This window comes from Denitratisoma sp. agr-D3 (assembly GCF_054658675.1).
This window is the reverse complement of the sequence record NZ_BAAGIA010000001.1, coordinates 903,166-958,825: the sequence shown is the minus strand read 5'-3', so window position 1 is coordinate 958,825 and position 55,660 is coordinate 903,166. Positions and strand designations below refer to the sequence as shown.

Sequence of the window (55,660 nt, the reverse complement as noted above, 5' to 3'; positions counted from 1 at the left end):
GAGCGGCGCGGTGAATGTTGGAGTTTTCGTGCTCGTAGAAATAGCTCAGGCGCTCGATCACCTGACGCGGCTTCTGGGTAGTGGCGGCGTTGTCCAGCCAGATCAGGGGACGACCATTGACCCGTTCGTTGAGAATGGGAAAGTCGCGTCGGATCAGGTGGGCATCCAAAGGCGCCACGCCGCCCACGTTCAAGCCAGCCGGACTGACCTTGGGCACCTTCTCGGCCTCGAAGCCGGGCACGCGAATGCCCGCGCCCTGGTAGCCCTGGGGCTTATTGAAGTCGAGGAAGTAGAAGGGCGAGGCGTTGGCAGACTGTGCTGGCAACTGAGCGGGCGACTGAGCGCCACCCACTGGGGCCGGTTGCAGCAGGGCTTTAATGTCCGCCGCCCCCGGGGCACCGGGAATGGTGGGCGAGAAAGGCGCTGCCACATTGGGGAAACCCGGCAGTCCCAGAAAGCCTTCGGGGTTGCGCTGGGGCGCCCCCGTCACCTGACTTGGACTGGCGGCGGACACCAGGGACGGTGCGCCACGGGTTAGCTCGGTGGGAGATGGAATGCTGGGCGAAAAGGGATCGAAGCCCGGCGTCGGCACACCGCTGCCTCCAGGAAAACCCGGCAAACCCGCCTGAACACTGGCCGGAGCGCTCACTGGACTGGGCGCAGCGGAAGGCGTGGGCACACCCTGCCCGGCCGCAGCCAGCGTGCCTTCACCGGGAAAACCGCCGGGAAGCGGCGCAGGAGAAGCGGCCTGGAGGCTGGACTGGGGCGCACCTACATCGGCTCCACCCGCACCTCCACCACTGGGGGTACCCGGCACGGCGCGGAAGAACTGATTCGCCAACTGGGCCAGCACCGCAGGGTCGGGGAAGCCAGCAGGCGTTCCCGTGCCACCGGCACCCGACAGATCAGCGGTATTCAGGCTTGTAGTCATGGTACTTGGTGATATCCACGTTTTCGAGAATAGCGATGGCGTCGTCGGTCAGCACAGCCACGGAGCAGTACAGGGACACCAGATAGGAAGCGATGGCGCGGTGGTCGATGCCCATGAAACGCACGGACAGGCCGGGGCTCTGTTCGCCGGGCAGATTGGGCTGATACAGACCCACCACGCCCTGACGGCTTTCACCGGTGCGGATCAGGATGATGGAGGACTTGCCGTTTTCCACCGGCACCTTGTTGGAAGGAATCAGGGGCACGCCGCGCCAGGTGATGAACTGGGAACCGAACAGATTGACGGTGGGGGGCGGCACGCCACGACGGGTACACTCGCGGCCAAAGGCGGCGATGGTCTTGGGGTGGGCCAGGAAGAAACCGGGCTCTTTCCACACCAGGCTCAGCAGCTCATCCAGATCGTCCGGGGTGGGTGTGCCGGTGATCGGCTTGAGGCGGTTCTTGGCGACGATGTTGTTGAGCAGGCCGTATTCCTTGTTGTTGATCAACTCGGATTCCTGGCGCTCCTTGATGGTCTCGATGGTCAGACGCAGCTGTTCGCTGATCTGGTTGTAGGGGCTGCTATACAGGTCGGACACCCGGGTATGCACGTCGAGTACCGTGTTCACGGCGGTAAGCAGGTATTCGCGGGGCGTTTCCACGTAATCAACAAAGGTCTGGGGCAGTTCGCGCTCGTCGCGACCGGAACATTCCACCGTCACGTTGTCGGCATCCTTCACCTTGTTCAGACGGTAGATACCAGCCTCCACGGGCACCCAGTGCAGCAGGTGGGTGAGCCAGCGCGGGGTGATGGTGGATAGCTGGGGAACGGTCTTGGTGGCGTTCGCCAACTGCCGGGCGGCGACATCGCCCAAGGCGGTTGGATGTTGATACTGGTCGGTCATGGAAAGCTCCTAGTGGTGGGTTTTATGAGGAAATGAAAAATCAGTCGTCCCGATGGTCGTCCTGATCACCGTTGTGTCGATTGCTGGCCTGGAGCACGTTGCTAGCCGGCGGCACGCTATGGGTCAGCCAGACGTTGCCGCCGATGGAGGAGCCCTTGCCGATGGTGATGCGGCCCAACACCGTGGCGCCGGCATAGATCACCACGTCGTCCTCGATGATGGGATGGCGGGCCTCGCCCTTGACCAGGGCGCCGGTTTCATCGGCATGGAAGCGCTTGGCGCCCAGGGTGACGGCCTGGTAAAGACGCACGTTGCGACCAATCACGGCGGTCTGGCCGATGACGACGCCGGTACCGTGGTCGATGAAAAAACTGCCGCCGATGCTGGCGCCGGGGTGAATGTCGATACCGGTCTTGGAATGGGCGATCTCGGAAATCAGCCGGGCCAGGAAGGGAACGCCCAGCACATAGAGGGCGTGGGCGAAACGGTAATAAATGATGGCGGTCATGCCGGGATAGCAGACCAGGATTTCCGACAGGCTGGTGGCGGAAGGATCACCGGCATAGGCAGCTTGCAGATCGCTGAACAGCAGGCCGCGAATAACGGGCAACTGGTGAGCGAAATCCCGGGTGATCTGCTGGGCCTGGGCATAGCTGTCGCGGTTTTCCAGTTCCTCCGGCGTCGCGGCGAACAACAGGCCACGCCGCACCTGCTCGGCCAGGCTTACCAGGGTGGTGTTGAGCACGTTGCCGACGTAATAGTCGATACTTTCGTCGGTCAGGCTGGGACGACCATAGTGGGTAGGAAACAGCGCCGCGGAAAGACCGTCGAGAATCTTGACCAAGGCGCTACGGGAGGGCAGATCGCGCACCCGACCCAGATGGCGCACCTTGTGGCTGGCTTCACGGGATTCGCGCAGGGCCTGCACAATTGCCGCCAAGTCCCAGTGAGGGGGCTTGCTGTGGACGGCAGGGGGAACGGCAAGATCGGTCATTCGACTTTCCTTATGGAGAGGGCGCTCACATCGCCCTCTCGGCTTCGATGTAAGGCGCATAAGTTATTCAAAGAAACTCGCAGGAACAAACAAGAAAATCTGCTAAACAAATCGTGTTTACTGAGAGAACTTCAAAAAGCGAGATGAATGGCTGTTTATGCCTGGAAAATCCTGTCCAGGCAGGGACTCAGACGTCGATGCGACGGGGAATGAACTCGCTGCCCACCGGCTCCTGGCAATGGTTGCAGCGGCCGGTGCGGGACCAATTGCGGGACGACATGACCCGGCCGCAGCAGGCACAACGCAGGGTGAATCGGGCGCGAAAGCTCATGGCAGTGATGGCGGGCGGTTGCCGCCCGCCGGACGAAATCAGCGGTTGGGTTGCGGGGTGATGCGCAGATAGGGCTTGACCACCTTGTAGCCCTTGGGGAATTTCTGCTTGATGACCTCGGGATCTTGCAGAGAGGGCACGATCACCACGTCGTCGCCATCCTTCCAGTTCACCGGCGTGGCCACGCTGTGGTACTCGGTCAACTGTAGGGAATCGATGACCCGCAGGATCTCGTCGAAATTACGGCCGGTGCTGGCGGGATAGGTGATGATCAGGCGGATCTTCTTCTGCGGGTCGATGACGAACACGGAGCGCACCGTGGCGGTGGTGCTGGCATTGGGATGAATGAGATCGTAGAGGGTGGACACCTTCTTGTCGGCATCGGCCAGGATGGGAAAGTTCACCGTGGTGTTCTGCGTCTCGTTGATGTCCTTGATCCAGCCGTGGTGGGACTCCACCGGGTCCACGGAGAGGGCAATGACTTTGACGTTGCGCTTGGCGAACTCGTCCTTGAGCTTGGCCGTGGCGCCCAGCTCAGTGGTGCACACCGGGGTGTAGTCGGCGGGATGGGAAAACAGCACGCCCCAGCTATCGCCGAGATAGGCGTGGAACTTGATGGGGCCGGCGCTGGAATCCTGTTCGAAATCGGGGGCGGTGTCGCCGAGTCTGAGGGTCATGATGTTCTCCTTGGGGGTTAGAGGAATTGGTATGGGGACGGCGCCTGAGGCAGGGAGGCCCCATCCCGGATCGGGATTTCCCCGGAAAAGATGCCTTCGTGGCTGCGGACGAACCGCAGGAACAGATTGCGCCCCTCGATCCAGGGCCCGAAACCGGAGGCAGGATTGATGTGACCGACCTCGCCCAGGTTCACCAAATGGCTACCCCAGCGGGCGGCCAAATAGCCGGCGTTCATCAACTTCAACCAGGGATCATTACTGCTGGCCACCAGCAGACTGGGAAAAGGCAGGGCCTCGTCCGGCACTTGGGCGGACAAGCCGAATTTCTCGGGATCGGCGGGGGCGACCCAAAAGGCGCCCGCCACCTTGTGGGGCAGACGGGCCGCAGCGTGGGCCGAGGCCAACACACCGAAACTGTGGGCCACGATCCAAACCGGGCGGGATTGCTGCTCCAGGGTGTGGGACACCTGCTGGGACCAACGCGACAGTTCCGGTTGGTCCCACGCTTCCTGCTCCACCCGCACCGCCTCCGGCTCCAGGGCCTGCCACCAGCTTTGCCAGTGGTCGGGCCCGCTACCGCCGAGGCCGGGGACGATGAGGGTGGGGATCATGACATTTACTTCTTTTCGAAGATCTGGTCGAACACGCCGCCATCGGCGAAATGAGTCTTCTGGGCCTTCTGCCAGCCGCCGAAGGTATCGTCGATGGTGAACAGCTTCAGCTTGGGGAATTTCTTGGCGTACTTGTCCAGCACTTTGGGATCGGTCGGGCGATAGCCGTTCTTTGCCGCCAGTTCCTGGGTTTCGGGGGCGTACAGATGCTCCAGGTATTCGGTGGCTACCTTGCGCGTACCCTTCTTGTCCACCACCTTGTCCACGATGGCCACGGGCGGTTCAGCCAGGATGCTGGCCGGCGGATACACCACATCGAAGTTGTCGCCGAATTCCTTCTTCACCAGATCGGCCTCGTTTTCCCAGGCCAGCAACACGTCGCCCAGGCCGCGCTGGGCGAAGTCCACGGTCGCGCCACGGGCGCCGGACTGGAGGGACGGCACATTGGCGTACACCTTCTTGATGTAGTCATTGGCCTTCTGCTCGTTGCCACCGGGCTGGTGCAGGGCCCAGCCGTAAGCGGCCAGATAGGCCCAGCGCGCGCCACCGGAAGTCTTGGGGTTGGCGACGATCACGCCGACGCCCGGCTTGGCGATGTCACCCCAGTCCTTGATGCCCTTGGGGTTGCCCTTGCGTACCAGCAGGACGATGGTGGAGGTGAAGGGAGTGGAGTTGTGCTTGAACTGTTTTTGCCAATCGGACTTCAACAGGCCCTTGGCGGCGATGGCGTCGATGTCGTAGGCCAGGGCCAGGGTGACCACGTCGGCGTCGAGGCCGTCCTGCACCAAGCGCGACTGTGCGCCGGAACCGCCATGGGAAGCCTTGACCTCGACGGTCTCGCCGCTCTTGGCCTTCCAATACTTGGCAAAGGCGGCGTTGTATTCGGCGTACAGCTCACGGGTCGGGTCGTAGGACACGTTGGTCAAACTGGCGTCGGCCAAGGCGTGGCCTGCCAAACCGAGGACCAGGGCAGCGGCGAGGAAGGTACGGCGGGGGAAGTGCATTTGATTTCTCCGTTGGGGTTTGCGATGGGAGAAATCTACGAAAGCGCCTGGACAAAGCGAACCAAGAAATTCTGCTGAGCTTATGGCGCGGCCGTGGAATAAGCACAGCATCGAGGGCGATACCTCGGCGGTATCGAGTTCCACCGCCGATAGCATTGGACGGCCGCCCCAGCGGGTCCTAGCATGGCGCGGTCAGATTTCCTGAATAGCCCGCCATGAACGCCGCCACCGCCCCCGTGATGCGCATCGCCCGTCGCCGTGCCAAGCCCGGCTGCGACCAGGCCTATGTGGCCCTGGTGCAGGGCATGTTCGCCGACGCGCGACAGTTGCCGGGTTTTCTCGGCGCCGAACTGATCCCACCTGCCGAGGATGGCGGCGACTACCAGGTGGTGCTGCGCTTTGCCACCCAGACCGACATGGGCCGTTGGGACCGTTCGCCGCAACGGGCCCTCTGGCACCGCCGCCTGCGGGCCGTGGCCGAGGGCGATCCCGAATATCGATTGCTGTCGGGGCTGGAGGCCTGGTTCGCCCTGCCCCAGGTGGCCAGCGGCCATCCGCCCCCGCGCTGGAAGATGGCCCTACTCACCTGGCTCGGCATTTTCCCCACGGTGTCCCTGCTGCTGGCCTTCGTCGCCCCCCACCTGGCCGCCCTGCCCTTTCTGCTGCGGACCGCCGTGATCACCGGTCTGGTGGTGCTGATCATGACCTGGGGCGTGATGCCGCGCCTGGTGCCACGCTTCCAACACTGGCTGGCAAAGCGCTGACGCAACGCCAACCCGGCGGCGGGGCGGCCGCTGCGGGATAATGGCGGCCATGAACGATCCCCAATCCGCCGCCCCGGCCTACCGCAAGGTGGCCCTCGCCGCCTGTTTCGGCACCTTCATCGAGTGGTACGACTTCCTCACCTTCGCTACCCTCGCCACCCACTTCGCCGTGCTCTTCTTTCCACCGGAAAACCCCACGGCGGGCCTGCTCTACAGCCTGGCCACCTTCGGCATGGGCATGGTGGTGCGTCCCCTGGGCGCGGCCCTGTTCGGCTCCTTCGGTGACCGTCATGGCCGCCGCGCGGTGTTCATCGCCACCATCGCCATCATGGGTGCCGCCACCTTCGCCGTGGGCCTGCTGCCCACCCACGCCCAGTGGGGCTGGGCCGCCACCGGCCTGCTACTGGCCTTGCGCCTGGTCCAGGGCCTGGCCATGGGCGGCGAGATCGGCGGCGCCAACGTCTACCTGGCGGAACACGCCCCTGCCGCGCAACGGGGCGCCATGACCAGCGTGCTGCAATGGATGGGGGGCCTGGGCATTCTCGCCTCCACCTTCCAGATCGTGTTGCTGCAAAGCTGGCTAACCCCCGCGGACTTCCAGGCCTGGGGCTGGCGCGTTCCTTTCCTGCTCTCGGCCCTGCTCTTGCTGGCCAGCCTGCCGGCGCGGCTGGCCCTGCACGAATCGCCCGCCTTCGAGCAACTGCGCGCCCAGCACCGGGTCGCTGTCACGCCCCTGCGTGATTGCCTGCGGGATGCCGTCACCCGGCAGCGGATGCTGCTGCTGTTCTTTTGCGTTTCCGCCGGCGGCGGCCTGTTGTTCTTTTGTTCCCAGGTCTATGCGCCGGTGTTCCTCAAGACCGTGGTTGGCCTGGACCCGCTGGCCGCCGGCTGGATCACCCTGCCCGCCACCTTCTGCCTGTTTCCCTTGACCTGGCTCTGTGGCGCCCTGTCGGACCGCATCGGCCGCCGCCCCGTGGTGCTGGCGGGCCTGTTGCTCGGTGCCGTCGCCATCCTGCCGATCTACGGCGCCCTGCCCCTGCTGGCGCAACGGCCCCTGGCGGCCTTCGCCCTGCTCCTGCTGCTGGTGGCGGCCACGGCCCTCGTCACCGGCCCGCAAACAGCCCTGCTGGCGGAACTGTTTCCAACCCGCACCCGCTACACCGCCGTGGGCCTGCCTCACAATCTGGCGGCGGGTTGGATCGGCGGGCTATCACCCTACATCTCGGCCCTGATCGCCGAGCAAACCGGCAGCCCCCTGGCCGGGCTTTGTTATCCTTCCGCCTTGCTCTTGCTTGCCCTGATCGTGGGCTTTTTCTTCCTGCCCGAAACCCGGGGCAGCAGCCTCCAAGACTGAAGGCCATCATGTTCGATTTCGTCAAACGCGCGCTGGGCCAAGGGAATGTGCCGATTTCCGACAATCCCTTCGGCGACAAGGATGCGACCAACCCGTTGCCCGCCCCAACGGGCAGGGCCTCCTCGCTCCAATTGCAGCGGGACGAGATCATCGACAGCCGTGGCCGCATCGCCGGTTATCGCCTGCGTCCGCTCAAGGAGCCCGGTACCATCGACAGCGCCGACTACGGCGCCCTGCTCGCCAATGAAGGGGTTGCCGCCCTCGCCCGCCGACGGCTGGCCCTGATTCCCCTCACGCCCCTGGACTGGTCCCAGGGCAATTTCACCGCCCTTGCCCAAAGCGGCACCGTTTTTCTGCTGGTGGCCCCCGCCGTCCCCCTCAGCGAAGAGGAGTGGCGACAGACGGCCAACACGATCCTCGCCGCCGGAGCCTCCTTCGCCCTCGGCAACCATTCCCTGCCGCCGCCCGCCAAATCGCTTCTGCCCCAGGCCCGGCTGTTCCTGATGGACTTCCAGGCCCTGGGCTTGTCGCGCCTGGAAACCCTGGTGAAAAAACTGCGGGCCCAGTGGCCGGACCTCAAGCTCGCCGCCGACCGGGTCGCCACCTGGCCGGAACGACGCCTGTGCCTGTCCCTGGGCATCGACTACTGCCTGGGCGGTTTCGCCAGCACCCTGGACGAGGATGACCGGCAGGAGGAAATCAGCGAAAGCCGCCTGACCCTGATCGAAATGCTCAACCTGCTGCGCCAGGAAGCGGAATTGAGCGAACTGGTCACCATCGCCAAGCGCGACCCCGGCGTCTCGCTGCAAGTGGTCGCCATGGCCAATGCCCCCATCGTCGGGCTCAACCAGCCCGTCGCCAGCCTGGAACAAGCCATCATGGTGTTGGGGCGGGAAAGCCTTTATCGCTGGCTGGCGGTTTCCTTGTTCCGCGCCGCGCCCCAGCGCGACCAGGACGAAATCCTGCTGGAGCTGGCCCTGGGCCGGGCCCGCTTCCTGGAATTGGTGGCGGGCGACATGCTGCCCAAGGAGCAGACGGAAGAGTTGTTCCTGGTCGGTCTGCTGTCGGTCATGGATGCCCTGCTCGGCATGCCCATGAGCCGGGTGCTGGAAAAACTCCATCTTCCCGCAACGGTGCAGGACGTGCTGCTACGTAGCGAAGGCCCCTACGGCCGCTACCTGATGCTGGCCCTGGCCCAGGAAAAGGACAAGGCCCAGCAGACGGAAAAACTGGCCGAGGCCCTGGGCCTCGACCCGAGCCGACTTGCCAGCCACAGCCTCAGCGCCATGGCCTGGGCCGAAGCGGCAATGACACAGCACCGGGGCTAATCGCCGCCGGCCCCGCCGCCGTCACTTCCGGGCACGGCCCGAGCCGCCAGCCAGCGGGCCAGCACCTCGGCTAGGTCGCCGGTGGCCACGGGTTTCGTCAGATAGTCGTCCATGCCCGCCGCCAACACCTTTTCCCGCGCGCCCTGCATGGCGTCCGCTGTCAGGGCGATGATGGGAATGTGGGGATTGAGCACCCGCGTCCGCCCAGCGCGGATTTCGGCGGTGGCCTCATAACCATCCATTTCCGGCATCTGGCAATCCATCAGCACCAAGTCGTAGGGAATGCGTTGCAGCGCAACGATCGCCTCACGCCCGTTGGCCACGGCGTCGGCACGGTGTCCCAGCTTGTCGAGCAGGTGCAGCAGCACTCTTTGGTTGATCGCGTTGTCCTCGGCGATGAGGATGTGACCTTGCCGGGATTGCTCCGCCAAGGGGAACTGGAGCACCGGCGGCTGGACATCGACGGGCTTTGGCGCGCCACGGCCCAACACCGATGCCAGACAGTGACAAAGCTGGGCGTTCTTCACCGGCTTCGACAGATACACGGAAAAGCCGCAGGCGGCAGCCCGGGCCACGTCGCCCTGCTGCGCCACCGAAGTCAGCATGATCATAGGCATGGCGGCCCAGCGCGCCTTGGTCTTGATCGCCTTGCCCAGGGCCAGGCCGTCCATGTGCGGCATCTGCATGTCGATGATGGCGGCGTCCACCTCGCGCCCGGCCGCGGCCTCCGCATCGAGCAGGGCAAGGGCCTCGGGACCATCCTCGGCCAGCAGGGGGGCGCATTGCCAATGGCGCAGCAACACCTCCAACAATCGACGGTTGGTCTTGTTGTCGTCCACCACCAAAATGCGGCGACCGGCCAAGTCGGGTTGGTGCAGCGGATTTTCGCCGCCGTCCCCGAGGCCGAAAGGCAGCGTGAACCAGAACGTGGAGCCCTGGCCCTCGACGCTGGTGACACCGATCTCGCCGCCCATCAAACGCACCAGGCGCCTGGAAATGGACAAGCCGAGACCGGTGCCGCCATAACGGCGGGTGGTGGACGCATCGACCTGGGTAAAGGCCTCGAACAGGGCCTGGACCTTGTCGGCGGGGATGCCGATGCCCGTATCCCGGACCTCGAAACGCAACATCAGGCGACGCTCGCCGTCCCCTTCTCCCGCCATGTCCGCCAGGACCACCACCTCGCCGGCATCGGTGAACTTGATGGCGTTGCCGCCGAGGTTGATCAGGACCTGGCGCAGGCGGCCCGGATCGCCGCGCAGCCAGGACGGCACCTCGGGCTCGGCAAGGCAAACCAGTTCCAACTGCTTTTCGTAAGCGCGAAAAGCCAGCAGGTCGGAGACTTCCTCCAGCAGGGTGCGCAGGTCGAAATCCACCACCTCCAGGTCGATCTTGCCCGCTTCGATCTTGGAAAAATCCAGGATGTCATTGATGACGGCCAGCAGAATGTCCGCGCTCTTGCGCACGGTTTCCGCGTACTCCCGTTGTTCCTCGTTCAACGGCGTGGTCAACAGCAGGCCAGCCATGCCGATCACGCCGTTCATGGGCGTGCGGATTTCGTGGGACATATTGGCCAGGAACTCGGACTTGGCCCGGCTGGCCCCTTCCGCGGCGGCCAGGGCTTCGCGCAGTCGCAGCACGCTTTCCACGTGAAAGGCGTTGAGCAGGGTGATCACGGCCGCCGCCAAGATCACGGCACAGCCGGCCCGGAGCAATTGCACCGGCACATGGAAAAGCGTCTGAAAGTTTTCCTGGTTGAGCCAGGCGGCGGGCAATCCCTCCGCCCTCGGCACCACCCAACCGCCGAGAACGCCGTAGGCGATGAAGACGATACCGGCGCTGTAGCTGGCCCAGGCCAGTTTGTGCTGCGCCCAGGCCGGCAGTTCGGGATGCAGGCGATGGCGGAAATACAGGATGAAACCGGCACCGGTCAAAAAAGCGGCCGGTGCGCCGAACAAATAGCGCGACCAGATATTGAGGGCCAGCGAAGGGTTGTCGGAGAGCGCCGTGCCGAGGGCCACGCCAACCAGCAGCAAGGGATAGACGGCCCAGTGCAGCAGTTTCGCCGGCAGCGCAGCGAGGGCTTCATTACCCAGGGAGGCGCGCAGCAGGCGACGACCGAACTCGAAAAGGAAGAGGTAGGAAAGCAGCAGCAGTCCCGGACGGATGGCGGCCAACAGCGGCGTATCGCCCCGCGCCACGCGCCAAAAATCGATCCACTCCAGCACACCATGGCTGTAGCCGAAGGCCGCCAGGAGCCAGATGAAGGAAGACAACTGGAAACGGCTTTCATCCCGAAACCGGATCGAGATCACCAGGCCCAGGCAGAGGAAGGCCAGGCCATACACGAGAAAAACGATGTCCATGGTGCGACAGCGGCAGCTATTCAAGGGGAAACGGAAGGCAGCATACACACCCAATCTTCGCCGCATCTGACGGAAGGAGACTGTTCTTGCCGCCCCGTGATTTTTGCCAAGAATGGCAAAAAGAGTGCGCCGACGGACCGGCTTAGCGGGCCTTGCGCAGGGTGAGGTTGATGCGTTGGGGGCCGAGACGGGGATGCAATCCCTCGGCCACGGGCAGCACGCCGTGGAAACGCATTCGCGCCGGGCCGCCCCAGACCAGGACATCCCCATGGAACAGGGGCAAGCGCAGCGTGGGATCGCCACGCAGCTCGCCACCGAATAGGAACCAGGCTGGCAGCCCCAGGGAAAAGGAAACGATGGGCTGCGTGAAGTCACGCTCATCCTTGTCCTGATGCAAGGACATCTTCGCGCCCGGTCGATAGCGGTTGATCAGGCAGGCGTCGGCAACAAAACCGGGAAAGCCCGCTTCGGCCGCGGCCGCGGTGGCGAGGCGCTGAAACACTCCGGGCAAGGGCGGCCAGGGAGCCTGCCGTGCCGGGTCATGGCGGACATAGCGATAACCGTCCCGGCCGGATACCCAACCGAATTCGCCGCAACTGGTGGTCGCCACGGACATGGCGCGCCCACCCGACGTCACCATAGAGCGAAACGGCGCGGCGGCGATCACCGCCCGCAAGGCCGCCAGGAAATCCTCTTCCTCCGCCAGGAGGAATCCCCGCAACAACAGCGCACCGGGCACTGGTGATTGACGCGGCGGCAGACCAAGGTCTTGATCGCTGAACAGGTCGGTGCTCACGTTTCCTTGCATTGCTCCATCGTTGTCTGTCCGCTACCTACCGCTGGATGCCCGGTGCGCCACTATCGTGGGCCGTGCATCGGAAAACTTGTTAGATTGCCGTTTTTCTCAGGATAACCGCCATGACCTCGCCACGTTTGCTGCGCCAGGCCCGCGCCCATCTGGCTGCGGTGGATGACCAGTGGGAACGCCTGTTGGCTTTGGCTGGCCCCTGCCGACTCCAGACCGAGCAAACGCGGGAACCCTACGAGGCCTTGATCCGGGCGGTGGCGTCCCAGCAGATTCACGGCAAGGCGGCAGCCGCCATTCTCGCCCGTTTTCTCGCCCTGTTCGACCAAACTGCCCAAGGCGATGACGGCTTCCCTTCGCCTGAACGAATTCTGACCATCTCGAACGAGCAACTCCGGGCCTGCGGCTTCTCGGCGCGGAAAGTGGAGTCCATCCAGGGCATCGCCAGGGGGGCCTTGGACGGCCGGATACCCGATCGACGGGAAGCCGCCGCCCTCGATGACGACACCCTGATCGAACGGCTGGTGACCTTGAAAGGCATCGGCCGATGGACGGTGGAGATGCTGTTGATGTTCTCCCTGGGACGGATGGACATTCTGCCCGTGGACGACTTCGGCGTCAGGGAGGGGCATCGACGCATGCGCGGCCTGGCGGCCCAGTTGAAGCCCAAGGCCCTGGCCGAGGAAGGCTTGGCCTGGCGGCCCTACCGCAGCGTGGCGGCCTGGTACCTGTGGCGGGCCAATGAATTGCCGGCCTACCGGATGAAAACGGACGCATCGTGATGGGTCCCGCGCCCCTTTTTATTTGGGCGCCGTACAATGCCCCTCCTGGAACAAGGACTTTTCCCTAGATCGTGCCCTCCTCAAGCCGCGATGCCCTGAAATCCCTCAGCAACCTGCGTCGCGGGTTTCTGGCGATGGCCGTGCTGCTCTTCTTGGTCGGCCTGATCTTCGCCTGGCGCTCCTGGGAAACGGAAAAAGAGCATGAACTGCTCTATCTCACGTCCATCGTCGAAATCACCGGCAACTCCCTGGACAGCTATTTCGACACCCACAGCCGCCATCTGCAAAAACTGGCGAACGATCTCCTGCCCGAGGGCACCAAGGTTCCCGACCGCAACGCCCTGCTTCTAATGAAGCGAGCCAAGGAAGCCAACCCCGAATGGCGTCATGTGGTGCTGAGCCAACCGGACGGACGGGTGCTGATGAGCGACGTGCCGATTTCGGGCATGCCCACCGTCAACGAATCCGCCTCCTTCCAAACCGCCGTCAAAGCCCTGAAGGCGGCGCCGGGGCTGAATATCGGCCGCCCCCTCAAGATCGGCCGGGAACATGCCTGGCACATCCCCTTGCGCCTGGGCATCGTCGATGAAGCGGGCCGTTTGCGCTTCGTCCTGACCGCCACGATCCTGCTTTCCAGTCAGCAGGGTTTTTGGCAAAACCTTTCCCTGCCGCCCGCCTCGGCCCTGGGCCTGCTACGGGACGACGCCTATCTGGTCAGCCGCTATCCGATTCCGCAAGCGATGGATTATGAAGAGGCCTACGGCAAGCCCCGCAACGGCCGCCTGATCGAATACCTACGCGCCCACGACTTCCCTGCCCGAGGGGTGACGGAAGGTTTCAACAGCGTCTCCAAGGCGAACTATCTGTTCGCCTTCCACCGCCTGGCCCGCCATCCCCTGACCGTGTTCGTCTCCACGCCCCTGTCCAACGTACAGAAAAAATGGTGGCGCCAGACGCAATTCTCCCTGGTACTGCTGGTCCTGCTGCTCAGCGGCGGCTATCTGGTTTACCGCTGGTCGAGCCGGCGCCAATTGGCCTGGGAGGAGGAGCGGGAACAGAACGCGGCCCGTATCCAGTTCCTGGCCCACCACGACCCCTTGACCGAACTCCCCAACCGGCTGCTGGCCCGGGACCGCTTGCAGCAGGCCATCGCCTACGCCGACCGCCAGGGCAGCAAGGTCGCCCTGATGTTCCTCGATCTGGACAACTTCAAGAGCATCAACGACTCCCTCGGCCATCTCATCGGCGATGCGCTGCTGAAGGAAGTCACCCTGCGCCTGAACGACAGCCTGCGTAGCGTGGACACGCTGAGCCGGCAAGGGGGCGACGAGTTCCTCATCATCCTCAACGACATCCGCGAACCAGAAGATGTGACCCGGGTCGCGGAAAACATCCAGGACAAGCTGGCCCACACCTTCAACATCGAAAACCACGAGCTGGCCTCGACCCTGTCGGTGGGTGTCGCCCTCTATCCCGACGACGGGAACGATTTCGACACCCTGCTGCGCAAGGCCGACACGGCCATGTACAACGCCAAGGCCTCGGGACGGAACACCTACCGTTTCTATACCGAGCAAATGAACGTGGACGCCGACGAGCGCCTGCGCATCCGTCACTGGCTGAACCAGGGCCTGGAAAAAGACCACTTCGTCCTCTACTACCAACCCCAGATCGATCTCGCGACGGGGGCCGTGATTGGCGCCGAGGCGCTGATCCGCCTGCAACACCCGGCGGCGGGCCTGGTGATGCCGGGTCGCTTCATCGCCGTGGCCGAGGACAGCGGCCTGATCGTGCCCATCGGCACGTGGGTGATCCGCCAGGCCTGCCGCCAACTGGCGGCCTGGCACCGGGCGGGGCGGACCGAATTGGTGATGGCGGTCAACCTTTCCGCCGCCCAGTTCCGCCGGGGCGACCTGGAGGAATGCGTACGCCGGGCCCTGGCAGAAAACCAACTCGCGCCAGACAGCCTGGAACTGGAACTGACGGAATCCATCCTGATCGACGACGTCGAGGAAGTCCTGGCCGCCATGCAAGCCCTCAAGGCCCTCGGCGTGCGCTTCTCCATCGACGATTTCGGCACCGGCTATTCCAGCCTGGCCTATTTGAAGCGGTTCAACGTGGACAAGCTGAAAATCGACCAGTCCTTCGTCCGCAACATCCTGCACGATGCGGAAGACGCCGCCATCGTGCATGCCATCATCCAGATGGCCCGCAGCCTGAACATCCGCACCATCGCCGAAGGGGTGGAGGACGGGGAAACCCAAACCTTCCTGCGTAGCCAGCGCTGCGACGAAGGGCAAGGCTACTTCTTCGGTCGCCCGATGCCGGCGGCGGATTTCGAACGCTACCTGGCGCTGCACCCGACTCTCGACTAAGCGCCGACTTGGCGTGCCGCTCAGACGCCGCCCCTAAGTCTCCCCCTCAACCGCCCCGCTCCGCCTCGCGCCGGGCCAGTTCCATCCGCGCCGAGCGTTCCAGCTTATCCACGAAATCGGGGAAGTCCAGGCCGTACTTGCCCCGCAGCACCTTGGCCTGGGCCTGAAGACGGCGCCAATTGGGATCGAAGCCGGGATCCTTGAAGGCCAGCAACAGGTGGTTGTCGTCCTCCCGCACCGGCACCACGATGACCCGGTCGTCGAACACGGCCATGGCTTCGCCGATGAGGCCGGCGTAGGTTTCCTTCTCGCCAGCCAGGTTGATCACCAGCACGCCGTTGCCGGCGAGCTTGGCGTAGGCCTGCTCGAAGAACTCCCGGTTGGCAAGACTGGGGGCAAAACCGATGCGGTCGAAGGCATCCACCAGCAGCGCGTCGATGCCCTTCTCCGTCTGCGCCAGATAGACCGAACCGTCAGCGTGCAGTACCTCCAACTGGGGACCGTCCGGCGGCAACAGGAACGCATCGCGCAGGGCGATCACGTCAGCACTGAGTTCCACCGCCGTCATCTGCGTCGCCGGCAGGCGGTGATGGCAGAACTTGACCAGGGAGCCGCCACCCAGGCCGATCAACACGATGCGCCGGGGACGGGGATTGAACAGCAGGAAGGACATCATCTTCTGCGTGTAGCGCAGGTCCAGGGCGTTCGGCTCGGCGAGCCGCATGGCGCTCTGGATCAGGTGCAGGCTGAAGTGCAGGTAGCGGCGCTCGCCGTCCTCGCTGACGAAGGGCTTGGCATAGGACTCGTCGAGCAGCCGCGCCCGCAGCTCACTCACCTTGGCCCAGGGAGGTTCCAGGAGGGAAACCCGGCCGCCGATCTCCTCAAAGGGATTGGGCAGCTCGAACAGGGGATGGCGTTCGCTCATGACGATAAAAGCAGACCGCAACCGGGCTACGGCGGCCATCGGCCAACCAGCCGCCCGACCCGGGGACTTATTTCACTTTCGCCAGTCGCTGGCGACGGGCCTCGAACAGACAGACGCCGCTGGCTACGGACACGTTGAGGCTTTCCACCGCACCGAACATGGGAATGCGGGCCAGCTCGTCGCAGGTGTCGCGGGTGAGGCGGCGCAGGCCGTCGCCCTCGGCCCCCAGCACCCAGGCGGTGGGGCCGCTCTGGTCGATGGCGTAGATGTCCTTCTCGGCTTCGCCGGCGGCCCCCAGCACCCAGATGCCGCGCTCCTGCATTTCCCGCAGACTGCGGGCCAGGTTGGTGACGGTGATGTAGGGCACGGTGTCGGCGGCACCGCTGGCCACCTTGATGGCGGTGGCGTTGAGGCCCACGGCCTTGTCCTTGGGGGCGATCACGGCATGGGCGCCGGCGCCGTCGGCCACCCGCAGGCAGGCGCCGAGATTGTGGGGATCGGTAACGCCGTCCAGCACCAGCAGCAGGGGCGGCTCTTGCAGGCCGTCGAGCACGTCGTCCAGGGTCAGGTAACGCTGGCGGGCATCCACCTTGGCCACCACGCCCTGGTGCCGCTCGCCGTTGGCGAGGCCGTCCAAGCGGGCCATGGGCATGGGCATGACGCGCACGTTGTGGGCTTCGGCCAGCTTGAGCAGGTCCCGCGTGCGGCCATCCTTGCGGTCTTCCGCCAGGTAGATTTCCTTCACGTCCTCGGCGGCGTGGCGCAGTTTGGCGGTAACGGCATGGAAGCCATGGATCAGGCGGGTATCGGCCACGGGAATGTCCTTTTTTCGAGAGGCCGGGAGTCTACCCCAGCCGTTCCATCAATTCGATAAAAACCCGCAAGCCAACAGCCCTTGCCGCAGAGCGGCCAAGCCGGCGGCCGCGCCCAGGGGCACGCCCACGGCCCGCTCGCCCCGAACGGCCGCTTCCCGGGGATTGATGCGGACCAGCGCCCCACCGTGGTATTCACCGTAGCGCCGGGCCGTGGGAATGGCCGTACCCGCCCCCAGTTCGATCACCACCAGGCGCTTGCCCACTTCGGCACACCAGTCCTCCAGCCGGGCTTCCTGGCGATCGGTACGGGTGCTGATCCAGCCGCCGTCACCGAACATGAGAATGTTGGGCCGGGCCAAGGCACCGCAGTGGGGACAGCGCGGCAGGGGCGAGGTCATGCGGCAATGGTCCGCGTCGATCTCGGGCCGTACCTCCTGCGCCGACCAGATGGCGTCGCTACAACCCTCCAGACATTGCAGATGGTGGATAGAGCCGTGGCACTCGGCGATGCGCAAGGGATCGAAGCCAGCCGCCTGGAACTGCCCGTCCACGTTGCTGGTGAACACTGCCACGCCACAGGGCAGGCAGTCGCCGATCTCCCGCAGCACGGCGAAACCGCCGTGGGGTACCGTGGCCCGGTAAAGGGCCAGGCGGTGGCCGTAGAAACCCCAGGCCAGTTCGGGCCGGGAATAAAAGTTGTCCGGTGCGGCGATCTGTTCGAAACGCATGCCCGCCCGACCCAGGGCCGGATAGGCCCGCCAGAAGCCTTCCGTGCCACGGAAATCCGGCAGGCCGGAATCGACGCCCATGCCGGCACCGGCGGTCACCAACAAGCCATCGGCCTGGGCGATGAACTCCACAGCCCGGGCCAGGGCGTCCTGCGTCACGGGCCGTCAGGCCTTGCGACCACCGGTCTTCTTGGCAGCCGTCGCCTTGCCGGCGGTTTTACCCGACGACTTCGCGGCGGTCTTGGCCACCCCCTTGGCAGCGGTTTTGGGAGCAGCCTTAGTGGCCGTCTTGGCGACAGCGGTCTTGCCTGCTTGCGGGGATTTGGCCTTGGCAGCGGTTTTTGCCGGCGCCTTGGCCATTGCCTTCTTGGCGGGGCTGGACGCTGCCGCCTTCGCTGGACTGGCCTTGGACACCTTGGTCACGGCGGTCGCCTTGACCGGCTTGGCTGCAACGGCAGAGGCAACGACAGGCGCAACGGCGGGGGTCGCCCCGGCAGACTTCGGTGCCTGAAGCAGGGCCGCCCTCGGCGCTGCCTTCTTCGGTGCGGCGGATGGCAGCGGAGAGTTCTTGACCGAAGCCGAGGTTTTGGCAACCACGGTCTTGGCCGCTGTTTTCTTCGGCTTGGCTGCAACCGTCTTGGCCGTCTTATCCACCGCCGGCTTGACGGCGACCTTGGCCACTTTGGGGGCCTTGGTCTTGGTCTGGGGCGCCGCCTCAGACTTGGCAACCTTGGTCGGTTTCGCCGCCTTGGCCACAACAACAACCGGCTCGACCACGGCCGTCGGCTTGGCCTTGGCCGGCTTGGCGGCCTTGCCGACCGCTTCCAGCGGGGGAGCCACCACGGCAGGAGGCGCCTCGCCGAGGAGGCGGAAGTCGATCTTGTTGTTGTTCATATCCACCCGCACCACCTGGACCTTGACCCGGTCCGACAGGCGGTAACGCACGCCGGTACGCTCGCCCAGCATGGCGTGATGGGTGGCGTCGAACTTGAAGTAATCGCGTCCCAGTTCGGACACATGCACCAGGCCTTCGATGAACACGTCGTCCAGGGCGACGAAGATGCCGAAGGGCACCACCGAGGAAATACTGCCGGTGAATTCCTCGCCCACCTTGTCCTGCATGTAGAAGCACTTGAGCCAGGCTTCCACGTCCCGGGTCGCCTCGTCGGCACGGCGCTCGGTCATGGAGCAATGGAGGCCGATGTCGCTCCACTCGCCCGGCGCGTACTTCCTCTTGGCCAGCACGGCCTTGATCGAACGGTGCACCAGCAGGTCGGGATAACGACGGATGGGCGAGGTGAAGTGGGTGTAGCGTTCGTAGGCCAGGCCGAAGTGGCCCACGTTGTCCGGGCTGTAGATGGCCTGGCGCAGGGAACGCAGCATCACGGTTTGCAGTAGGGCCTTGTCGGGACGATGCTCGATGAGCTCCATCAGCTTGGCGTAATCCTTGGCGCTGGGCTTTTCGCCGCCGCCCAGGGGCAGACCGAAGGTGCCGAGGAAGTCCCGCAGCTTGGTCAGGCGCTCCGGCGTGGGACCTTCATGCACACGATACAAGGTGTCCTGCTCGTGCTCGTGAAGGAATTCGGAGGCACAGACGTTGGCCGCCAACATGCACTCCTCGATCAGACGGTGGGCGTCGTTACGCTCGTAGGGCTCGATGCGCTCGATCTTGCCTTGATCGTCGAACACCATGCGGGTCTCGGGCGTATCGAAGTCGATGGCACCGCGCTTTTCCCGTGCCTTGACCAGCAGGCGGAACAGGGCATCGAGGGCCTCCAGGTTGGGCAACTGCTCGGCGAGTTTCTGCCGCGTGGCCGGATCGCGGTCATAGAGGGCGGCGGCCACTTCGGTATAGGTCAGGCGGGCATGGGAGAACATCACCGCCGGATAGAAGCGATAGCGCTTGACCTCGCCATTGGCGGCGATGGCCATGTCGCACACCATGCACAGGCGCTCGACGTTGGGATTGAGGGAACACAGGCCGTTGGAGAGCTTTTCCGGCAGCATCGGGATGACCCGGCGCGGGAAATAGACCGAATTGCCCCGGTCGTAGGCATCCTGGTCCAGGGCCGAACCGGCGGTGACGTAGTGGGACACGTCGGCAATGGCGACGATCAGGCGGTAGCCGCCCTTGCCGTCCTTGCCTTCCCGCGCGCAATACACGGCATCGTCGAAGTCCCGTGCGGTTTCGCCGTCGATGGTGACCAGGGGCAGCTTGGTGATGTCCTCCCGGTCCTTCCAGTCGCTCTTGCGCACCTCGTCAGGGATTTTCTTGGTCTGTTCCAAGGCCTCCTTGGAAAACTCGAAGGGCAGGTCATGCTTGCGCAGGGCAATTTCGATTTCCATGCCCGGGTCGGCATAGTTGCCCAGTACCTCGACGATGCGGCCGATGGGCTGGGACTGCTTGCTGGGCTGCTCCAGGATTTCCACCATCACCACCTGGCCGTCCTTGGGGTGAAGCGCCTTGCGGTCACCCTTCTGGGGCGGGGCGATCAGGATGTCCTGGCTGATGCGGCGATTCTCAGCCACGGCGAACCAGACCCCGTGTTCCTGGAACACCCGGCCCACCAGGCGGGTATTGGCCCGCTCGGTGACCTCGACGATCTTGCCCTCGGGACGGCCACGGCGATCGACGCCGATAACCCGGACGATGGCCTTGTCGCCGTGCAGCACCTTTTCCATTTCCTTGGGCGAGAGGAAGATGTCCTCGCCGGCTTCCTCGGGGATCAGGAAGCCAAAGCCATCCTGGTGCCCCTGCACCTTGCCCCGGACCAGATCGGCCTTGTTGGGAATCAACCAGTCGTCGCGGCGGTTTTGCATCAGCTGGCCGTCGCGGGCCATGGCGCCCAGGCGGCGCTGGAACAGGTCGCGTTCATGACCCTCCACATCCAGCAGTTCGCACAGCCGCTCAAAGGAAACCGGTACGCCCTCCTGCTCGCCCAACACCTGAAGGATGTACTCCCGGCTGGGCAGGGGATGGGGATAGTTCTTCAACTCCCGCTCGAGCATGGGGTCTGCACGGCGGATGGGGGACAATTTTTTAATCTTCTTGTTTGACAATTTTCATTTTTCCTATAGAATTCGCGCCTCTTTGATTTGCCAGCAATGCCCAGGTGGCGGAATTGGTAGACGCACTAGTTTCAGGTACTAGCGGGTAACTCCGTGGAGGTTCGAGTCCTCTCCTGGGCACCAAGCAAATCAAAAGCAAAGACCCCGACATTGCTCGGGGTTTTTTGTTTTCCGGGTTCCGCCACGCGGAACTGACACCGGAACACGGACCTCGATCCAGGTCCGCATTCTACCCGCGGAGCCCTGCCCCGCCCGGTAAAACACCCCAGACGACAAAAGAAAAGGGCCGCCCGCAGGCGGCCCTTGGTTTCCTGGCGAGGAGAACAGTGGATCAGTGTTCGCCCAGCACGGAAACGGTGATGTTGGCCACCACGTCGGTGTGCAGGGCCACTTCCACGGCGTTGTCGCCGATCATCTTGAAAGGACCGTTGGGCAGGCGCACGGCGGCCTTTTCCACGTCGAAGCCCTGGGCCTTGAGGGCCTCGGAGATATCGGCGTTGCCAACGGAACCGAACAGACGGCCATCCACACCCGCCTTGCGGGTGATGGTGACGGTCTGGCCTTCGATCTTGCCGGCCAGGGCCTGGGCAGCGGCCAACTTCTCGGCCTGGGCCTTTTCCAGCTCGGCACGACGCTCTTCGAACACCTTCTTGTTTTCCTCGGTGGCGCGCTTGGCCTTGCCTTGGGGGATCAGGAAGTTGCGGGCATAGCCGTCCTTGACCTTGACGATGTCGCCCAGGCCGCCGAGGTTAACCACTTTTTCCAACAGAATGATTTGCATGGCGGACTCCTCAGGCGTTGTGCAGGTCGGTGTAGGGCATCAGGGCCAGGAAGCGGGCGCGCTTGATGGCGGTGGACAGCTGACGCTGGTAGCCGGTCTTGGTGCCGGTGATGCGGGCGGGCATGATCTTGCCGGTTTCGGTGATGAAATCCTTGAGGATTTCCACGTCCTTGTAGTCGATCTCTTCGATCTTCTCGGCGCTGAAGCGGCAGAACTTGCGACGCTTGAACAGGCTGCGGCCCTTGTCGTCCTTACGCTTGGCGCCAGCTTTGGGTTTGAAAGCCATTTTCAGTTTCCTTCAATAAATTCGATGGTTATCACATGCAATACCGGGTTTCGGCTCTTCAGGCTGCGGACGGCGAGAAAACCGCCGACTTTCACCTGCTCCATGCCGGTCCCCGGCTTGAGGGCTGCGATCAGGTTGGCCACCGGGCCCAAAGCGATGCAGGGCATTTCGCATTCCACCTTGCGCAGAGCTTCCGCTTCCATTTGCTCCGACTGATGCAACAGTCGAAACTCGATGACGGGAATGCCTGCGGGTGTATGGCGTAAAGCGCCCCGCTCCAGAACCATCCCCGACAATCGCGTCAGGTTGGTCGGACCGGTGTCACCCCTTGCTGCTTCAGGCAGCGGCAGCCTCCGCCTTGGGTTCGGTCAGGGACTTGGACTTCTCTTCCTTCATCATGGGGGAAGGAGCGGTCACGGCCTTGTCCATCTTGATGGTCAGGTGGCGCAGCACGGCGTCGTTGAACTTGAAGGAGTTCTCCAGTTCAGCGAGGGTTTCCTTGCTGGCTTCGATGTTCATCAGCACGTAATGGGCCTTGTGCACCTTCTGGATGGGATAGGCCAACTGGCGGCGACCCCAGTCTTCCAGGCGGTGGATGATGCCGCTTTGGCCGGTCACCAGCGTCTTGTAACGCTCGATCATGGCAGGCACCTGCTCGGACTGGTCCGGATGGACGATGAATACGACTTCGTAATGGCGCATGTAATCTCCTTTTGGCTCGATTGCTTAATGAGCTCCCCCGCATGCGAACGGGTGGAGCAAGGTGGAAAGGGGCGGGATTCTACGGGTTTTATTCGGCTAATTCAAGGTTTTTCAAACACATCCATCGTGCAGAATGTGCTGAGCGTCCTGTACGCTCCTAAAAACATCATAAGATTGGCAGCATGATCGAAAAGCCCTTCAGCACCCTGGAAGACTGGGTCCAGTTCTACTGTGACGCGGACGTCCCCGTCCTGCGCCACACCATGCAGGAACTCACCCAACTTCGTGAGAATGCCGAAAACGTCAACGGCAGGGCCTTGGCCTCCATTGTGCTCAAGGACCCGCTGATGACGATGCGGGTGTTGCGCTATATCGAGTCCCATCGCCAGGCCCGGCAATTGACGGACATCACCACCATCGAGCGGGCCATCATGATGATCGGCATCACCCCGTTCTTCCGTGACTTCGCCGAGTTGCCCCTGGTGGAAACCCAGTTGGCAGCCTATCCCCAGTCCCTGTTGGGACTGCTCAAGGTCATCAACCGCAGCCGCAAGGCCGCCCATTGGGCCAAGGAATGGGCCATTCTGCGCCACGACCTGGACGTGGATGAAATCACCGTCGCCACCCTGCTGCGCAACGGTGCCGAAATACTGATGTGGTGTTTTGCCCCCACCTTGGCGTTGAAGGTCAAGGCCCTGCAAACCACCGACAAATCGATCCGCTCGTCCGTCGCCCAACGCCAGATCTACGGCGTCACCCTCAATGAACTGGGGCTAGCCCTGGCCCGGGACTGGCACCTGCCCGAACTGATCACCTCGTTGCTGGACACCAGCCAGATGCGCAATCCGCGGGTACGTAACGTCCTGCTGGCGACGGACTTGGCCCGTCATTCCGCGCTGGACTCGGACCACCCCGAAATCGCGGAAGACATCCAAGCCATCAGCGAACTGCTCCATCTCAACGTGGAAACGATACAGCGCAAACTGGGACTGGATGAGAACAACCGCCCCCTCCCGCCCCCGCCCAAGCGGGAAAGCACCTAGCAAAATCCCTGGCCCCAGCGCTGACGAAATGGCAACAGAGGCTACAATGGCGCCCCTTGCCCTGGTAGCTCAGTGGATAGAGCAACCCCCTCCTAAGGGGTAGGTCGGACGTTCGATTCGTCTCCGGGGCGCCATCTCCTCCCCGCACAGGACAGTGACCGTGCGGGTGCAGCCAAACCTGGGCGGTGCGCCCAAACAACGACAAACAACAGAACGTTTTTTATTTGACCCGCGTCAGATGGGAGCGGGGCTTGCCGTCATCGCCAGCGGGCGCTTCCTGAACCGGTGCGTCACTTTCGATGGAGGCCTCGCCGGAGGTATCTCCCGCAGCGGAATGGGCCTCGGGCTCAACCTCGAAAGCCATGCCCTGGCCGTTTTCACGGGCATAAATGGCAGCAACGCAATCCACCGGCACGGAAATGGGGAAAGCTCGGCCATTGAACCGCGCTTGAAAGGTGATGAGATCGTTGCCGATCATCAATTGATGCGTGGCCTCTTGACCAATATTCAAGACGATCTGGCCATCACGCACATGTTCGGCCGGAACGCGGGTCCGACCATCCACCGCCACCTGCATATAGGGCGTGAAGCCCTGATCGGTGCACCATTCGTAAATGGCGCGCATCAGGTAGGGTTTGGTGGAAATCATGGGGATTACAGAGAGTGAAAACGGGGCCGCCTCAACAGCGGCCCACGCTTTCTCAGCGACGCATGATCTTTTCGGAAGGCGTCAGGGCATCGATGAAGCCTTGACGGGAAAAGATGCGTTCAGCGTACTTCATCAAGGGCGCGGCCGTTTTCGGCAACTCGATGCCGTAATGATCCAAGCGCCACAACAGCGGGGCGATGGCCACGTCCAGCATGGAGAAATCCTCGCCGAGCAGATGCTTTTGCTTGGCAAAAATCGGCGCCAGTTCGGACAGCCGGTCGCGAATATGCTGCCGCGACTTGTCTGCCGACTTCAGGTTCTTCTCCAGGGCGTCGATGTGGCTGAACAACTCATGCTCCATGGTGAACAGAAGCTGGCGCGCCTTGGCCCGGGTTTGCGGATCCGGCGGCATGAGCTGCGGATGAGGAAAACGCTCATCGATGTATTCGTTGATGATGTTCGACTCGTACAGCACAAGATCCCGATCCACCAGCACAGGCACCCGGTTGTACGGGTTGATGACGGCGATATCCTCCGGCTTGCCCAACAAGTCCACGTCGATCACCTGGAAATCCATCTGCTTCTCGTACAGAACGATTCTGCAACGATGGCTGAACGGGCAGGTCGTGCCCGAATACAGGTTCATCATGGTACTCGTACCCCAGGAGTAATCGGCATCACGCACCACCTTACGTGCAGACGGTGCGCTCATTTCTCGATGCCCCATAGTCATTTGATCAATTCAGATTAGTGAACGTCTTTCCAGTATTCGCGTTTCAGCGCATACGTGAAGACGAAAAGTACTGCCAGACCGGCCAGCAGAATCCAACCCAGGGTCTTGCGCAGTCCGGAAACGGGCTCGCCCATGTATTGCAGGTAGGCCACCAGATCAGCCACGGCCGCATCGTATTCCTCGGGCTTGAGCTTGCCGGGCTTGGCCAGGGTCAGTTGATGATCCTCGCCCAACACCTGCTCGCCCTGAAGCTCCCACAGCACGTGGGGCATGCCCACGTTTTCGAACACCAGGTTGTTCCAGCCGGAGGGACGATTGCTGTCGCGGTAGAAGGTGCGCAGATAGGTGTACAACCAATCGGGGCCGGTACCGAACTCGGAGGCACGGGCACGGGCGATCAGGGTCAGGTCGGGCGGCGCGGCGCCGAACCAGACCTTGGCGTCTTCACGCTGCATACCGATGCGCATCAGCTCGCCGGTCTTCTCGGCGGTGAACAGCAGGTTGTCCTTGATCTGCTGCTCGGACAGACCGATGTCCTTCAGGCGGTTGTAACGCATGTAGGAGGCGGAGTGGCAACCGAGACAGTAATTCACGAACAGCTTGGCGCCGTTTTGCAGGGCGGCCACGTCGCCGGACTTGTCCGGTGCCTTGTCCAGGTGGAGTTCCGCACCGCTCGCCCAGGCAAAGAGGGGAGCGAAGAGCAATGCAACAAGTAGCTTTTTCATTATCCAGTCACCCTTTCCGGTTCGGCTTTGCACTTGTCGGACTTCGACCACCAAGGCATGGAGAGGAAGTAAGCGAAGTAATAGACCGAGAAAATCTGCGCCACGGGAGCGCCGGGAATCACGCCAAAGAAAGCGTAGGAAGGCGGCTTGGTGCCGAGGAAACCCAGGATCAGGAAGCCGACCACCCAAATGCCCAGCAGGGTCTTGTAGGTGTTGCCGCGATAGCGGATGGACTTGACCGGGCTACGATCCAGCCAGGGCAGGAAGGCCATGATCACCACACCACCACCCATCGCCACCACGCCCCAGAACTTGGCGTCGATGCCCAGCAGGGGATAGGTCACGGCACGCAGCAGCGAATAGAAGGGCGTGAAGTACCAGACCGGGGCGATATGGGGAGGCGTCTTCAGCGGATCGGCGGGGATGAAGTTGTTGTACTCCAGGAAGTAACCGCCGAATTCGGGCATGAAGAAGATCACGATGGTGAACACCATCAGGAACACCACCACGCCGACGATATCCTTCACTGTGTAGTAGGGATGGAAGGGAATGCCGTCCAGGGGAATGCCCTTTTCGTTCTTGTGCTTCTTGATTTCCACGCCGTCGGGGTTGTTGGAACCCACTTCGTGCAGGGCGATCAAGTGAGCCGCCACCAGGCCCAGCAGAACCAGGGGAATCGCGATCACGTGGAAGGAGAAGAAACGGTTCAGGGTCGCGTCGGACACCACGAAGTCGCCGCGGATGAACACGGAGAGATCGGGCCCGATCAGGGGGATCGCGGAGAACAGGTTCACGATCACCTGGGCGCCCCAGAAGGACATCTGACCCCAGGGCAACAGGTAGCCGAAGAAGGCTTCCGCCATCAGGCACAGGAAGATGCCGATACCGAACAGCCAGATCAGTTCGCGGGGCTTGCGGTAGGAACCGTAGAGCATGCCGCGGAACATGTGCAGATACACCACCACGAAGAAGGCGGAAGCGCCGGTGGAGTGCATGTAGCGGATGATCCAGCCCAGGGGCACGTCGCGCATGATGTACTCGACGCTGGCGAAAGCCACCGGCACGCCGGAGGCGTTCAGGGCGGCATCGGGCTTGTAGTGCATCACCAGGAAAATACCTGTGACGATCTGGTTAACCAGCACCAACAGGGCCAGGGAGCCGAAGAAGTACCAGAAATTGAAGTTCTTGGGCGCGTAGTACTCGGACAGATGCTCCTTGTACAGGGTCATCAGGGGGAAACGGGCGTCAAACCACTCCAGCGCGTTTCCGGCGAGGCTACCGTCCGACTTGTATTTTTCAGCAGTGCTTGCCATGGATCAGGCCCCCTTCTTGTCTTCGCCGATGAGAATCTTGGCATCGCCCAGGTACATATGGGGCGGCACTTCCAGATTGTCGGGCGCAGGCTTGCTCTTGTAGACGCGACCGGCCAGGTCGAACGTGGAACCGTGACAGGGGCAGAGGAAACCGCCAGCCCAGTCGGGGGTCACACCGGATTCGGCGCCGGTCTTGAACTTGTCGGTGGGAGAACAGCCGAGGTGGGTACAGATGCCGACCACCACCATGTACTCAGGCTTGATGGAACGGTATTCGTTTTGCGCGTACTCGGGCTGCTGCTTGCGCTCGGAGTTGGGGTCGGACACCAGTTCGTCGGTCTTCTTCAGGGACTCGAGCATTTCCGGCGTGCGGTGGATGATCCACACCGGCTTGCCGCGCCACTCGACGGTCATCATCTGACCGGGGGCAAGTTTGCTGATATCGGCCTCGACCGGAGCGCCGGCAGACTTGGCGCGTTCGGAAGGGGCCATGCTGGCGAGGAACGGCACTGCCGCCGCTACGCCAGCCACGCCGCCTGCGGCAGCGGTGGCAACGAGCAAGCGCCGCCGACCGCAATCCACTTTATCGTCACAGCTCATGGTGGGTATCCCTGAAGATGGAAAGACGAGAATCGGGCAAGCCCGAAACGAAACCGCCAGATTATACCGGAGTCAGCAGGGCTATTAAAGCCCTTCGCCATAGGAAGCCGCCGCCAGAGCCTCCAACGACGCCCGATCCTGCCGAAATTTCCTGAATAGACAGGGCGTTGCAAACCTTGCCCGGGATAGCGGCCGATAAGGCCTAGTAGCGGCGGCGCTCGATCAGGGCCTGGGCGACCGTTGCTGCGTCGGTGAACTCCAATTCGCCCCCCACCGGCACGCCCCGGGCGATGCGGCTGACCCGGATGCCCCGGGGCTGGAGCATTTCGGAAAGATAATGCGCCGTCGCCTCCCCTTCGTTGGTGAAGTTGGTGGCCAGGATGACCTCTTTCACCAAGCCGTCGCTGGCGCGGGCCAACAGGTTCTCGAAAGCCAACTCGCGGGGACCCACGCCGTCAAGGGGGCTGAGCCGCCCCATCAGCACGTAGTAAAGGCCATTAAAGACGTGGGTCTGCTCCATGGTGTTCAGATCCACCGGCATTTCCACCACGCACAACAAGGAAGCATCCCGCTTGGGGGACGAACAGCGCTCGCAGACTTCGGTTTCGGCGAAACTGTTGCAGCGGGTGCACCGGCGCAACTTCTGCAAGGCACCGGTCAGCGCCAGGCCGAGACGATTGGCCCCTTCGGGGTCATGCTGCAACAGGTGGTAGGCCATGCGCTGGGCCGACTTGGGGCCGACCCCGGGCAAACAGCGCAGCGCCTCGATGAGTTCCTCGAGGCTGTTGGGAAGCCTCATCAGAAAGGCAGCTTCATGCCCGGAGGCAGGTTGAGGCCGGCGGTGAAGGCACCCATCCGTTCCTGGGTGGTCGCTTCCACCCGGCGATTGGCGTCGTTCAAGGCGGCGGCGATCAGGTCTTCCAGCATTTCCTTGTCGTCCATGACCGATGCGTCGATGGAAACACGGCGCACGTCGTGCTTGCAGGTCATCACGACCTTCACCGCACCGGCACCAGACTGACCTTCCACCTCAAGGGAAGCCAGTTCTTCCTGGGCCTTGGCCATGTTCTGCTGCATTTGCTGGGCCTGTTTCATCAGGCCGGCGATGTTGCCGAAACCACCTTTCATGGGGCAATACTCCTGAGTCGCTAAATCGGTTTAATGGTTGATTCGTCGATGGTGGCGTCGAACATGTCCACCACGTCGCGCACGAAACTGTCGCCCTCGATGGCCGCGATGGCCTGGTCCTGACGCTCACGCTGGGCATTCCTGGCCCGCTCGGCCGGCGTTTCCGATTCGGTGTCGGCCAGATTGATGGTCAGTCGCAATTCGGCGCCAAGCAAGGATTGCAGCTCGGCCTGCAATTTGTCCTGCTGCACCGGACCGAGCAGATGCTTATGGGCGGGCGCCAAGCGCAGCACGACCGAAGTACCGGACCGGTCCACCAGTTCGCAGTGGTGGGCCAACTGGCGCACCATCCCGCTCAAGTTCATTTGTTCCAGCCATTGGTGCCAGGTATCCACACCGCCGCCAGCAGCGGGCTCGCGCCTGGCTGCCGAAGGAGCGGCAGCCGCCGCAGGCGCCGGTGCTGCGGCCACCGGCGCAACCACGGGCTGAGTCGGCACCGGGCGCGGGGCCGCCGCGCCGGGCAGGGGCTTTTGTGCCGGCGCACGTCCACCACTGTCGGGGCGAAAAGCCACCAAACGCAGCAGGGCCATGGTGAAGCCGGTGTATTCATCGGGCGCCAGGCCCAGATCATCCCGTCCCTGGACGGCGATCTGGTAACAGAGCTGCAAAAGCTCGGGATCGAAACCTTGGGCGTAAGCCTGCAACCGCTCCCGCTCCGCGCCGTCCGCCAACGCTTCCGGGGCGAATTGCAAAAGGGCGATGCGATGGAACAGGGTCGCCAACTCCTGGAGGGCGGAATCGAAGCTCAGGCTGCGGCCTTCCATGCTGTCGGCGACGGCCAGAAGTGCCGGCGCATCGCCGACCATCAGGGCATCGAGCAGGGCATACAGATAGTCGTCGCCGACCGTGCCCAGCATGTTGCGCACCCCCTCCTCCTCCACCTTGCCGGCGCCATGGGCGATGGCCTGGTCCAGCAGGGAAAGCGCGTCACGCATGCTGCCGGCGGCGGCCTTGGCCAGATGGCGCAACGCAGCCGGCTCGAACGCCACGGCTTCCTGGCCGAGGATGTTGGTCAGATGGTCGATGATGTGCCCCATGGGCATTTGCTTGAGGTTGAACTGCAAGCAACGGGACAACACCGTCACCGGGATCTTTTGCGGATCGGTGGTGGCGAGAATGAACTTGATGTGCTCCGGCGGCTCTTCCAGGGTCTTCAACATGGCATTGAAGGCCGAATTGGACAGCATGTGCACTTCGTCGATCACATAGACCTTGAAGCGACCACGGGTCGGCGCATAGGTGGCGTTTTCCAGCAACTGCCGCATCTCGTCGACGCGGGTGTTGGTGGCCGCATCAACCTCGATCAGGTCGACGAAGCGGCCGCCATCGATTTCGGTACACGCCGAACAGACGCCGCAGGGGGTGGCCGTGATGCCGGTCTCGCAGTTGAGGGACTTGGCCATGATCCGGGCCAGAGTCGTCTTGCCCACCCCCCGGGTGCCGGTGAAAAGATAGGCGTGGTGCAGGCGCTGCTGTTCCAATGCATGGGTCAGCGCCCGCACGACATGTTCCTGCCCCACCAACGTGGCAAAAGACTTGGGACGCCACTTACGGGCGAGGACTTGATAACTCATGCCGTCGCGGGATAGGAAAAGAAAGGGAAAGGTGGCGAGCCTGACCCCCGGCACTTGCAGTAAATGGCTGTGGCTGCTGCCTTCCGGCCCTGACCAGGTTCACCACCCCGCAATGCGGGGAGACCCGCCACGGCGAATTCTAACAGATCAGAGGGGGGGCAAACCGTGACGACGACGGGCATCGTTGCAGGCATCGTCGGCACGCCCCAGGGCCGCCAGGGGAGCGAAATCGCGACAGGGACTGGGGCGGAATTCGTAAATGGCGCAGCCCACCTCGCGCCCGATCTCGCCACGCAGGGCAACGCAGCGGACCGGCGACTGCCCCGTGCCCTTCATGCAGGCCATGGTGGATGTCACCTGCTCCGCCAGGCCGGTGGGCACGCAGCCTCCGGGAAATTCGTCCAACTCTCCGCAATAGAAGGACACGCGGTAGGTGGCACAACAGGCACCGCAAGACTGACAGGGATTCACGACTTACAGCAGCAGCATGCCCACCCACCAGGCCAGGGCCGAAATCAGCGCGCTGGCGGGAATGGTCAACACCCAGGCCCAGACGATGCTGCCAGCCACGCCCCAGCGCACATTGCTGGCGCCACGGGTGGAACCGACGCCGACGATGGCACCGGTGATGGTATGGGTGGTGGACACGGGAATCCCCAGGGCCGTGGACATGAACAGCGTCAGCGCACCGCCGGTTTCGGCGCAGAAACCGCCCACCGGCTTGAGTTTGGTGATGCGCTGGCCCATGGTCTTGACGATACGCCAGCCGCCGAACAGGGTACCCAGACCCATGGCGGTGTAACAGGCGACGATCACCCAGATGGGGACGGGGGCATCGGCACTGCTAAGACCGGAAGCCATCAACAGCATCCAGATGATGCCGATGGTTTTTTGTGCGTCATTGCCGCCGTGCCCCAGGCTATAGAGGGAGGCGGACAGCAGTTGCAGGCGACGGAACAGCTTGTCCACCTTGCGCGGGGTATAGCGGTTGCACAACCAGGCCACCGCCAGCATCAGCAGGGAGCCGAGCAGGAAGCCCAGCACCGGCGCGACGAAAATGAAGGCCACGGTCTTGCCGATGCCCTGCCACTGGAGGGCGCCGGGGCCGGCCTTGATCAGCGCCGCTCCCACCAGGCCGCCGATCAGGGCATGGGAGGAACTGGACGGAATGCCGTAATACCAGGTGATCACGTTCCAGGCGATGGCCCCCACCAAGGCGCCGAACACCACGTGGTAATCGACGATGGACGGATCGATGGTGCCCTTGCCGATGGTGCTGGCGACCTTGAGCTGGAACAGGAAGACCGCGATGACGTTGAACACCGCGGCCCAGGCCACCGCTTGGTGCGGCTTGAGCACGCCGGTGGAGACGACCGTGGCGATGGAGTTGGCGGCATCGTGGAAGCCGTTCATGAAATCGAACAGCAGCGCCAGGGCAACCAGCAGAAAAACCACCCACAGCGTGGCGTTGAGACCCGTCATGGCCGGACCCCGCTCAGGCGTTTTCGAGGACGATGCCCTCGAGGATGTTGGCCACGTCCTCGCAGCGGTCGGTGATGGTTTCCAGCAGCTCGTACACGCCCTTCATCTTGATCAACTGACGCACGTCGGCCTCTTCGCGGAACAGCTTGGCCAGGCCGTGGCGCATCACCCGGTCGGCGTCGGATTCGAGTTGATCGATCTCGGCACAGGTGCGCAGGATGGTGGCCGCGTTGTCCATGCTGGACAGCAGGTTCACCGCGGTCTTGACCCGCTCGCAACAGGACACGCAGATGTCGGTCAGACGAATCGCTTCCTCGGTCAGCTTGCGCACATCGTAGAGGTGCATGGTTTCGGTCACGTCCTGGATCAGGTCCAGGATGTCGTCCATGCGCACGATCAACTGGTGGATTTCGTCCCGGTCCAGCGGCGTGTTGAAGGACGTGTGCAGCAGCGCGATGGTGTCGTGGGTGATCTTGTCCGCCTTGGTTTCGGTTTCGTCGATGGCGCGGGAATGCTGGGACTGGATTTCCGGCCCCTTGCCGATATCGGCCACCAGGGAAGCAAATTGGTGACTGCCTTTCACGACCAATTCGGCATGGGCATTGAACAAATCAAAGAACTTGCCTTCCTTCGGCATCAACTTGGAGAACATAGGCGTTTTGCTATGAAATAAAAATGTAATACGCGAAGTCTACCAGCGGCCCGCACTTGCTGAGTTGCTAAAATGGTCGGCTGGCGTTTTCAAACGCCCATTTCGACCTCAGGCCGTCCATTCCCATGAAGCGAATCCGCCCTTTCCGCTCGTCCCGTGCCACGCCCGATCTGGATGCCCTGCTCCGAGACGCCCGCGCCCTGGGCCTTTCCTCCAGCCGCCTGGAGGACGCCTTCTGGGAACAGCGCTTGACCGCCAAGTTGGACAGCCTGCTGCGGGCCGGCAACGACGAAGCCCTCAACACAGCCCTCGACCAGCTCTATCAAAGCGGCGACCGGGGCTACGAAGCCCTGGCCGACCTGCTCGAGGCCCGGGCCGAAAGCCACACCACCGACGGCGAAAGCGCCGACGACCTGCTGCTGATCGCCATCCCCGTCCTGGCCTGGTCCCGCTTTTCCATTCCCTCCGGCGCGGTGCCGGCCGCGGCGCTGAACACCATCCGGGTGCAATGCCAGGCCCACATCCTTGCCGAGGGCGTCCGCCTCGGCCTGGCCGACGTCTTGTTCAGTCCGGACCAACTGCCACCGGGCTTTTCCGCCACTGCCCGTTTCACCGGACAACTGGGGAAAATGGCGCAAAAAGGGCAAAACCTCCACGTGGACGCGGGTCAATTGCCGGAAACCATGAATTTCCTCTCGGACACCCGCTATCTGCTGGCGGTGGCCGCCGTTCCCCATGGCCAGCCGATTTTCCGCTGGCAGGAAACCGATGGCGACCAGGAAGAATGCCGCCGCCAATGGCAGGCCCAGGGCGGTGAGGCGCTGCGCCCGCTGTTCACCGGCTGCGCGCTGGAAGCCCTGCTGCCCCTGGCCTTTTTCAGCGCCTGCCGCGAAGCGGACCGGGCCGCCCGTCCCTTCGCCATTCAATCCTCGGTGGCCTACCTGAGCACCGCGCTGTCCCGCGAAGCGGCGGCTTTCCAGGCCGTCGTGGCCCCTTTCCACGATGAACGGGGCCTCTTGGAATACCGGATCGGTTTTTCCCTGGACGATCCGAGCAAGGTCATCCATGGCGTCGCCTGGCCCCTGCTCGACGGCGAAGATGAAAACACGGACATTCCCGGCCAGATCGACACCCTGTTGCGGGAAGCCGGCGTCACCCACCTCACCACACTGGATCACCGTTTCCCCGCCGAATACTGCGAGGATTGCGGCACCCCGCTCTACCCCAACAGCGAAGCCGAGCCGGTGCACGCCGAAATGCCGGAAGAGGACAACCACCATCCTCGCCATCTGCACTGAGACAGCGTCTCCAAGACAGCCGGCAATGCCCCCCCTAGGCGCGGGGCCGGGAACTAGGGGCGATAGCGTGTCGGATCCAGGGCCGGAGGCCGGCCACTGACCAGATCGGCCAGCAATTGGCTGGAACCGCAAGCCAAAGTCCAACCCAGGGTGCCATGACCGGCATTGAGGAATAGGTTGGCATAGCGAGTCGCTCCGACCAGGGGCACGTTGCCCGGCGTCGCCGGTCGCAGCCCCGCCCACTCTTCCACCTCTCCGGCGGGCTCGATCTGGGGAAACACCTCCCGCGTCCGGGCCTTCAAGGCCTCCAGCCGCGCCCGGTTGAGGCTCGTGTCGTAGCCGCAGAACTCCGCCGTGCCGGCCACCCGCAAACGCTGCCCCAGGCGGGAATAGACCAGTTTGTAGCCGTCGTCGGTCAGGCTGACCGTGGGCGCCTGGGCATCGTCCGCCAAGGGGATCGTGATGGAGTAGCCCTTGGCCGGGTAGATCGGCAGGGACAAACCAAGGGGCGCCACCAGCAAAGGCGCGTAACTGCCCAGGGCAACCACGTAGGCATCGGCCTGGAGAGACGCTCCCTCCGCCAGCAACACGCCGTCAATACGCCCACCCTGGGCAGACAAGCCACGAACGACGGTATCGAAACGGAACCGTACCCCCAGCTCGGCGCAATGGCGGGCCAAGGCCTGGCTGAACATCCGGGCATCGCCCGACTCATCGTCGGCGGTGTAGGTGCCGCCGACGATGCGCGGCGCAATATGGGCCAGCGCCGGCTCCAGGGCCAGGCACTCGGCGCTGGAAACCACCTGGCGCCGGCAGCCGAGACGGGTCATCAACTCGGCCTGGGGCACCGCATGTTCGAATTCCCGAATATCCGTGTAGAAATGCAGGATGCCCTTTTCCAACTGGTCGTACTCCAGGCCCAGCTCCTGGCGCAGGGTTTGCAGGCAGGCGCGGCTATGCAGCCCCAACGCCACCAGGGCCTCGATGTTCTGCCGGGTACGACGCGGGCCGCATTGGGCCAGGAAATGCAAACCCCACCGCCACTGGGCCGGGTCCAGGCGAAAACGCCAGAGCAGGGGGGCATCCTCCCGCCCCAACCAGCGCAGCAGCTTGGTGAAAACTGCCGGATTGGCCCAGGGCTCCGCATGGCACACCGAAATCTGGCTGCCATTGGCGAAACTCGTCTCCAAACCGGGCTGGGGCTGACGGTCCACGACCGTCACCTCATGGCCGGCCCGGGCCAGATACCAAGCCGACGTGACACCGATGACGCCGGCCCCCAGCACGACTACGCGCATTGCTTGCTGCCTCCGATGGGATACCTTCGCTATATGGTAACGTGACGAACCAAGGAGTTCCCCATGAGCGAGAGAGAAAAAACCGCCGACGAATGGCGCCGCCAGTTGAGCGAAGAACAATACCGGGTCACCCGGGAAAAAGGCACTGAACGCCCTTTCACCGGCCAATACTGGGACCACTGGCAGGAAGGCCGCTATCATTGCGTCTGCTGCGGTACGCCCCTGTTTGACTCCACGGTCAAATTCGACGCCGGCTGCGGCTGGCCCAGTTTTTCCGCCCCACTCCAAAACAGCGACATCGCCGAACACCAAGACCACAGCCACAACATGCATCGCGTCGAGGTCACCTGCCGCAAGTGCGGCGCCCACCTGGGCCACGTCTTCGACGATGGCCCCGCCCCCACCGGCCTGCGCTACTGCATCAACTCGGTCTCCCTGGATTTCAAGAAAAAATAAAGCCCCATGAAACTGCTGTTCGACCTGTTCCCGGTCATCCTGTTTTTCGCCACCTACAAGTTCGCCGGTCACGGCCATGGCAACGGCGAGGCCAGTTGCCTGGCTGCAGCCCAGTCCGCCCTGCCCCTGACCCAGGAACCCATCCTGCTCGCCACCGTGGTCGCCATCCTGGCCACCTTCGCCCAGGTAGGCTGGCTGCTGTTCCGCCGCAAGAAAGTGGATGCCATGCTCTGGGTCAGCCTCGCCATCATCGTCTTTTTCGGCGGCGCGACCCTTTACTTCCGCAATCCGACCTTCATCCAGTGGAAACCGACCGTGCTCTACTGGACCTTCGGCACCGTGCTGCTGTTCGCCGCCACGGTGTTGAAAAAGAACCTGATGCGCAACCTGATGGACGCCCAAATCACCCTACCCGAAGCGGTCTGGCCCCGGCTCAATGCCGCCTGGGCCGCCTTCCTGTTCGTCATGGGCGGCGCCAACCTGGTCGCCATGCGCCTGCTGTCCTGCGACGGCTGGGTCAGCTTCAAGCTCTACGGCCTCACCGGCCTGATGTTTGTGTTTGTCATCGGCCAAGCCCTGTTGCTGGCCAAATACATGGAAGAGGAAAAAACCTGATGCTTTACGCAATACTCGGCGAAGACGTCCCCAACAGCCTGGAAAACCGCCTGGCCGCCCGCCCCGCCCACCTGGCCCGGCTGGAGCAACTGCAAAGCGACGGCCGCCTGATTCTGGCCGGTCCCTGCCCCGCCATCGACAGCGCCACACCGGGCAGCGCCGGTTTCACCGGCAGCGTTGTCGTCGCCGAATTCGAATCCCTTGAAGCCGCCAAGGCCTGGGCGGACGCCGACCCCTACGTGGCTGCCGGGGTTTACGGCAGCGTTCAGGTAAAGCCCTTTTTGCGGGTTTTTCCCCGCTAGATCACGCTTTTGCCCAAAATGGCTGGTGTATGATCCTCTAGCCATGCGCCTTCGCGCGCAACACGACCGCACCACAACCCGTTTTCAGACCGCAACGCAAAAGACTAGGAAATAAATCCCATGAACCGCCCCTTGCGCCATACCTCCCTGATTGCCGCCCTGTTGATTCTGGCCAGCACCCCCGCCTTGGCCGCCAAGGCCGCCGACACCACCGGCGCCATCGCCACCGTGAACGGCAAGCCCATCTCCAAGGCCAAGGCCGATCTGCTGATCAACGCCCAGCAAGCTCAAGGCCGTCCCGACTCCGACGACCTGCGCCGCGCCGTCAAGGAACGCCTGGTCATGCTGGAAGTGGTGGCCCAGGAGGCCCAGAAAAAGGGCCTCGACAAGAAGCCCGAAGTCCAGGCCCAGGCCGAACTGGCCCGCCAGGACGTGCTGATCAACGCCTACCTGGCCGACTACGTGCGCAGCCACCCCGTCAGCGCCGACGCAGTCAAGCGCGCCTATGACGCCGAAACCGCCTCCCTGGGCGACAAGGAATACAAGGCCCGCCATATCCTGGTGGAAAAGGAAGAGGAAGCCAAGGACATCATCGCCCGCCTCAAGAAGGGTGACAAATTCGAAGACCTGGCCAAGCAATCCAAGGATCCCGGCTCCCGGGACAAGGGCGGCGACCTGGACTGGTCCGTTCCCGCCAACTACGTGAAGCCCTTTGCCGACGCCCTGACCAAGCTGCAAAAGGGCAAGTTCACCGAAACCCCGGTGAAGACCAATTTCGGCTGGCACGTGATCCTGCTGGAAGACAGCCGTACCTTTAACCCCCCGGCGCTGAAGGAAGTGGAAGGCCAGATCACCCAGGGCCTGCAACGGCAAATGGTTGACCAGCACGTTCAGGATCTGCTGAAAAAGGCCAAGATCGACTGATTACGCCCAACGGCGCAACGCCGAATACCACGGAGGGGAGCATGGGCTCCCCTTTTTTACGTTCTTTTTCAAATTTCCTTCTTATCCCCCCACGTACACAACGCCGGGCACGCGCTATAATTTTTGACTAGTTGGTGTCCAATACCGGCTACCCGATGTGATCGGGATTCACGTGTTTGTCTTTATCGATAAAGGGAATCTATCAAATGAACAAGTCTCTCCTCGTTGCTGCCCTGGTTGCTCTGGCCGTTACCGCTTGTGGCAAGAAAGAAGAAGCTCCCGCTCCTGCCCCCGCTCCCGCTCCCGCCGCTGAAGCCCCCAAGCCCGCTGAAGCCGCTGCTCCCGCTGCTGCTCCCGCTGACGCTGCTGCCAAGCCCGCTGAAGCTGCTGCCGCTCCCGCCGCTGCTCCCGCTGACAAGAAGTAATCAGCGCAAGCTAGCTGCAAAAAAGCCCAGCCGATTGGCTGGGCTTTTTCTTTTCTGTTCGCCGGTCAGCATACGCGATGACCAGCGAGCCTCCCACAGCAGCGCCCCACTGGGACGCCGCCGCAGGCGCAGCAATCACTTCAATTGCTCAAGCAGCAAGCCGAGGATCTTGCGGGAAGTGTCGGAAGTATCCGCGCCGCCTTCCCGGGTCAGGACCTGAACCTTGGACAGATTGCCGCTGGTCTGCACCAGGATGCGATAGCGCGGATTGTTATCCACCGGCGCGCTCCCCTTCCAGAACATCAGCTTGGACATGAAGCCCTTGTCGTCCTTCTTGCCGTCGGCCTCGGGGTCCACGTAGCGGACGTAATAAATGCCCTGGGAGCGGTCCCGGTCTTCCACGGTGAAACCGACCCGATCCAGGGCCAGGCCGATACGACGCCAGGCGCGATCGAAAGGCTCCTGCAATTCCAGGGCACCGCTGCCGTCGGCGGAACGGCCCACCAACTTGGCCCGATCCACGGTGGGCGCCGCGGCCAACATGGCGGAAGTGCGGGACTCCTCGACCCCCAGGCGGACCATCAGGCGCCGCAGCATCTCGGCTTCCAGATCAGGGTCGGCGGGACGAGGCTGCCAACGGGTCTCGTTGCTGCGCTCGCTGGTATAGATTTCGTACATGCCGCGATGGCTGATGTACACCTCGGTCGTGCCCGCCTCGGCGCCCGGCTCCAGGCGGGTGCGGAACTTGTCCCGTTCGGCGGTGGAATACAGGTCGTCGAAAATCTTGCCCAGGGTGCCGCGAATGATGTCGTTGGGCAGCTTGGCGCGGTTTTCCGCCCAATCGGTTTCCATCACGCCGGCCTCGGGACGCTCGACGTTCACGATGAAGCCCGTGTCCTGCCAGAACTCCTTGATGCTGGACCAGAGCTTGTCCGGCGGCACCGGCACCACCAGCCAACGCTGCGTGCCGGAACGCTCGATGCGCAGCTTGTCCGCAACAGGCAGCACGTCCTGGGCCGTCGTGGTGCGGCTCTTGCCGGCCCGCTCGGCGGAATAAACGGAGAAACTGGCGCCGCCCTTGCCGGAACCGCTATCGGGTACGGTGAAGCGCTCGTCACGGCTGGGGGCCGTCAAATCGGGAGGAAGTTCCAAGGGTGGCAGCTTGCCAGCGGACTTGTAGTCGATCTTTTTCGACTCGAGCAGCGAACTGCTGCAACCGGCCAGACCAGCCGCCAGCAACAGGGGTAAGACTAAAGCCTTGGACTTCATGCACACTCGCCTAGGAAAGTTGAAAACACCACCGCCCCCAAGCACGGGAACGGCTTAAACCGCAGGATTCTACCGGAAAGCCCCCACGCGGGCCGCCTGGCAAAGAGGCTTTACAAATCGGCCAGGGCGCGGATGTGGGAGGTCACGCTACGGGCCAGGGCGGAGAGGGAATAACCGCCCTCCAGCACCGATACCACCCGACCTTGGGCGGTTTCCTCGGCGAGGAAACGTAATTGCTCGGTAACCCAGGCGTAGTCCGACTCCACCAACCCGAGGGAACCCATGTCGTCCTCGTAGTGGGCATCGAACCCCGCCGAAATAAAGACCATCTCCGGCTTGAACTCGCGCATGCGGGGCAGGATGATGTCGCTCACCACCTGACGGAAACCGTCGCCCCGGGTGCCGGCAGTGAGGGGAACGTTGCACATGTTGGCTGCCACGTTCTCGGTACCGCAGTAGGGGTAGAAAGGATGTTGGAAAGTACCAGCCATCAGCACCTTTTCGTCACCGGCGAAAATCTGCTCGGTGCCATTGCCGTGGTGCACGTCGAAATCCATGATCGCCACCCGGGACAAACCCCAGGCGCCGATGGCGTGACGGGCGGCCACCGCCACGTTGTTGAAAAAACAGAAGCCCATCGCCTTGCCGCTTTCGGCATGGTGGCCGGGGGGACGCACGGCGCAAAACGCCGACTTGCACTCGCCCTTCATCACCAAATCCACCGCCAGCACACCCGCGCCCGCGGCGCGGTAGGCTGCCTTGAGCGTGCCGGGACACATGGCGGTATCGGGGTCTACGTGGAAGATGCCTGTTTCGGGCACCGAGGCATTGAGGAAATCGATGTGTTGCTGGGGATGAACCCGCAGCAATTGTTCGGCTTCCGCATTGGGCGCGTCATGGAATTGCAGGTAGATATCCAGGCCGGCAGCGATCAGCCGATCATTGATGGCACCCAGTCGCTCGGGACACTCGGGGTGGTGTGAACCCATGTCGTGGGCCCAGCAGTCTCGATGGGTAATGAATGCGGTAGTCATGGTACGGCCTTGCTCACACACAATGGGACGCAGGCCTTCACTATATCCCACTTCCCTAATCGACGCCGCGACAGGTCCGCTGCATGCCATCGACCGGCATCGCCCGATCGCGAGGATGCCCAGCCAAGAAGCGGAAATCCGCGGCATTTGCCCTCATCGGCCCATCGTCGACTGCGGTAGAGTCAGCCCTATCCATCAATGCAATGATGCAGCGCCGCATAACAACATTCACCACCGATGAAACTCCTACCTTTTCTCTTTGCCTGCCCCGCCCTGTTGCTCACTGCCACCGACGCCGACGCCACTCCCCACAAGAAGACGGCGCCCGTCGCCAAGCACAAGGCCACCGAAAAGAAAAAGGACATCGCCCCGGTTCGACACTACGAAGCCCTGCCGGAAGTTCGCGCCTTCGTGGACAGCCTGGTACAGCGCCACGGCTTCGACCGCGACGCCTTGCTCAAGCTGTTCGCCCAAGCCCGTTTCCAACCGGGCGTGATCAAGGCCATCCTGCCCCCCAGCAGCCCGCGCCAACGTTCCTGGCAAGCCTACCGCGCCCGCTTCACCGACCCGCTGCGTATTCGCGCCGGCCTGCGTTTCTGGGACGAACACGCCGACAGCCTGCAACGGGCCGAGGCCCAATACGGCGTGCCGGCGGAAATCATCGCCGCCATCATCGGCGTCGAAACCATCTACGGTCGCAACACCGGCAGCTACGAAACCTTCTCCGCCCTCACCACCCTCGCCTTCGACTATCCGCCCCGGGCCGACCTGTTCAAGCGCGAACTGGAAGCCCTGCTGCTGCTGGCCCGGGATGAAAACCGCTCGCCCCTGTCCTACCAAGGCTCCTACGCCGGCGCCCTGGGCCTGCCCCAGTTCCTCCCCAGCAGCCTGCGCAACTGGGCCGTGGACTTCGACGGCAACCACCACATCGACCTGACCGACCCGGTGGACGCCATCGGCAGCGTCGGCCATTTCCTCGCCGAGCATGGCTGGGAACCGGGCGCCCCCATTGTCGTTCCGGCCCAAGTCGAACCCGGCCCCGGCATCGACACCCTGCTGGCCGAAGGCATCGTGCCCCGCCGCCTGCCGGCCGACCTGCGCAGTTTCGGCGTCATCATGGGCAACGTGCCCCAACGCCCCGCCGCCCTGATTGATCTTGCCACCCCCGACGACGCCACCGAATACCGCCTGGGCTACCGCAATTTCTACGTCATCACCCGCTACAACCGCAGCAGCTTCTACGCCAGCGCGGTGATCGACCTGGCGGAAGCGTTGAAGGCGGCGCGGAGTGAGCGATACTGATTCGCCCCCTTTCAGCCGCACCAAGCTGCGATAGCCGCCCGTGTCCGCCAAACCCGCGAACCTTTACCAATCCCTCGCCGACCGCATTGCCGCCACCATTAGCGCCGGCACCCTGCGCCCCGGCGAGCGGCTGGCCTCGGTGCGGCAAGCCTGTTCCAGCCACAACGTCAGCCCGGCCACGGTGTTGCAGGCCTATGCGCTGCTGGAAGCCCAGGGACTGATCGAAGCACGGCCCCGCTCCGGCTACTACGTACGGGCCCGCATCGGCAGCCGATTGGCGGAACCGGACATCAGCCGCCCCTTGGGCTCCTCTACCGCACTGGAAGTCAGCGATTTCATTTTTGAAATTCTCGAATCGGTACGAGACCCGGACGTGGTGCCCCTGGGCTCCAGCTTTCCCAGCCCCTACCTGTTCCCCCTCGACAAGCTGGCCCGGCATCTGGCTGCCAGCGCCCGCCACCTGGACCCGCGCAGCACCGTCACCGACCTGCCGCCGGGCAATGAAGAACTGCGCCGTCAGATCGCCCTGCGCTACTTGGCCGCCGGAGCAGATGTGCAGCCGGCGGAAATCGTCATCACCTCCGGCGCCATGGAAGCCCTGAATCTCTGCATCGAGGCGGTGACCCAACCCGGCGATCTGGTGGCCATTGAATCCCCCTGCTTCTACGGTGTGTTGCAGGCCATCGAACGACGCGGCCTGAAGGTGGTGGAAATCCCCACCCACCCCCGGGACGGCATCGACCTCAACGCCCTGGCCGACGCCCTGCGTCACCACCCCATCAAGGCCTGTCTGGCCATGCTCAACTTCCAGAATCCCCTCGGCAGTTGCGTGCCCGACGAACACCGCTGCCAACTGGTGGCCCTGCTGGCCAAGTATGGCGTGCCCCTGATCGAGGACGACGTTTATAGCGAGCTGTACTTCGGCAACGAGCGCCCCCTGCCCAGCAAGAGCCTGGATAATCGGGGCGACGTGCTCCACATCTCGTCCTTTGCCAAATGCCTGGCGCCGGGCTACCGCGTGGGCTGGGTGGCGGCGGGCCGCTATGCGGAAAAGGTGCGACGCCTGAAGATGTCCACCAGCATCGCCACCAACATTCCCGCCCAGGCCGCCCTGGCCGATTACCTCAAGCACGGCGGCTTCGAAAACCACCTGCGCCACCTACGGGCCAAACTCGCCAGCCAGGAAGCCGCCATGGTGGACCACATCGAACGCACCTTCCCCGAAGGCACGCGCCTGGCTCGCCCCAAGGGCGGTTATTTCCTCTGGCTGGAAGTGCCAGGGCTGGACGCCCTCGTCCTCCACCGCCGAGCGCTGGAACGCGGCATCAGCATTGCACCGGGGCCGATTTTTTCGGCCAAACGGGAATTCCGTAACGCCATCCGTCTTAACTGCGGACATCCTTGGTCATCACGAATTGAGGAAGCGATGGGAATGCTGGCGTGTTTGATGAGTTGAAATGAAACAACGGGTCATCGCCTACTAACGGCCAGAAGCTGTCCTTCGAGCTTGGACCCAAAATCGGCCACTCGTAGCCACAACTTTGAATTGGAAGTTACCCACTGGCGTCCGGTATTATTGGGGTTGTTATACTGAAAGCATAAATACCAAGTGCCTGAAAGTCATGGACAAAAACTGCCGAATCCCGCGTCATCGATATCAATTGTTATACGGACCTCAGAGTCCGTGTAAACACTGTTAGAACACATGGCCCGCGCCACTTACCCACTCAAGGTCTTCGCGTACTCCGGTAGAGAGAACGGTCTCATGGTTGTGGGGTCCCGTGAGGCTCTTGCAGAACTTGCGTCCAAGCTGCAAGACGCAGCACAGCATTTGCCCCCTGCCTCCGCAGACCAATGGCCGCCAGAGATCCTTTCCTACGAGCCCAAGGTTGGTCCATTCAAGAACCAGAATGACTGGCTTCTGTCATTTCATATTGAAGGCGCTGTGCCGGCCGAGTCCAGGGTACCGTTAGCGGTCAGCCCAAAAATGCCGCAGCCGATTGTAATAAGCACCGTTGTCCTAGCCCTCGTAGGGCTCTGGGCAATCATTCAAACTGTCCTCCCAAATGTGTTCTAACCCTACGGTCAAGGCGCGGCCTCTGGCCGCTGGGACGCTCCGCCTAGGGGCGGCGCGCCCCTTACCTCCACGTTAGGAGTCTCAATCTCCATGTACCTCTTGTATTGCGACGAGACAAACCTAGAAGAACGGGGCGGTGATTTCTTTACATATGGCGGGATAGCTATCCCTGGGGAAGTCGCTCAAGCTTTGTCCCAAGAGATAGACGAGATTCGTGCGAAATTTGGAGTCCCCCGAGACTTTCGTCTCAAGTTCAATCCCGGCCCTAAGCATCTTAGCCATGATGAATTCATCGCTCTAAAGCAATCAATCATCGAGGCGGTAGCGCGTCAAAATGCTACGTTGTTCATTTCGTTGATCTTGCACGATGTTGCCACAAGCCCCGCAGACGCTAGGCAAAATGAAATCAATCGAGTCTGTTATCACTTCGACTGTTTTCTGAACCGCAAAAAGTCTCCCGGCTTGGTGCTTATCGATCGGTTCGACGACAAGGCAATTGATGCCCATCTCGCCGAAAAATTCTCTGTCGGGATCACCGGGCTACCGTACACAAAAGAGATGCGTCTTTCCAACATTGTCGGGTTTCATTACTCGGCAATCGGACAATCCAACTTTGCGAGTGTCGTGGACATCCTTCTGGGATCAATCAGATTCTCAATGAACGGGTTTACGCGGAATGATCCTAAGGCGCGGGATACGGCAAAGAAGGTCATTCCACTTCTTTCCCCGATGCTCTTTCGTGAAGAGGGCCGAACTACGGTATCGGAACTTGGAATCTTCTTTAGCCCAAAGGTTATTAAGTCCGACAAGTTCCGCGCCATCTACCAGGGGATGAAGGACTTTTTTGCGGAGTGTGGGGTCGTGGTTGAGCAAACAATCACGGGAGCACATGCCTAGACTCCTAACACTACGTTCGAGAGGGACGCTCCACCTATCGGCGGCGCGCTCCTCAACTTCACGTTGGGTTTCTTAGTCCTATCCATTTCCGATGCCAATAAACTCTAAGTCACTACTTCTGTCTGAAGAAGCCTGGGGAGTTCCGTCAGAGTTTTATTCATGCTGGAACGCACGGGGCCTCTACAACCCGCTTCAATTTGTACTTCGCCTTCGACCGGATATTCACCGAGCTCTAAGCAGTGCACCCGCAGGACTCATCATGCGGAATGAACTGTCAGAAGAACAATTCTTCGCGTTCTCGACTTACCTGCACGAAAACATTCATTGGTGGCAGCACATTGGATCAACAACGGGATTTCTCCTAAGTCTTATCTATCCAGCACAGTCTCATTTGAACCACAAGTATCTGATGGCAATTCTTTCCGACCTGGGGCCGGTGAAGTCCATTCGCGATTACAACCTCTTGAATGCGAAGCCCCATGACCAAGAAAGTGAACTTGACCGAAACATAAACGTTGCTCTAAACAATTGGCACGACATTGAGTTCTATCGTTGGCTCGTAATTGATCCAAAGAACATCAAAGAAAAGATCCATGACCCCTACTTTGAATGTGTAGGCCACTCCTACGATGTCGCTATCGCAGCGGTACTTTGGCTTCTTTCCTCAACTGTCGATCCTGACCTTGAAATTTTTCCAGACCCCAGGGCCTGGGAGCCAAGATCGCGGCAATTGCGAGATGCCAAAGCTCCCGGTTTCTATTATCGCTCCCCTATACTCCTTCCCCCGATTGGTGCAAAGGAGATATTTGAGGGGCAAGCGCGGTTTAGCCAGTTGCAGTATTTGTATCTCTCTTCTGGTCGAAAAATTAGCTGGGATGACTTTGATAAAGCAGGGATGTTTACTGAAGTGTACGTAGAGGCGTTTCAATACTTCCTAGGTGTCACCGGGCTGGAACTCCCATCAGAACTCGATGATCCTGTAGTTGGTTTATTCTTGATCGTCTGCGACATTTCCATCAACCCAGCCGAGTGTTTTATCGAAGACCTTATCGATTTTGAGCGGCTGGTCGTGGTCCACGATCCAGGATTGAGATTTATTCAACTGTGTTTGGCGATCAAGGACGATATAAACTCGTTTCGTTCGTGCATCACGAATTATTCAGCAACGGAGTATTGGAAGGTTTCTGATCTTCTGTGTTCTGCAACTGGCTTTACCAGCCCTCGCACTCTTTTTCAAACCGTGGCTTCGTGGCCAAGTAGGCTTAAAAGCATTGAGAAGCTTCTCGATGAAGACAAGACGTTTAGTTTTTCGCTGGGCAACCTACCAGTGCGAGTGTTCTTGGCTCGGTTCATCCGCTTTCAAATAGACAAGCTGGCAACGCCGGAATTCTTCTGTTGGCCAGGCACTTGGATGACTACAGCCAAGGAAGGCGGCATTACCCCTGAGAAAGCGCTCTCCCTATTTGAGGAGCATCGAGCACTCTTCTTAGACAAGGAGGATGGAGATGTATATCCAAGAACGTTTATTGATCGTGACGAAATTGCGGTGCAAGAGACATTTGACACCTTCTATTCCTGGGTGGCGATTTATGAACTTACCCGTCAATGGTTAGTCGGAACTGGCGATTTCGACTACGACTTTTCTTGGCTTACGAGCAAATATTCGCAGAGCGAAATGGAACAGTGGGCATCAAGCCGATTTAAGGACGCATTCGGCATTTCCACAACAGAGTTCAAAGTTGTATCCGGCTAACAGAAACCCAACCCATCATTCCACCGGACCTACGCAAAAAGCCGCGCGCAGACCGCTCACTTCTACGTTCCTGAATGTCCCGTTTCGCCCGCTTTGGGTCGATTGCTGCCTCTCACCCAAGGTCAAATGGTCTCAGCATTAGCCCATCTGTTACGGTCAAATATCAAACCAACTGAATCTGTACCCATAACAACGTAATCGCTGTAATGGCGGCCATTCTCATCCCGGAGGCCTGCCATGAGCACCATCCATCCGCTGCATTTCCATCCCCTCGGCGACATTCAAGGCGGCAAAATCCAGCCCCGGCGCACCACGGGGCGCTACAACAGCCTGCGCTGGTTGATGGTGGCGCTGACCCAGGCGGTTTTCTACGGTCTTTGCTGGTTGCCCTGGGATGGCCGTCAGGCGGTGTTGTTCAACCTGGAAGAACGCAAGTTCTATCTCTTCGACCTGGTGCTATGGCCCCAGGACGTGCTCAACCTGGCCCTGCTGCTCATCATTGCCGCCGCCGCGCTGTTTGCCGTCACTGCCGTGGCGGGGCGACTGTTCTGCGGCTTCGTCTGCCCGCAAACGGTCTATACGGCCCTCTTCATGGGCATCGAGTCCCGCATTGAAGGCGACCGGGCGGCGCGGCTCAAACTCGATGCTTCGCCCTGGACGGGCGAAAAGCTCCTGCGCCGGGGTGGCAAGCACTTGGCCTGGCTGTCTCTGGCGGCCTGGACCGGTGTGACCTTCGTCGGTTACTTCACGCCCATCCGCGAACTGTTGCCCAGCCTGGGCCAATTGCAAAGTGGCCCCTGGGAAGCCTTCTGGGTGCTGTTCTACGGCGCCTTCACCTACATGCAGGCCGGCTTTCTGCGGGAGAAGGTATGCCAGCACATGTGCCCCTATTCCCGCTTCCAAGGCGTGATGTTCGACCCGCAAACCCTCAACGTGGGTTACGACGTGCTACGGGGCGAACCCCGGGGCGCCCGGCGCGAGGACGGGAGCGCCAATTCCGCCAACAGCGCTGCAACACCCCAGCGCAAAGGCGATTGCGTGGACTGCACCCTCTGCGTTCAGGTCTGCCCCACGGGCATCGACATTCGCCAGGGCCTGCAATACGCCTGCATCAGTTGCGGCCTGTGTATCGACGCCTGCAACAAGGTGATGGACAAGATCGGCCTGGCCCGGGGCCTGATCCGCTTCGACAGCCTGCAACGATTGGAGCAAGGTATCGCCGTGCCCTTCCGCTTCTGGCGGCCCCGGGTGATTGCCTACACGGTGCTGATCTCGGCCATGGCCGTGGCCCTGGTGGTCGGGCTGGCCCAGCGCATTCCCCTGCGGGTGGACGTGCTGCGGGAACGCAACGCCCTGGCCCGGGAAGTGGACGACGGTTGGGTGGAAAACATCTACACGGTGAAGCTGGCCAACATGGCCGAAATGCCGCGCCTCTTCAAGCTGGCGGTGTCCGGCCTGCCCGATGCCCACATCGAGGGCCCCGACGAAATCGCCAGCGGCCCCGGCGAACTGACGCCGGTGGTGCTCACCGTGCGAGCCCATCCCGAACTGGAAGGCCGCCATGCCCGCCCCCTGACCCTGGACGTGACCGCCCTGGACGCGCCGGATCAGGTGCACGTGCGGGAAACCACGCCCTTCCTGCTGCCCTGATCTTTACCAGGAAAACCCCATGTACCTCTACGACGAACAGGACCAGCAACTGGTGGAGCAGCGCGTCGCCCAGTTTCGCGGCCAGATGCAACGCCACCTGGCGGGCAAGCTGGCGGAGGACGACTTCCGCCCCCTGCGCCTGCAAAACGGCCTCTACGTACAGCGCCACGCGCCCATGCTGCGGGTGGCCATTCCCTACGGCATGGTGTCCTCCCGCCAGTTGCGCGTGTTGGCCCGCATCGCCCGGGAATACGACCGGGGCTACGGCCACTTCACCACCCGCCAGAACGTTCAGTTCAACTGGCCGCGCTTGGAAGACGCGCCGGAAATCCTGGCCCAGTTGGCCCAGGTGCAGATGCACGCCATCCAGACCTCGGGCAACTGCATTCGCAACGTGACCACCGACGCCCTGGCTGGCGTGGCCCCGGACGAAACCGTGGACCCTCGCCCCTACTGCGAACTGCTGCGCCAGTGGTCCACCCTCAACCCGGAATTCGCCTACCTGCCGCGCAAGTTCAAGATCGCCGTCAGCGGCGCCACCGGCGACCGGGCCGCCACGGCCTTTCACGACATCGGCGCGCGGGCGCTGCGTAACGAGGCGGGGGAGATCGGCTTCTGCATGCTGGTGGGTGGCGGCATGGGCCGCACCCCCATGGTGGGCCAAGTGGTCCGCGACTTCCTGCCCCGGGCCGAGCTGTTCAACTACTGCGAGGCCATCCTGCGGGTGTACAACCAGTACGGCCGCCGCGACAACAAGTACAAGGCCCGCATCAAGATTCTGCTGAAGGAACTGGGGCTGGATCAGTTCCGTCGCGAAGTGGAAGCCGAATGGCAGCACCTGCGGGGCGGCTCCGGCACCATTGCCCCCGAGGCCTTTGCCCGCATTGAGGTCCGTTTCAGCCAACCGGTTTACGACCCTGCCGAAGCCGCCTTTGCGGACCCCGTACTGCCTGACGAACCAGCCTTCCGCCAGTGGCTGACCCAGAACGTGCAAGCGCATCGGGTGCCGGGTTACGCCATCGTTACCTTGTCCCTCAAGGCCCCCGACTCGCCGCCGGGGGACCTGACCGCCGACCAGATGGACGGCGTGGCCCAACTGGCGGAACGCTACAGCCAGGGCGAAGTGCGGGCCAGCCACGAACAGAACCTGGTGCTCGCCGACGTGCCGCGCCGCCGTCTGTACGATCTGTGGCAGGAAGCAACCGCCCTCAAGCTCGCCACCGCCAACGCCGGGCTGCTGACGGACATGATCTGCTGCCCCGGCGGCGACTTCTGCTCCCTGGCCAATGCCCGCTCCCTGCCGGTGGCGGAAGCCATCGTCCAGCGCTTTGCCAACGCCGACGAGTTGCGGGACATCGGCCCCCTGCGCCTCAACGTGTCCGGCTGCGTCAATGCCTGCGGTCACCATCACGTGGGCCACATCGGCATTCTCGGCGTGGACAAGAACGGCGAGGAACGCTTCCAGGTCAGCCTGGGGGGACATGACGGCAGCGGCAACGGAAAGAACACCCTGGGCCGCATCGTCGGCCCCTCCTTCGCCGCCACGGAAATGCCCCGGGTGATCGCCCAACTGACCGACACCTATCGCCGCCAACGGCAGGCGGGAGAAACCTTCATCGACACCTGCCAGCGCACCGGCATCGAACCCTTCCGCCAGGACCTTTACGGAGACGCGCCATGACCGGGCATTTGCTCTACAGCAACGGACAACTGAGCCAGAACGACTGGCAGCTGGTCACCGACGAGGCGGCCCTTGGCACGGATGCTCCCGCACCCGGTACAAAGCTGATTCTCTCCCTCCCACGCTGGCTGGCCCTGGATCAGCCGCAGCATGGGGTCTGGCTGGGCAATCATGAAAGCGTGGACCCACTACGGAAGGTCCTACCCGCCATTTCCTTGATCGCCCTGAACTTCCCCGTGTTCACCGATGGTCGCGCCTACAGCCAAGCCCGCCTGCTGCGTCAACGCCTCGGCTACCGTGGAGAGTTGCGTGCCGTCGGCGACGTGCTGCGAGACCAGGTCGCCTACATGGCCCGCTGCGGTTTTGATGCCTTCGCCCTGCGCAATGATCAGGAACCACAGGAATGCCAGTCCGCTTTAGCTGAAATTTCCATTAGCTATCAAGAATAAGGCACACTGATGCTTCCCGCCGCGGCCGGCCAGTATTCCGCGACGGCACAACCTATAAAAAACGATCAGAGAGAGCATCGCCATGTCCACCACCGTCGCCCCGGCCGCCCCGGGCCTGCTCAACGACCGCCTGCGCGGCACCCTTGCCGCCTGCGTGGTGGTGCTCTGTTGGTCCGGCTTCAACATCGTTTCCCGTTTCGGCAGCAAGGGCATCTTCACGCCCTTCGATCTGGCCGCCATGCGCTTCGGCGTTTCCGGCGCGATTGCCCTGCCCTTCTTCGTGCGCTGGGTTCCCTGGCGGCAATGGCCGCGCTACTTGGCCATCGCCCTGCTGGGCGGGGTCGGTTACGGCGTGCTGGTCTATTCCGGTTTCGCCTTTGCCCCCACGGCCCACGCCGGCGTCTTCGTCAACGGCGGCATTCCCTTCTGGACCATCGTCCTCGTCACCGCCCTGTCCGGCTGGCACATCCAGCGCCCGGTGCTGATTGCCCTCTGTCTGTCCCTGGCAGGACTGGTGCTGATCAGCTACGACAGCCTGGTGAGCAGCCATGCCGAGGCGTTTTGGATCGGCGACCTGCTGTTCCTCACTGCTGCCCTGTCCTGGGCGGTGTTCGGCCTGCTGATGCGGCGTTGGCAGTTGCGTCCCCACTTCGCCATTTTCGGCCTGGCCAGTTTTTCCAGCGTGCTCTACCTGCCCGTCTACCTGCTCTGGCTGCCCAAGACCATCGCCGCCGCACCGGCCTTCGACATCGGCCTGCAATGCGTCTACCAGGGCATCATCGCCGCCCTGCTGGCGGGCGTCATGTACAGCTACGCCAACCAGAAGATCGGCGCCACCTCCGCATCGATGATGCTGGCCCTGGTGCCGGGCGTCTCCGCCGCCGCCGCCGCGCCCATCCTGGGCGAGGCGCTCAATGCCACCATCGTCGCCGGCATTGTGCTGGTGTCCCTCGGCGCCATCCTCGGCGCCCTGCCGCCCCAGCGGGTGCAAAGTCTGCTGGATCGCCTGGCGGGACGCTAAGGCAGCACAGAGACCGCACACAATGAAAGCCCTCGCCCGCCGACTCGACGGCCGCGTCCATTACGCCTGGATCGCCGTGGCGATGGCTTTCCTGATCATGCTGGTCAGCGCCGGCACCCGGGGCACGCCCAGCGTCATGATCCTGCCCCTGGAGCAGGCCTTCGGCTGGGGCCGGGCCGAGATTTCCCTGGCCCTGTCCATCAATCTCGCCCTGTTCGGCCTGATGGGCCCCTTCGCCGCCGCGGCCATGGAGCGCTACGGCCTGCGCCGCACGGTCCTCAGCGCCCTGGCCGTGCTGGCCGCCGCCATCGCCCTGTCCAGCCTGATGCGGGAAATCTGGCAGCTCTGGCTGCTGTGGGGCATCGTCGTGGGCTGCGCCACGGGTGCCACCACCACCACCTTCGGCGCCATGGTGGTCAATCGCTGGTTCAAGACCCGGCGCGGACTGGCCATGGGGCTGCTCACCGCCAGCGCCGCCACCGGCCAACTGGTGTTCCTGCCCCTGCTCGCCGCCATCACCGAAAGCCAGGGCTGGCGGCCAGTGGTCCTGGTGGTTGCCGGCGCCACCTTGCTGGTGTTGCCCCTGGCCTATTTCCTCTTGCCGGAACGACCAGCCGCCCTCGGCCTGCGCCTCTACGGCGAAGCCGACGACGCCCCGCTGGTCACCGCGGAAGCCCACCGCAACCCCATCGCCCTGGCCCTCGGCGCCCTGCAACGGGCCGTGCGGGTGCGGGACTTCTGGTTGCTGTTCTTCAGTTTTTTCATCTGCGGCGCCAGCACCAACGGCTACATCGGCACCCATTTCATCGCCATGTGCGGCGACTACGGCCTCGGCCCGGTGCAGGGCGCCGGCATCCTGGCCGCCATGGGCGCCCTCGACCTGATCGGCACCACCGCCTCGGGCTGGCTCTCGGACCGCTACGACAATCGCGCCCTGCTCTGCTGGTACTACGGCCTGCGCGGCCTGGCCCTGATCTACCTGCCCAGCGCCTTCGGCCTGAGCTATTTCGGCCTGCCCATATTCGCCGTGTTCTACGGCCTGGACTGGATCGCCACCGTGCCACCGACCCTGCGCCTGACCAGCGACACCTTCGGCGCCCGGGACGCGCCCATCGTTTTCGGCTGGATTTTCAGCGGCCACCAACTGGGAGCCGCCAGTGCCGCCCTGCTCGGGGGCTGGCTGCGCCAGGACCTGGGCAACTACACCCTGGCCACCCTGATCGCCGGCGGCCTCTGCCTGCTGGCGGCGGCACTGGTGCTGCGCATCCAGCGCCAAGCAGCCGCTCCGACGGCGGCCTAGGCGACCTTCAAGCGCTGGCGCTGGCCGAGGCCACGCTGGCGCCGATGCGCTCCACCAAACTCAGGCGCGGCTTGGTCTGGCCCCGCTCCAGGGTCAGATAGCGCAGGCAGGTGACCCGCAGGAAGGAAGTGAAGTTATCCACCTCGCCACGGAACTCGACGATCTCATCGTGCAGCTTGGCCACCAACTGATTGGTGGTCATGCCCTCGCCAGCCGCCAGCTCGGCCAGGATGTCCCAATACAGGTTTTCCAGGCGGATCTTGCTCACCGCGCCGTGGATGCGCAGGGAACGGGAACGGGACTCGTAGAGAATGGGATCGGCCTTGACGTAGATTTCACACATGGGATGGCCCTCCAAACAAGGGGGAATCGCCCCGACCACGGGGCGCCCCGGACAAGCGACAAAGCTTATTACAGTTCGATGCGGGTGCCCAACAATTGCAGGAACTTGGCCAACCAGGCGGGGTGGGCGGGCCAGGCCGGGGCCGTGACCAGGTTGCCGTCCACATGGGCCTGATCGACGGGAATTTCCACGTACTTGCCGCCGGCCAGTTTCACCTCGGGACCGCAGGCCGGATAGGCGCTGCATTGGCGGCCATCCACCACGCCGGCCGCCGCCAGCAGTTGCGGGCCGTGGCAGACGGCGGCGATGGGTTTCTTGGCCTCGGCAAAATGCTTCACCACGGCAATCACCTCCGGGTTGAGGCGCAGGTATTCCGGAGCGCGACCGCCAGGAATCAGCAAGGCGTCGTAGTCGGCGGCCTTGACGGCGGCGAACTCGGCGTTGAGGGTGAAGTTGTGGCCGGGCTTTTCGCTATAGGTCTGGTCGCCCTCGAAGTCATGGATGGCGGTGCGCACCTGCTCGCCGGCCTTCTTGCCTGGACACACGGCATGCACCGTGTGGCCCACCATCAGCAGGGCCTGGAAGGGCACCATGGTTTCGTAGTCTTCGGCGTAGTCGCCCACCAACATCAGGATTTTCTTGGCAGCCATGATTCGTCTCCTCGGTTTATGGATATCGCCCCGGCATGGGGTGACGGCATTCTGGAACGGGCCTGGCCCGACCTGGTAGCACGGGAGTACTACGACCGCGCCTCAAGCGCCCATTTCGTGGCACACTTGCCCCATGAACTTCCGCTCCCATTCCCTCCGCCGCCGACGCCAGCGCATCCTCGCCGAGGCCGCCGTGCCTTGCCGGACCAGGATGGAGACGGAATTTTGAGCCGTCCCTGACTTTTTCCCGCAACGCATTTTTCGTAAAAGGCCCCGGTTTCCCCCGTGGCCTTTTTTCATTCTGGAGCCCTTGCCATGTCCTCTGCCCTGCCCGATACCGATGCCCTGATGTGGGTCACGGCCCGTCCCGACCTGTTGTTCGTCGAGGGACGCGGCTCCTGGCTGACCGACAATCGCGGCAAGCGCTATCTCGACTTCGTCCAGGGCTGGGCGGTGAACTGCCTGGGCCACTGCCCACCGCAGATCCAGCAGGCCCTCAAGGAGCAGTCCGGCAAGCTGATCAACCCGAGCCCGGCGTTTTTCAACGAGCCCGCCGCTCGCCTGGCCCGCCGCTTGACCGACCATTCCTGCTTCGACCGGGTGTTTTTTGCCAACAGCGGTGCCGAGGCCAACGAGGGGGCCATCAAGCTGGCCCGCAAATGGGGGCAGAAATTCCGGGGCGGCGCCTTCGAGATCATCACCTTCGACAACAGCTTCCACGGCCGCACCCTGGCCACCATGTCGGCCTCGGGCAAGCCCGGTTGGGACCGGCTGTTCGCGCCCCAGGTAGCCGGCTTTCCCAAGGCCCAGCTGAACGACCTGGAATCGGTGGAGGCCCTGATCGGACCACAGACCGTGGCCGTCATGCTGGAACCGGTGCAGGGCGAAGCCGGCGTGATCCCGGCCCATCCCACCTTTCTCAAGGCCCTGCGCCAGCTCACCCAGGACCAGGGCATCCTGCTCATCGTGGACGAAGTGCAGACCGGGGTGGGACGGACCGGCAGCCTGTTCGCCTACCAGCAGGCCGGCATCACGCCGGACGTCATGACCCTGGGCAAGGGCATCGGCGGCGGCGTGCCCCTGGCCGCGCTGCTGGCAACCGAGGCGGTGTGCTGCTTCGAGGCCGGCGACCAGGGCGGCACCTACAACGGCAATCCGCTGATGGCGGCGGTGGGCCTAGCAGTGCTGGACACCGTGCTGGAAGCGGGATTTCTCGAACGGGTCCGGGCCAATGGCGACTATCTGGCCCACCGTCTGCAAACCCTGGCCGAGGAAACCGGCCACGAGGGCGAGCGGGGCAGCGGCCTGCTACGGGCCCTGGTGCTGGCCGACGAACGGGGACCGGCCCTGGTGGAAGCGGCGCGCAAGCTGGCGCCGGAAGGCCTGCTGCTCAACGCCCCGCGCAGCAACCTGATCCGCTTCATGCCGGCCCTCAACGTGAACCGGGAAGAAATCGACCAGATGCTGGAAATGCTGCGGGACCTGCTGACCTAGCGCCTATTCCAGCAGGAAGCCCAATCAGCGGAAGCGGGAAAGGAACATCCGCTCCAGGTCCGCCGGCGCCATGGGCTTGGCGAAAAGGAAGCCCTGGAATTCGTCGCAGCCCAGGGCGTCCAGGTGTTCCCACTGGTTTTCCGTCTCCACCCCTTCCGCCACCACCCGCAGCTTGAGGCTGTGACCGAGCAGGATGATCAGCTTGGTGATGTCGGTTTCCGAGGGATGCAGTTCCAGGTTGCGCACAAAAGTACGGTCGATCTTGAGGATGTCCACCGGGAAGCGCTGCAAGTAGCTGAGGGACGAATAGCCGGTGCCGAAGTCGTCGATGGCAAGGCGGATGCCCTTGGCCTTGAGGGATTGCAGCACGTTGATGGAATGGTCGATGTCCTCGATCAACATGCTTTCCGTCAGCTCCAGCTCCAGCTGTTCCGGCGGCAAGCCGGTTTCCGCCAGGATCGCCATGATCCGGTCGGCCAGGTCTTCCTGCTTGAGGGATCGGGCCGAGAGGTTCACCGCGATCTGCATGGCCGGGTAACCGGCCTCGCGCCAGATCACCGCCTGGCGGCTGGCGGTCCGAAGCACGAACTCGGTGATGGGCTCGATCAAGCCCGTGTCCTCCGCCAAGCCGATGAAGCGGTCCGGCGAAACGACGCCGTGCTCGGGGCTGAACCAGCGCAACAGGGCCTCCATGCCCACGGGGTAGCCGTTGGTGTCGACCTTGGGTTGGAAGAAGACGTTGAGTTCCTCCCGCTCCAGGGCCCGGCGCAGGCTGCCTTCCAGGCTCACCCGTTCCACCGCCAGCTCGTTGAGACGGCGGGTGAAGAACTTGTAGTTGTTGCGCCCGCTCTCCTTGGCCAGGTACATGGCCGCGTCGGCGTGCTGGATCAGGGACTCGGGATCGTCGCCGTCCGAGGGGTAGAGGCTGAGG

General features: G+C 62.9%; 56 protein-coding genes, 2 tRNA genes and 1 other RNA gene (2 of these 59 running past the window's edge). 24 read left to right on the top strand and 35 right to left on the bottom strand.

Going from position 1 to position 55,660, the window contains the following annotated elements; translation table 11 throughout:
* The 7 genes from ACYQ2U_RS04585 to ACYQ2U_RS04555 form a co-directional block, all read right to left on the bottom strand.
* Positions 1-931 carry the start of a family 2A encapsulin nanocompartment cargo protein cysteine desulfurase gene (locus ACYQ2U_RS04585; protein WP_459949144.1) on the bottom strand. 1,073 nt of this gene lie to the left of the window's left edge, so only the first 931 of its 2,004 coding nucleotides appear in the window; the start codon lies at positions 929-931; its stop codon lies beyond the left edge, outside the window.
* On the bottom strand, positions 906-1,835 hold the full coding sequence (locus tag ACYQ2U_RS04580) for a family 2A encapsulin nanocompartment shell protein (RefSeq protein WP_459949143.1): 930 nt from the start codon (positions 1,833-1,835) through the stop codon (positions 906-908). Before ACYQ2U_RS04580 ends, ACYQ2U_RS04585 begins: the two co-directional genes overlap by 26 nt.
* A 40-nt stretch (positions 1,836-1,875) precedes the next feature.
* Positions 1,876-2,829, bottom strand: coding sequence for a serine O-acetyltransferase EpsC (epsC, locus tag ACYQ2U_RS04575; RefSeq protein WP_459949142.1), 954 nt, complete (start codon positions 2,827-2,829; stop codon positions 1,876-1,878).
* 187 nt (positions 2,830-3,016) lie between these two features.
* Positions 3,017-3,160: a hypothetical protein gene (locus tag ACYQ2U_RS04570; protein WP_459949141.1), complete on the bottom strand. Its 144-nt coding sequence runs from the start codon at positions 3,158-3,160 to the stop codon at positions 3,017-3,019.
* Between the two features lie 38 nt (positions 3,161-3,198).
* Positions 3,199-3,837 (bottom strand): peroxiredoxin, encoded by a 639-nt coding sequence (locus ACYQ2U_RS04565; RefSeq protein ID WP_459949140.1) that lies wholly within the window; start codon positions 3,835-3,837, stop codon positions 3,199-3,201.
* Between the two features lie 17 nt (positions 3,838-3,854).
* Positions 3,855-4,448, bottom strand: a complete 594-nt coding sequence (locus ACYQ2U_RS04560) for an RBBP9/YdeN family alpha/beta hydrolase (RefSeq protein ID WP_459949139.1) — start codon at positions 4,446-4,448, stop codon at positions 3,855-3,857.
* A gap of 5 nt (positions 4,449-4,453) precedes the next feature.
* The gene (locus ACYQ2U_RS04555) at positions 4,454-5,452 is read right to left on the bottom strand and encodes a sulfate ABC transporter substrate-binding protein (protein WP_459949138.1); all 999 of its coding nucleotides are present in this window, start codon (positions 5,450-5,452) and stop codon (positions 4,454-4,456) included.
* A gap of 215 nt (positions 5,453-5,667) precedes the next feature.
* Between ACYQ2U_RS04555 and ACYQ2U_RS04550 the strand changes: the two genes are divergently transcribed.
* The 3 genes from ACYQ2U_RS04550 to ACYQ2U_RS04540 are packed head-to-tail and all read left to right on the top strand — an operon-like array spanning position 5,668 to position 8,898.
* Positions 5,668-6,216: an antibiotic biosynthesis monooxygenase gene (locus ACYQ2U_RS04550; RefSeq protein WP_459949137.1), complete on the top strand. Its 549-nt coding sequence runs from the start codon at positions 5,668-5,670 to the stop codon at positions 6,214-6,216.
* Positions 6,217-6,265: 49 nt separating this feature from the next.
* On the top strand, positions 6,266-7,570 hold the full coding sequence (locus ACYQ2U_RS04545) for an MFS transporter (RefSeq protein WP_459949136.1): 1,305 nt from the start codon (positions 6,266-6,268) through the stop codon (positions 7,568-7,570).
* An 8-nt stretch (positions 7,571-7,578) separates the two neighbouring features.
* Complete coding sequence (locus ACYQ2U_RS04540; RefSeq protein WP_459949135.1) at positions 7,579-8,898, top strand: EAL and HDOD domain-containing protein; 1,320 nt, start codon at positions 7,579-7,581, stop codon at positions 8,896-8,898.
* Here ACYQ2U_RS04540 and ACYQ2U_RS04535 read toward each other — a convergent pair.
* Positions 8,895-11,264, bottom strand: coding sequence for a hybrid sensor histidine kinase/response regulator (locus ACYQ2U_RS04535; protein ID WP_459949134.1), 2,370 nt, complete (start codon positions 11,262-11,264; stop codon positions 8,895-8,897). The two genes, ACYQ2U_RS04540 and ACYQ2U_RS04535, sit on opposite strands and share 4 nt — an antisense overlap.
* Before the next feature lie 142 nt (positions 11,265-11,406).
* Entirely contained in the window at positions 11,407-12,060 is a 654-nt protein-coding gene (alkB, locus tag ACYQ2U_RS04530; RefSeq protein ID WP_459949133.1) for a DNA oxidative demethylase AlkB, read from the bottom strand.
* A gap of 122 nt (positions 12,061-12,182) precedes the next feature.
* On the opposite strand from alkB, the gene ACYQ2U_RS04525 reads away from it, so the two are divergent.
* Entirely contained in the window at positions 12,183-12,851 is a 669-nt protein-coding gene (locus ACYQ2U_RS04525) for a DNA-3-methyladenine glycosylase family protein (protein ID WP_459949132.1), read from the top strand.
* A gap of 71 nt (positions 12,852-12,922) precedes the next feature.
* On the top strand, positions 12,923-15,226 hold the full coding sequence (locus ACYQ2U_RS04520; protein WP_459949131.1) for a bifunctional diguanylate cyclase/phosphodiesterase: 2,304 nt from the start codon (positions 12,923-12,925) through the stop codon (positions 15,224-15,226).
* A gap of 46 nt (positions 15,227-15,272) precedes the next feature.
* On the opposite strand, the gene ACYQ2U_RS04515 is transcribed toward ACYQ2U_RS04520, so the two are convergent.
* From ACYQ2U_RS04515 to rnr, 4 genes are all read right to left on the bottom strand, one after another.
* Entirely contained in the window at positions 15,273-16,151 is an 879-nt protein-coding gene (locus ACYQ2U_RS04515) for a fused MFS/spermidine synthase (protein WP_459949130.1), read from the bottom strand.
* A gap of 67 nt (positions 16,152-16,218) precedes the next feature.
* Positions 16,219-16,965 carry a 23S rRNA (guanosine(2251)-2'-O)-methyltransferase RlmB gene (gene rlmB, locus ACYQ2U_RS04510; protein WP_459949129.1) on the bottom strand — a complete coding sequence of 249 codons (747 nt, stop codon included), beginning with the start codon at positions 16,963-16,965 and terminating at the stop codon, positions 16,219-16,221.
* A 48-nt stretch (positions 16,966-17,013) separates the two neighbouring features.
* Complete coding sequence (locus ACYQ2U_RS04505; protein WP_459949128.1) at positions 17,014-17,853, bottom strand: SIR2 family NAD-dependent protein deacylase; 840 nt, start codon at positions 17,851-17,853, stop codon at positions 17,014-17,016.
* Positions 17,854-17,859: 6 nt separating this feature from the next.
* Positions 17,860-20,703, bottom strand: coding sequence for a ribonuclease R (gene rnr / locus ACYQ2U_RS04500; protein WP_459949246.1), 2,844 nt, complete (start codon positions 20,701-20,703; stop codon positions 17,860-17,862).
* Between the two features lie 98 nt (positions 20,704-20,801).
* Here rnr and ACYQ2U_RS04495 point away from each other — a divergent pair.
* Positions 20,802-20,886: transfer RNA gene (locus ACYQ2U_RS04495), tRNA-Leu, on the top strand.
* Positions 20,887-21,094: 208 nt separating this feature from the next.
* Here ACYQ2U_RS04495 and rplI read toward each other — a convergent pair.
* Genes rplI through rpsF form a run of 4 tightly spaced genes read right to left on the bottom strand, consistent with a single transcriptional unit; the run spans position 21,095 to position 22,532 of the window.
* Entirely contained in the window at positions 21,095-21,544 is a 450-nt protein-coding gene (gene rplI, locus ACYQ2U_RS04490; protein WP_459949127.1) for a 50S ribosomal protein L9, read from the bottom strand.
* 10 nt (positions 21,545-21,554) lie between these two features.
* The gene (gene rpsR, locus ACYQ2U_RS04485) at positions 21,555-21,830 is read right to left on the bottom strand and encodes a 30S ribosomal protein S18 (RefSeq protein WP_459949126.1); all 276 of its coding nucleotides are present in this window, start codon (positions 21,828-21,830) and stop codon (positions 21,555-21,557) included.
* A 2-nt stretch (positions 21,831-21,832) separates the two neighbouring features.
* Positions 21,833-22,126, bottom strand: a complete 294-nt coding sequence (gene priB / locus ACYQ2U_RS04480) for a primosomal replication protein N (protein WP_459949125.1) — start codon at positions 22,124-22,126, stop codon at positions 21,833-21,835.
* A 40-nt stretch (positions 22,127-22,166) separates the two neighbouring features.
* Positions 22,167-22,532 (bottom strand): 30S ribosomal protein S6, encoded by a 366-nt coding sequence (rpsF, locus tag ACYQ2U_RS04475; protein WP_459949124.1) that lies wholly within the window; start codon positions 22,530-22,532, stop codon positions 22,167-22,169.
* A 182-nt stretch (positions 22,533-22,714) separates the two neighbouring features.
* On the opposite strand from rpsF, the gene ACYQ2U_RS04470 reads away from it, so the two are divergent.
* Positions 22,715-23,575, top strand: a complete 861-nt coding sequence (locus ACYQ2U_RS04470; protein ID WP_459949123.1) for an HDOD domain-containing protein — start codon at positions 22,715-22,717, stop codon at positions 23,573-23,575.
* A gap of 58 nt (positions 23,576-23,633) precedes the next feature.
* A tRNA-Arg gene (locus ACYQ2U_RS04465) sits at positions 23,634-23,709 on the top strand.
* A gap of 86 nt (positions 23,710-23,795) precedes the next feature.
* Here ACYQ2U_RS04465 and ACYQ2U_RS04460 read toward each other — a convergent pair.
* The 12 genes from ACYQ2U_RS04460 to ACYQ2U_RS04405 form a co-directional block, all read right to left on the bottom strand.
* Positions 23,796-24,200 carry a ClpXP protease specificity-enhancing factor gene (locus ACYQ2U_RS04460; protein WP_459949122.1) on the bottom strand — a complete coding sequence of 135 codons (405 nt, stop codon included), beginning with the start codon at positions 24,198-24,200 and terminating at the stop codon, positions 23,796-23,798.
* A 76-nt stretch (positions 24,201-24,276) separates the two neighbouring features.
* Positions 24,277-24,873 (bottom strand): glutathione S-transferase N-terminal domain-containing protein, encoded by a 597-nt coding sequence (locus tag ACYQ2U_RS04455; RefSeq protein WP_459949245.1) that lies wholly within the window; start codon positions 24,871-24,873, stop codon positions 24,277-24,279.
* A gap of 98 nt (positions 24,874-24,971) precedes the next feature.
* On the bottom strand, positions 24,972-25,682 hold the full coding sequence (locus ACYQ2U_RS04450) for a cytochrome c1 (RefSeq protein WP_459949121.1): 711 nt from the start codon (positions 25,680-25,682) through the stop codon (positions 24,972-24,974).
* The gene (locus tag ACYQ2U_RS04445; RefSeq protein WP_459949120.1) at positions 25,682-26,995 is read right to left on the bottom strand and encodes a cytochrome b; all 1,314 of its coding nucleotides are present in this window, start codon (positions 26,993-26,995) and stop codon (positions 25,682-25,684) included. Before ACYQ2U_RS04445 ends, ACYQ2U_RS04450 begins: the two co-directional genes overlap by 1 nt.
* Before the next feature lie 3 nt (positions 26,996-26,998).
* Positions 26,999-27,595 (bottom strand): ubiquinol-cytochrome c reductase iron-sulfur subunit, encoded by a 597-nt coding sequence (gene petA / locus ACYQ2U_RS04440; protein ID WP_459949119.1) that lies wholly within the window; start codon positions 27,593-27,595, stop codon positions 26,999-27,001.
* 202 nt (positions 27,596-27,797) lie between these two features.
* On the bottom strand, positions 27,798-28,394 hold the full coding sequence (gene recR / locus ACYQ2U_RS04435; RefSeq protein ID WP_459949118.1) for a recombination mediator RecR: 597 nt from the start codon (positions 28,392-28,394) through the stop codon (positions 27,798-27,800).
* Positions 28,394-28,723 carry a YbaB/EbfC family nucleoid-associated protein gene (locus ACYQ2U_RS04430; protein WP_459949117.1) on the bottom strand — a complete coding sequence of 110 codons (330 nt, stop codon included), beginning with the start codon at positions 28,721-28,723 and terminating at the stop codon, positions 28,394-28,396. The genes recR and ACYQ2U_RS04430 overlap by 1 nt, the downstream gene beginning before the upstream one ends.
* A gap of 20 nt (positions 28,724-28,743) precedes the next feature.
* Positions 28,744-30,357 (bottom strand): DNA polymerase III subunit gamma/tau, encoded by a 1,614-nt coding sequence (gene dnaX, locus ACYQ2U_RS04425; RefSeq protein WP_459949116.1) that lies wholly within the window; start codon positions 30,355-30,357, stop codon positions 28,744-28,746.
* 30 nt (positions 30,358-30,387) lie between these two features.
* An RNA gene (gene ffs, locus ACYQ2U_RS04420) (signal recognition particle sRNA small type) lies at positions 30,388-30,486 on the bottom strand.
* Positions 30,487-30,504: 18 nt separating this feature from the next.
* Entirely contained in the window at positions 30,505-30,828 is a 324-nt protein-coding gene (locus tag ACYQ2U_RS04415; RefSeq protein ID WP_459949115.1) for a YkgJ family cysteine cluster protein, read from the bottom strand.
* 3 nt (positions 30,829-30,831) lie between these two features.
* Positions 30,832-31,839, bottom strand: a complete 1,008-nt coding sequence (locus ACYQ2U_RS04410; protein ID WP_459949114.1) for an inorganic phosphate transporter — start codon at positions 31,837-31,839, stop codon at positions 30,832-30,834.
* A 13-nt stretch (positions 31,840-31,852) separates the two neighbouring features.
* A complete protein-coding gene (locus tag ACYQ2U_RS04405; protein ID WP_459949113.1) occupies positions 31,853-32,491 on the bottom strand; it encodes a DUF47 domain-containing protein in 639 nt (212 codons plus the stop codon).
* A gap of 125 nt (positions 32,492-32,616) precedes the next feature.
* Between ACYQ2U_RS04405 and ACYQ2U_RS04400 the strand changes: the two genes are divergently transcribed.
* On the top strand, positions 32,617-33,789 hold the full coding sequence (locus ACYQ2U_RS04400; RefSeq protein WP_459949112.1) for a DUF2863 family protein: 1,173 nt from the start codon (positions 32,617-32,619) through the stop codon (positions 33,787-33,789).
* Positions 33,790-33,842: 53 nt separating this feature from the next.
* Here the strand turns inward: ACYQ2U_RS04400 and ACYQ2U_RS04395 are convergent, their stop codons facing one another.
* Positions 33,843-35,267, bottom strand: coding sequence for a D-amino acid dehydrogenase (locus tag ACYQ2U_RS04395; RefSeq protein WP_459949111.1), 1,425 nt, complete (start codon positions 35,265-35,267; stop codon positions 33,843-33,845).
* Between ACYQ2U_RS04395 and msrB the strand changes: the two genes are divergently transcribed.
* The 5 genes from msrB to ACYQ2U_RS04370 all read left to right on the top strand — a co-directional run bounded on the left by msrB (position 35,151) and on the right by ACYQ2U_RS04370 (position 37,809).
* Positions 35,151-35,543, top strand: coding sequence for a peptide-methionine (R)-S-oxide reductase MsrB (gene msrB / locus ACYQ2U_RS04390; RefSeq protein WP_459949110.1), 393 nt, complete (start codon positions 35,151-35,153; stop codon positions 35,541-35,543). The genes ACYQ2U_RS04395 and msrB overlap by 117 nt on opposite strands.
* A 6-nt stretch (positions 35,544-35,549) precedes the next feature.
* Positions 35,550-36,158, top strand: coding sequence for a septation protein A (locus ACYQ2U_RS04385; RefSeq protein WP_459949109.1), 609 nt, complete (start codon positions 35,550-35,552; stop codon positions 36,156-36,158).
* Positions 36,158-36,460: a YciI family protein gene (locus tag ACYQ2U_RS04380; RefSeq protein ID WP_459949108.1), complete on the top strand. Its 303-nt coding sequence runs from the start codon at positions 36,158-36,160 to the stop codon at positions 36,458-36,460. The genes ACYQ2U_RS04385 and ACYQ2U_RS04380 overlap by 1 nt, the downstream gene beginning before the upstream one ends.
* Before the next feature lie 120 nt (positions 36,461-36,580).
* The gene (locus ACYQ2U_RS04375) at positions 36,581-37,384 is read left to right on the top strand and encodes a foldase protein PrsA (RefSeq protein WP_459949107.1); all 804 of its coding nucleotides are present in this window, start codon (positions 36,581-36,583) and stop codon (positions 37,382-37,384) included.
* Positions 37,385-37,590: 206 nt separating this feature from the next.
* Positions 37,591-37,809, top strand: a complete 219-nt coding sequence (locus ACYQ2U_RS04370) for a hypothetical protein (RefSeq protein WP_459949106.1) — start codon at positions 37,591-37,593, stop codon at positions 37,807-37,809.
* Between the two features lie 135 nt (positions 37,810-37,944).
* Here ACYQ2U_RS04370 and bamC read toward each other — a convergent pair whose 3' ends face one another.
* Together bamC and ACYQ2U_RS04360 are read right to left on the bottom strand one after the other, a co-directional pair.
* On the bottom strand, positions 37,945-39,078 hold the full coding sequence (gene bamC, locus ACYQ2U_RS04365; protein ID WP_459949105.1) for an outer membrane protein assembly factor BamC: 1,134 nt from the start codon (positions 39,076-39,078) through the stop codon (positions 37,945-37,947).
* A gap of 110 nt (positions 39,079-39,188) precedes the next feature.
* A complete protein-coding gene (locus tag ACYQ2U_RS04360; RefSeq protein WP_459949104.1) occupies positions 39,189-40,112 on the bottom strand; it encodes a histone deacetylase family protein in 924 nt (307 codons plus the stop codon).
* A gap of 237 nt (positions 40,113-40,349) precedes the next feature.
* On the opposite strand from ACYQ2U_RS04360, the gene mltB reads away from it, so the two are divergent.
* The 9 genes from mltB to ACYQ2U_RS04315 all read left to right on the top strand — a co-directional run bounded on the left by mltB (position 40,350) and on the right by ACYQ2U_RS04315 (position 52,242).
* Positions 40,350-41,414 carry a lytic murein transglycosylase B gene (gene mltB / locus ACYQ2U_RS04355; RefSeq protein ID WP_459949103.1) on the top strand — a complete coding sequence of 355 codons (1,065 nt, stop codon included), beginning with the start codon at positions 40,350-40,352 and terminating at the stop codon, positions 41,412-41,414.
* Positions 41,415-41,454: 40 nt separating this feature from the next.
* Positions 41,455-42,870, top strand: coding sequence for an aminotransferase-like domain-containing protein (locus tag ACYQ2U_RS04350; protein ID WP_459949102.1), 1,416 nt, complete (start codon positions 41,455-41,457; stop codon positions 42,868-42,870).
* Positions 42,871-43,581: 711 nt separating this feature from the next.
* Positions 43,582-44,388, top strand: coding sequence for a DUF3800 domain-containing protein (locus ACYQ2U_RS04345; protein ID WP_459949101.1), 807 nt, complete (start codon positions 43,582-43,584; stop codon positions 44,386-44,388).
* Positions 44,389-44,647: 259 nt separating this feature from the next.
* Positions 44,648-46,141: a hypothetical protein gene (locus ACYQ2U_RS04340; protein WP_459949100.1), complete on the top strand. Its 1,494-nt coding sequence runs from the start codon at positions 44,648-44,650 to the stop codon at positions 46,139-46,141.
* A 237-nt stretch (positions 46,142-46,378) separates the two neighbouring features.
* Positions 46,379-47,791, top strand: a complete 1,413-nt coding sequence (ccoG, locus tag ACYQ2U_RS04335; protein WP_459949099.1) for a cytochrome c oxidase accessory protein CcoG — start codon at positions 46,379-46,381, stop codon at positions 47,789-47,791.
* Between the two features lie 19 nt (positions 47,792-47,810).
* Positions 47,811-49,472, top strand: coding sequence for a nitrite/sulfite reductase (locus tag ACYQ2U_RS04330; RefSeq protein WP_459949098.1), 1,662 nt, complete (start codon positions 47,811-47,813; stop codon positions 49,470-49,472).
* Positions 49,469-49,921 (top strand): DUF934 domain-containing protein, encoded by a 453-nt coding sequence (locus ACYQ2U_RS04325; RefSeq protein ID WP_459949097.1) that lies wholly within the window; start codon positions 49,469-49,471, stop codon positions 49,919-49,921. Before ACYQ2U_RS04330 ends, ACYQ2U_RS04325 begins: the two co-directional genes overlap by 4 nt.
* Before the next feature lie 82 nt (positions 49,922-50,003).
* Positions 50,004-50,942: a DMT family transporter gene (locus ACYQ2U_RS04320; RefSeq protein WP_459949096.1), complete on the top strand. Its 939-nt coding sequence runs from the start codon at positions 50,004-50,006 to the stop codon at positions 50,940-50,942.
* 22 nt (positions 50,943-50,964) lie between these two features.
* Positions 50,965-52,242 (top strand): MFS transporter, encoded by a 1,278-nt coding sequence (locus ACYQ2U_RS04315; protein WP_459949095.1) that lies wholly within the window; start codon positions 50,965-50,967, stop codon positions 52,240-52,242.
* A gap of 7 nt (positions 52,243-52,249) precedes the next feature.
* On the opposite strand, the gene ACYQ2U_RS04310 is transcribed toward ACYQ2U_RS04315, so the two are convergent.
* Both ACYQ2U_RS04310 and ACYQ2U_RS04305 read right to left on the bottom strand, forming a co-directional pair.
* Entirely contained in the window at positions 52,250-52,585 is a 336-nt protein-coding gene (locus ACYQ2U_RS04310; RefSeq protein ID WP_459949094.1) for a ribbon-helix-helix domain-containing protein, read from the bottom strand.
* Positions 52,586-52,653: 68 nt separating this feature from the next.
* The gene (locus ACYQ2U_RS04305; RefSeq protein ID WP_459949093.1) at positions 52,654-53,235 is read right to left on the bottom strand and encodes a DJ-1/PfpI family protein; all 582 of its coding nucleotides are present in this window, start codon (positions 53,233-53,235) and stop codon (positions 52,654-52,656) included.
* 315 nt (positions 53,236-53,550) lie between these two features.
* Between ACYQ2U_RS04305 and ACYQ2U_RS04300 the strand changes: the two genes are divergently transcribed.
* Positions 53,551-54,729 (top strand): acetylornithine transaminase, encoded by a 1,179-nt coding sequence (locus ACYQ2U_RS04300; protein WP_459949092.1) that lies wholly within the window; start codon positions 53,551-53,553, stop codon positions 54,727-54,729.
* 24 nt (positions 54,730-54,753) lie between these two features.
* Here the strand turns inward: ACYQ2U_RS04300 and ACYQ2U_RS04295 are convergent, their stop codons facing one another.
* Positions 54,754-55,660, bottom strand: partial view of a putative bifunctional diguanylate cyclase/phosphodiesterase gene (locus ACYQ2U_RS04295; RefSeq protein ID WP_459949091.1) — the 3' portion only. The gene runs 1,229 nt beyond the window's last position; 907 of the gene's 2,136 nt are visible here — the last part of the coding sequence; its start codon lies beyond the right edge, outside the window; it ends in the stop codon at positions 54,754-54,756.

Excerpts from the sequence above, each read along its gene's own strand:
- mltB (WP_459949103.1), top strand. The coding sequence starts at position 40,350 with ATGAAACTCCTACCTTTTCTCTTTGCCTGCCCCGCCCTGTTGCTCACT.
- ACYQ2U_RS04565 (WP_459949140.1), bottom strand. The coding sequence starts at position 3,837 with ATGACCCTCAGACTCGGCGACACCGCCCCCGATTTCGAACAGGATTCC.
- rplI (WP_459949127.1), bottom strand. The coding sequence starts at position 21,544 with ATGCAAATCATTCTGTTGGAAAAAGTGGTTAACCTCGGCGGCCTGGGC.
- ACYQ2U_RS04340 (WP_459949100.1), top strand. The coding sequence starts at position 44,648 with ATGCGGAATGAACTGTCAGAAGAACAATTCTTCGCGTTCTCGACTTAC.
- dnaX (WP_459949116.1), bottom strand. The coding sequence starts at position 30,357 with ATGAGTTATCAAGTCCTCGCCCGTAAGTGGCGTCCCAAGTCTTTTGCC.
- rpsF (WP_459949124.1), bottom strand. The coding sequence starts at position 22,532 with ATGCGCCATTACGAAGTCGTATTCATCGTCCATCCGGACCAGTCCGAG.
- ACYQ2U_RS04570 (WP_459949141.1), bottom strand. The coding sequence starts at position 3,160 with ATGAGCTTTCGCGCCCGATTCACCCTGCGTTGTGCCTGCTGCGGCCGG.
- ACYQ2U_RS04540 (WP_459949135.1), top strand. The coding sequence starts at position 7,579 with ATGTTCGATTTCGTCAAACGCGCGCTGGGCCAAGGGAATGTGCCGATT.
- ACYQ2U_RS04305 (WP_459949093.1), bottom strand. The coding sequence starts at position 53,235 with ATGGCTGCCAAGAAAATCCTGATGTTGGTGGGCGACTACGCCGAAGAC.
- msrB (WP_459949110.1), top strand. The coding sequence starts at position 35,151 with ATGAGCGAGAGAGAAAAAACCGCCGACGAATGGCGCCGCCAGTTGAGC.
- rnr (WP_459949246.1), bottom strand. The coding sequence starts at position 20,703 with ATGCTCGAGCGGGAGTTGAAGAACTATCCCCATCCCCTGCCCAGCCGG.
- ACYQ2U_RS04455 (WP_459949245.1), bottom strand. The coding sequence starts at position 24,873 with ATGATGAACCTGTATTCGGGCACGACCTGCCCGTTCAGCCATCGTTGC.
- ACYQ2U_RS04310 (WP_459949094.1), bottom strand. The coding sequence starts at position 52,585 with ATGTGTGAAATCTACGTCAAGGCCGATCCCATTCTCTACGAGTCCCGT.
- ACYQ2U_RS04580 (WP_459949143.1), bottom strand. The coding sequence starts at position 1,835 with ATGACCGACCAGTATCAACATCCAACCGCCTTGGGCGATGTCGCCGCC.
- ACYQ2U_RS04380 (WP_459949108.1), top strand. The coding sequence starts at position 36,158 with ATGCTTTACGCAATACTCGGCGAAGACGTCCCCAACAGCCTGGAAAAC.
- bamC (WP_459949105.1), bottom strand. The coding sequence starts at position 39,078 with ATGAAGTCCAAGGCTTTAGTCTTACCCCTGTTGCTGGCGGCTGGTCTG.
- ccoG (WP_459949099.1), top strand. The coding sequence starts at position 46,379 with ATGAGCACCATCCATCCGCTGCATTTCCATCCCCTCGGCGACATTCAA.
- ACYQ2U_RS04375 (WP_459949107.1), top strand. The coding sequence starts at position 36,581 with ATGAACCGCCCCTTGCGCCATACCTCCCTGATTGCCGCCCTGTTGATT.
- ACYQ2U_RS04450 (WP_459949121.1), bottom strand. The coding sequence starts at position 25,682 with ATGAAAAAGCTACTTGTTGCATTGCTCTTCGCTCCCCTCTTTGCCTGG.
- ACYQ2U_RS04405 (WP_459949113.1), bottom strand. The coding sequence starts at position 32,491 with ATGTTCTCCAAGTTGATGCCGAAGGAAGGCAAGTTCTTTGATTTGTTC.
- ACYQ2U_RS04550 (WP_459949137.1), top strand. The coding sequence starts at position 5,668 with ATGAACGCCGCCACCGCCCCCGTGATGCGCATCGCCCGTCGCCGTGCC.
- ACYQ2U_RS04560 (WP_459949139.1), bottom strand. The coding sequence starts at position 4,448 with ATGATCCCCACCCTCATCGTCCCCGGCCTCGGCGGTAGCGGGCCCGAC.
- ACYQ2U_RS04545 (WP_459949136.1), top strand. The coding sequence starts at position 6,266 with ATGAACGATCCCCAATCCGCCGCCCCGGCCTACCGCAAGGTGGCCCTC.
- ACYQ2U_RS04345 (WP_459949101.1), top strand. The coding sequence starts at position 43,582 with ATGTACCTCTTGTATTGCGACGAGACAAACCTAGAAGAACGGGGCGGT.
- petA (WP_459949119.1), bottom strand. The coding sequence starts at position 27,595 with ATGAGCTGTGACGATAAAGTGGATTGCGGTCGGCGGCGCTTGCTCGTT.
- ACYQ2U_RS04325 (WP_459949097.1), top strand. The coding sequence starts at position 49,469 with ATGACCGGGCATTTGCTCTACAGCAACGGACAACTGAGCCAGAACGAC.
- ACYQ2U_RS04330 (WP_459949098.1), top strand. The coding sequence starts at position 47,811 with ATGTACCTCTACGACGAACAGGACCAGCAACTGGTGGAGCAGCGCGTC.
- ACYQ2U_RS04315 (WP_459949095.1), top strand. The coding sequence starts at position 50,965 with ATGAAAGCCCTCGCCCGCCGACTCGACGGCCGCGTCCATTACGCCTGG.
- ACYQ2U_RS04460 (WP_459949122.1), bottom strand. The coding sequence starts at position 24,200 with ATGCGCGCCATTTACGAATGGTGCACCGATCAGGGCTTCACGCCCTAT.
- ACYQ2U_RS04300 (WP_459949092.1), top strand. The coding sequence starts at position 53,551 with ATGTCCTCTGCCCTGCCCGATACCGATGCCCTGATGTGGGTCACGGCC.
- ACYQ2U_RS04370 (WP_459949106.1), top strand. The coding sequence starts at position 37,591 with ATGAACAAGTCTCTCCTCGTTGCTGCCCTGGTTGCTCTGGCCGTTACC.
- ACYQ2U_RS04410 (WP_459949114.1), bottom strand. The coding sequence starts at position 31,839 with ATGACGGGTCTCAACGCCACGCTGTGGGTGGTTTTTCTGCTGGTTGCC.
- ACYQ2U_RS04470 (WP_459949123.1), top strand. The coding sequence starts at position 22,715 with ATGATCGAAAAGCCCTTCAGCACCCTGGAAGACTGGGTCCAGTTCTAC.
- ACYQ2U_RS04515 (WP_459949130.1), bottom strand. The coding sequence starts at position 16,151 with ATGAGCGAACGCCATCCCCTGTTCGAGCTGCCCAATCCCTTTGAGGAG.
- ACYQ2U_RS04385 (WP_459949109.1), top strand. The coding sequence starts at position 35,550 with ATGAAACTGCTGTTCGACCTGTTCCCGGTCATCCTGTTTTTCGCCACC.
- ACYQ2U_RS04430 (WP_459949117.1), bottom strand. The coding sequence starts at position 28,723 with ATGAAAGGTGGTTTCGGCAACATCGCCGGCCTGATGAAACAGGCCCAG.
- ACYQ2U_RS04445 (WP_459949120.1), bottom strand. The coding sequence starts at position 26,995 with ATGGCAAGCACTGCTGAAAAATACAAGTCGGACGGTAGCCTCGCCGGA.
- ACYQ2U_RS04525 (WP_459949132.1), top strand. The coding sequence starts at position 12,183 with ATGACCTCGCCACGTTTGCTGCGCCAGGCCCGCGCCCATCTGGCTGCG.
- ACYQ2U_RS04400 (WP_459949112.1), top strand. The coding sequence starts at position 32,617 with ATGAAGCGAATCCGCCCTTTCCGCTCGTCCCGTGCCACGCCCGATCTG.
- ACYQ2U_RS04535 (WP_459949134.1), bottom strand. The coding sequence starts at position 11,264 with ATGGACATCGTTTTTCTCGTGTATGGCCTGGCCTTCCTCTGCCTGGGC.
- ACYQ2U_RS04555 (WP_459949138.1), bottom strand. The coding sequence starts at position 5,452 with ATGCACTTCCCCCGCCGTACCTTCCTCGCCGCTGCCCTGGTCCTCGGT.
- ACYQ2U_RS04320 (WP_459949096.1), top strand. The coding sequence starts at position 50,004 with ATGTCCACCACCGTCGCCCCGGCCGCCCCGGGCCTGCTCAACGACCGC.
- epsC (WP_459949142.1), bottom strand. The coding sequence starts at position 2,829 with ATGACCGATCTTGCCGTTCCCCCTGCCGTCCACAGCAAGCCCCCTCAC.
- rpsR (WP_459949126.1), bottom strand. The coding sequence starts at position 21,830 with ATGGCTTTCAAACCCAAAGCTGGCGCCAAGCGTAAGGACGACAAGGGC.
- recR (WP_459949118.1), bottom strand. The coding sequence starts at position 28,394 with ATGAGGCTTCCCAACAGCCTCGAGGAACTCATCGAGGCGCTGCGCTGT.
- ACYQ2U_RS04360 (WP_459949104.1), bottom strand. The coding sequence starts at position 40,112 with ATGACTACCGCATTCATTACCCATCGAGACTGCTGGGCCCACGACATG.